The 56,899-nt window shown below is 70.6% G+C and carries 49 protein-coding genes (1 of these 49 cut by a window edge); 18 read left to right on the top strand and 31 right to left on the bottom strand.

The genetic code is table 11. The features are described 5' to 3' along the window. Positions 1–295 precede the first annotated feature (295 nt). The 5 genes from RUR49_RS15065 to RUR49_RS15085 all read right to left on the bottom strand — a co-directional run bounded on the left by RUR49_RS15065 (position 296) and on the right by RUR49_RS15085 (position 5,384). Positions 296–898 carry a flavin reductase family protein gene (locus RUR49_RS15065; RefSeq protein ID WP_409147208.1) on the bottom strand — a complete coding sequence of 201 codons (603 nt, stop codon included), beginning with the start codon at positions 896–898 and terminating at the stop codon, positions 296–298. A 1-nt stretch (position 899) separates the two neighbouring features. Further along, complete coding sequence (locus RUR49_RS15070; protein WP_409147209.1) at positions 900–2,237, bottom strand: LLM class flavin-dependent oxidoreductase; 1,338 nt, start codon at positions 2,235–2,237, stop codon at positions 900–902. 51 nt (positions 2,238–2,288) lie between these two features. After that, a complete protein-coding gene (locus RUR49_RS15075) occupies positions 2,289–3,371 on the bottom strand; it encodes an LLM class flavin-dependent oxidoreductase (protein ID WP_409147210.1) in 1,083 nt (360 codons plus the stop codon). Positions 3,372–3,471: 100 nt separating this feature from the next. Then, on the bottom strand, positions 3,472–3,777 hold the full coding sequence (locus RUR49_RS15080) for a hypothetical protein (protein WP_409147211.1): 306 nt from the start codon (positions 3,775–3,777) through the stop codon (positions 3,472–3,474). Positions 3,778–3,899: 122 nt separating this feature from the next. Further along, the gene (locus tag RUR49_RS15085) at positions 3,900–5,384 is read right to left on the bottom strand and encodes a sodium:solute symporter family transporter (RefSeq protein ID WP_409147212.1); all 1,485 of its coding nucleotides are present in this window, start codon (positions 5,382–5,384) and stop codon (positions 3,900–3,902) included. 453 nt (positions 5,385–5,837) lie between these two features. On the opposite strand from RUR49_RS15085, the gene RUR49_RS15090 reads away from it, so the two are divergent. The 3 genes from RUR49_RS15090 to RUR49_RS15100 all read left to right on the top strand — a co-directional run bounded on the left by RUR49_RS15090 (position 5,838) and on the right by RUR49_RS15100 (position 11,263). After that, the gene (locus RUR49_RS15090; protein WP_409147213.1) at positions 5,838–6,788 is read left to right on the top strand and encodes a LysR family transcriptional regulator; all 951 of its coding nucleotides are present in this window, start codon (positions 5,838–5,840) and stop codon (positions 6,786–6,788) included. 175 nt (positions 6,789–6,963) lie between these two features. After that, a complete protein-coding gene (locus RUR49_RS15095; protein ID WP_409147214.1) occupies positions 6,964–8,958 on the top strand; it encodes a M23 family metallopeptidase in 1,995 nt (664 codons plus the stop codon). Positions 8,959–9,304: 346 nt separating this feature from the next. Further along, entirely contained in the window at positions 9,305–11,263 is a 1,959-nt protein-coding gene (locus RUR49_RS15100) for an NAD(P)-binding protein (RefSeq protein WP_409147215.1), read from the top strand. 22 nt (positions 11,264–11,285) lie between these two features. On the opposite strand, the gene RUR49_RS15105 is transcribed toward RUR49_RS15100, so the two are convergent. The 10 genes from RUR49_RS15105 to fabA all read right to left on the bottom strand — a co-directional run bounded on the left by RUR49_RS15105 (position 11,286) and on the right by fabA (position 20,664). Then, positions 11,286–12,605, bottom strand: coding sequence for a bifunctional folylpolyglutamate synthase/dihydrofolate synthase (locus RUR49_RS15105; protein WP_409147216.1), 1,320 nt, complete (start codon positions 12,603–12,605; stop codon positions 11,286–11,288). A gap of 38 nt (positions 12,606–12,643) precedes the next feature. Next, on the bottom strand, positions 12,644–13,567 hold the full coding sequence (accD, locus tag RUR49_RS15110; RefSeq protein ID WP_409147217.1) for an acetyl-CoA carboxylase, carboxyltransferase subunit beta: 924 nt from the start codon (positions 13,565–13,567) through the stop codon (positions 12,644–12,646). A gap of 58 nt (positions 13,568–13,625) precedes the next feature. Continuing rightward, complete coding sequence (trpA, locus tag RUR49_RS15115; protein ID WP_409147218.1) at positions 13,626–14,459, bottom strand: tryptophan synthase subunit alpha; 834 nt, start codon at positions 14,457–14,459, stop codon at positions 13,626–13,628. Continuing rightward, positions 14,456–14,659: a tautomerase family protein gene (locus RUR49_RS15120; RefSeq protein ID WP_409147219.1), complete on the bottom strand. Its 204-nt coding sequence runs from the start codon at positions 14,657–14,659 to the stop codon at positions 14,456–14,458. Before RUR49_RS15120 ends, trpA begins: the two co-directional genes overlap by 4 nt. Before the next feature lie 38 nt (positions 14,660–14,697). Next, a complete protein-coding gene (gene trpB / locus RUR49_RS15125; protein WP_409147220.1) occupies positions 14,698–15,930 on the bottom strand; it encodes a tryptophan synthase subunit beta in 1,233 nt (410 codons plus the stop codon). Next, positions 15,927–16,601, bottom strand: coding sequence for a phosphoribosylanthranilate isomerase (locus RUR49_RS15130; RefSeq protein ID WP_409147221.1), 675 nt, complete (start codon positions 16,599–16,601; stop codon positions 15,927–15,929). The genes trpB and RUR49_RS15130 overlap by 4 nt, the downstream gene beginning before the upstream one ends. An 83-nt stretch (positions 16,602–16,684) precedes the next feature. After that, positions 16,685–17,842, bottom strand: a complete 1,158-nt coding sequence (locus tag RUR49_RS15135) for a hypothetical protein (RefSeq protein WP_409147222.1) — start codon at positions 17,840–17,842, stop codon at positions 16,685–16,687. A 72-nt stretch (positions 17,843–17,914) separates the two neighbouring features. Next, positions 17,915–18,781, bottom strand: coding sequence for an enoyl-ACP reductase FabI (gene fabI / locus RUR49_RS15140; protein WP_409147223.1), 867 nt, complete (start codon positions 18,779–18,781; stop codon positions 17,915–17,917). Between the two features lie 79 nt (positions 18,782–18,860). After that, the gene (fabB, locus tag RUR49_RS15145; protein ID WP_409147224.1) at positions 18,861–20,081 is read right to left on the bottom strand and encodes a beta-ketoacyl-ACP synthase I; all 1,221 of its coding nucleotides are present in this window, start codon (positions 20,079–20,081) and stop codon (positions 18,861–18,863) included. Between the two features lie 43 nt (positions 20,082–20,124). Further along, positions 20,125–20,664 (bottom strand): 3-hydroxyacyl-[acyl-carrier-protein] dehydratase FabA, encoded by a 540-nt coding sequence (gene fabA / locus RUR49_RS15150; RefSeq protein ID WP_409147225.1) that lies wholly within the window; start codon positions 20,662–20,664, stop codon positions 20,125–20,127. Positions 20,665–21,209: 545 nt separating this feature from the next. On the opposite strand from fabA, the gene irrA reads away from it, so the two are divergent. Beyond that, a complete protein-coding gene (gene irrA, locus RUR49_RS15155; RefSeq protein WP_409147675.1) occupies positions 21,210–21,641 on the top strand; it encodes an iron response transcriptional regulator IrrA in 432 nt (143 codons plus the stop codon). 205 nt (positions 21,642–21,846) lie between these two features. Here irrA and RUR49_RS15160 read toward each other — a convergent pair whose 3' ends face one another. Next, positions 21,847–22,386: an SH3 domain-containing protein gene (locus RUR49_RS15160; RefSeq protein ID WP_409147226.1), complete on the bottom strand. Its 540-nt coding sequence runs from the start codon at positions 22,384–22,386 to the stop codon at positions 21,847–21,849. Positions 22,387–22,555: 169 nt separating this feature from the next. Here RUR49_RS15160 and RUR49_RS15165 point away from each other — a divergent pair, with 169 nt between their 5' ends. Then, positions 22,556–23,551, top strand: coding sequence for a 2-hydroxyacid dehydrogenase (locus RUR49_RS15165; RefSeq protein WP_409147227.1), 996 nt, complete (start codon positions 22,556–22,558; stop codon positions 23,549–23,551). Between the two features lie 501 nt (positions 23,552–24,052). Then, a complete protein-coding gene (locus RUR49_RS15170; protein WP_409147228.1) occupies positions 24,053–24,505 on the top strand; it encodes a hypothetical protein in 453 nt (150 codons plus the stop codon). Between the two features lie 41 nt (positions 24,506–24,546). Here RUR49_RS15170 and RUR49_RS15175 read toward each other — a convergent pair whose 3' ends face one another. After that, positions 24,547–25,290, bottom strand: coding sequence for a molybdopterin-synthase adenylyltransferase MoeB (locus RUR49_RS15175; protein WP_409147229.1), 744 nt, complete (start codon positions 25,288–25,290; stop codon positions 24,547–24,549). Between the two features lie 218 nt (positions 25,291–25,508). Here RUR49_RS15175 and RUR49_RS15180 point away from each other — a divergent pair, with 218 nt between their 5' ends. Next, positions 25,509–27,365, top strand: coding sequence for an HD domain-containing phosphohydrolase (locus RUR49_RS15180; RefSeq protein WP_409147230.1), 1,857 nt, complete (start codon positions 25,509–25,511; stop codon positions 27,363–27,365). A 42-nt stretch (positions 27,366–27,407) separates the two neighbouring features. Here RUR49_RS15180 and cysK read toward each other — a convergent pair whose 3' ends face one another. The 4 genes from cysK to rsmI all read right to left on the bottom strand — a co-directional run bounded on the left by cysK (position 27,408) and on the right by rsmI (position 31,212). Beyond that, on the bottom strand, positions 27,408–28,415 hold the full coding sequence (gene cysK / locus RUR49_RS15185) for a cysteine synthase A (protein ID WP_409147231.1): 1,008 nt from the start codon (positions 28,413–28,415) through the stop codon (positions 27,408–27,410). A gap of 423 nt (positions 28,416–28,838) precedes the next feature. Then, entirely contained in the window at positions 28,839–29,816 is a 978-nt protein-coding gene (gene gshB, locus RUR49_RS15190) for a glutathione synthase (RefSeq protein ID WP_409147232.1), read from the bottom strand. 75 nt (positions 29,817–29,891) lie between these two features. Next, on the bottom strand, positions 29,892–30,284 hold the full coding sequence (locus tag RUR49_RS15195) for a YraN family protein (protein ID WP_409147233.1): 393 nt from the start codon (positions 30,282–30,284) through the stop codon (positions 29,892–29,894). Then, positions 30,268–31,212 (bottom strand): 16S rRNA (cytidine(1402)-2'-O)-methyltransferase, encoded by a 945-nt coding sequence (gene rsmI / locus RUR49_RS15200; RefSeq protein WP_409147234.1) that lies wholly within the window; start codon positions 31,210–31,212, stop codon positions 30,268–30,270. Before rsmI ends, RUR49_RS15195 begins: the two co-directional genes overlap by 17 nt. Before the next feature lie 238 nt (positions 31,213–31,450). Here rsmI and RUR49_RS15205 point away from each other — a divergent pair, with 238 nt between their 5' ends. The 4 genes from RUR49_RS15205 to RUR49_RS15220 are packed head-to-tail and all read left to right on the top strand — an operon-like array spanning position 31,451 to position 35,102. Further along, the gene (locus RUR49_RS15205) at positions 31,451–32,659 is read left to right on the top strand and encodes a penicillin-binding protein activator (RefSeq protein WP_409147235.1); all 1,209 of its coding nucleotides are present in this window, start codon (positions 31,451–31,453) and stop codon (positions 32,657–32,659) included. 43 nt (positions 32,660–32,702) lie between these two features. Further along, positions 32,703–34,019: a bifunctional phosphopantothenoylcysteine decarboxylase/phosphopantothenate--cysteine ligase CoaBC gene (coaBC, locus tag RUR49_RS15210; protein ID WP_409147236.1), complete on the top strand. Its 1,317-nt coding sequence runs from the start codon at positions 32,703–32,705 to the stop codon at positions 34,017–34,019. Continuing rightward, positions 34,019–34,474, top strand: a complete 456-nt coding sequence (gene dut / locus RUR49_RS15215; protein WP_409147676.1) for a dUTP diphosphatase — start codon at positions 34,019–34,021, stop codon at positions 34,472–34,474. The genes coaBC and dut overlap by 1 nt, the downstream gene beginning before the upstream one ends. Positions 34,475–34,481: 7 nt before the next feature. Beyond that, complete coding sequence (locus RUR49_RS15220) at positions 34,482–35,102, top strand: glutathione S-transferase family protein (protein ID WP_409147237.1); 621 nt, start codon at positions 34,482–34,484, stop codon at positions 35,100–35,102. A 226-nt stretch (positions 35,103–35,328) separates the two neighbouring features. Here RUR49_RS15220 and polA read toward each other — a convergent pair whose 3' ends face one another. Next, positions 35,329–38,343: a DNA polymerase I gene (polA, locus tag RUR49_RS15225; RefSeq protein WP_409147238.1), complete on the bottom strand. Its 3,015-nt coding sequence runs from the start codon at positions 38,341–38,343 to the stop codon at positions 35,329–35,331. 100 nt (positions 38,344–38,443) lie between these two features. Further along, positions 38,444–39,652, bottom strand: coding sequence for a DUF3095 domain-containing protein (locus RUR49_RS15230; protein ID WP_409147239.1), 1,209 nt, complete (start codon positions 39,650–39,652; stop codon positions 38,444–38,446). A gap of 188 nt (positions 39,653–39,840) precedes the next feature. Between RUR49_RS15230 and RUR49_RS15235 the strand changes: the two genes are divergently transcribed. Then, positions 39,841–42,069, top strand: coding sequence for a transglycosylase domain-containing protein (locus RUR49_RS15235; RefSeq protein WP_409147240.1), 2,229 nt, complete (start codon positions 39,841–39,843; stop codon positions 42,067–42,069). A 207-nt stretch (positions 42,070–42,276) separates the two neighbouring features. Here the strand turns inward: RUR49_RS15235 and RUR49_RS15240 are convergent, their stop codons facing one another. Continuing rightward, positions 42,277–42,414, bottom strand: a complete 138-nt coding sequence (locus RUR49_RS15240; protein ID WP_409147241.1) for an EncA/B family entericidin — start codon at positions 42,412–42,414, stop codon at positions 42,277–42,279. A 207-nt stretch (positions 42,415–42,621) separates the two neighbouring features. Here RUR49_RS15240 and RUR49_RS15245 point away from each other — a divergent pair, with 207 nt between their 5' ends. Beyond that, positions 42,622–44,052: a homospermidine synthase gene (locus RUR49_RS15245; RefSeq protein WP_409147242.1), complete on the top strand. Its 1,431-nt coding sequence runs from the start codon at positions 42,622–42,624 to the stop codon at positions 44,050–44,052. Between the two features lie 96 nt (positions 44,053–44,148). Here the strand turns inward: RUR49_RS15245 and RUR49_RS15250 are convergent, their stop codons facing one another. The 7 genes from RUR49_RS15250 to RUR49_RS15280 all read right to left on the bottom strand — a co-directional run bounded on the left by RUR49_RS15250 (position 44,149) and on the right by RUR49_RS15280 (position 50,151). Next, positions 44,149–44,595, bottom strand: coding sequence for a DoxX family protein (locus tag RUR49_RS15250; protein WP_409147243.1), 447 nt, complete (start codon positions 44,593–44,595; stop codon positions 44,149–44,151). Positions 44,596–44,774: 179 nt separating this feature from the next. Next, the gene (locus tag RUR49_RS15255) at positions 44,775–45,071 is read right to left on the bottom strand and encodes a hypothetical protein (protein WP_409147244.1); all 297 of its coding nucleotides are present in this window, start codon (positions 45,069–45,071) and stop codon (positions 44,775–44,777) included. A gap of 136 nt (positions 45,072–45,207) precedes the next feature. Beyond that, positions 45,208–45,777, bottom strand: coding sequence for a hypothetical protein (locus RUR49_RS15260; RefSeq protein WP_409147245.1), 570 nt, complete (start codon positions 45,775–45,777; stop codon positions 45,208–45,210). A gap of 209 nt (positions 45,778–45,986) precedes the next feature. Next, entirely contained in the window at positions 45,987–46,832 is an 846-nt protein-coding gene (locus RUR49_RS15265; protein WP_409147246.1) for an N-acetylmuramoyl-L-alanine amidase, read from the bottom strand. Positions 46,833–47,104: 272 nt separating this feature from the next. Further along, positions 47,105–47,473 (bottom strand): BA14K family protein, encoded by a 369-nt coding sequence (locus tag RUR49_RS15270; RefSeq protein ID WP_409147247.1) that lies wholly within the window; start codon positions 47,471–47,473, stop codon positions 47,105–47,107. A gap of 574 nt (positions 47,474–48,047) precedes the next feature. Beyond that, positions 48,048–48,398: a BA14K family protein gene (locus RUR49_RS15275; RefSeq protein WP_409147248.1), complete on the bottom strand. Its 351-nt coding sequence runs from the start codon at positions 48,396–48,398 to the stop codon at positions 48,048–48,050. Positions 48,399–48,567: 169 nt separating this feature from the next. Beyond that, the gene (locus RUR49_RS15280; protein WP_409147249.1) at positions 48,568–50,151 is read right to left on the bottom strand and encodes a 2-isopropylmalate synthase; all 1,584 of its coding nucleotides are present in this window, start codon (positions 50,149–50,151) and stop codon (positions 48,568–48,570) included. Between the two features lie 549 nt (positions 50,152–50,700). Between RUR49_RS15280 and RUR49_RS15285 the strand changes: the two genes are divergently transcribed. The 5 genes from RUR49_RS15285 to RUR49_RS15305 form a co-directional block, all read left to right on the top strand. Beyond that, positions 50,701–51,954 (top strand): MFS transporter, encoded by a 1,254-nt coding sequence (locus RUR49_RS15285; protein WP_409147250.1) that lies wholly within the window; start codon positions 50,701–50,703, stop codon positions 51,952–51,954. A gap of 75 nt (positions 51,955–52,029) precedes the next feature. Further along, a complete protein-coding gene (locus RUR49_RS15290; RefSeq protein ID WP_409147251.1) occupies positions 52,030–52,887 on the top strand; it encodes a helix-turn-helix domain-containing protein in 858 nt (285 codons plus the stop codon). A gap of 159 nt (positions 52,888–53,046) precedes the next feature. After that, the gene (locus RUR49_RS15295; RefSeq protein WP_409147252.1) at positions 53,047–53,460 is read left to right on the top strand and encodes a VOC family protein; all 414 of its coding nucleotides are present in this window, start codon (positions 53,047–53,049) and stop codon (positions 53,458–53,460) included. A 76-nt stretch (positions 53,461–53,536) separates the two neighbouring features. Beyond that, positions 53,537–55,402, top strand: coding sequence for a KUP/HAK/KT family potassium transporter (locus RUR49_RS15300; protein WP_409147253.1), 1,866 nt, complete (start codon positions 53,537–53,539; stop codon positions 55,400–55,402). Between the two features lie 245 nt (positions 55,403–55,647). Then, positions 55,648–56,899, top strand: partial view of a diguanylate cyclase gene (locus RUR49_RS15305; RefSeq protein WP_409147254.1) — the 5' portion only. The gene runs 950 nt beyond the window's last position; the window shows 1,252 of its 2,202 coding nt (coding positions 1–1,252); it begins with the start codon at positions 55,648–55,650; the stop codon falls past the right edge of the window.

The raw sequence follows: 56,899 nt of genomic DNA on the forward strand, positions 1-56,899 counted from the left end.
TCCGTGTCAACAGCGACTTCGAGAAATTTTCAAACGCCAGCTTTCTTCCGCAGAAACCCTGGAGTTTTGCGCCCGCAAGCGCCTGAACTCTCCGTCACTCGACCGTCATGTTAGACCAAAGTCGCATGGAGGGCGAGTCCTGAGAGACCGACCGGCTAGTCTCCCGGGAGACTCCGGCCGGACGCCTGAAGGCGCGGCTCCCGCCGGGCAGCGCAGGACGCGCGGCGGGTGCGAAGAGCAGCGCATCACGCAGCACGACCGGCCGTTTCAGGCCGCGAGCACCCCTGGTCTGCCCTCAGCGCCGCATCAGCGCCGGCTCGCGGCGCTCCACCGAGACGTCCGGTTTGGCGACCGTCGCCTCGGCCGCTGCCGGCAGCGGCGCCAGCGCATGATAGGCGCGGGAGAAGTGCAGCAGCGGCGGCGCCTCCTCGGCCAGCATCGCCGCCTCGAGATCGCAGACGACGATCGAGTGGTCGCCCGCCGGCACCAGTTCGGCGACGCGCGCCGAGAGATGCGCAAGCGCCCCCGGCAGCAGCAGCACGCCGCCCGGACCTTCCACCGTCTCGACATCGTCATAGCCCTGCGGCCCCGCCTTGCCGGCGAACCGGTCTGAGAGCGGCCGCTGGGTAGCCGACAGCAGGGAGATGCCGATCGGCGTCCCTACCGTCAGGTGCGGGTGGCTGTCGTTGCCGGTGCCGACGCAGAACAGCGCTTTCGGCGGTGCCATCGACACGGAGGTAACCGACGTGGCGGTGAAGCCGTGCGGCCGGCCGTGCCGGCGGAACATCACCACGCAGACGCCGGACGCCAGCCGCCGGAACGCCGCCTTGAACGGCTCCGGGTTCGCCGCGCCGCCCTGTTGCACCGCGCCCTCCGGCGCACCCGTTGCCGTCGCCATCTCAGTCGGCCGCCAGGTTGGCGCGCAGGGTATTGCCGGGATAGGCGGTGCGGTAGCGGCCGCGGCGCTGCAGCTCCGGCACGACGAGATCGACGAACTCCTCGTAGCAGCCCGGCGTGTAGGTCGCCGCGAGCATGAAGCCGTCGGCGCCGCCGTCGTCCATGTAGCTCTCGATCTGGTCGGCGACGTCCTTCGCCGTCCCCACCGCCACCGGCATGCCCATCCCTTGCGCGTAGATCAGCGCCGCCTCCTTCACCGTCACCGGCACGAGGCCCTTCGGGTCCTTGGCGTAGATGATCGACTCGAACAGCCCCTGGATGCCCGGCACCTCGAGGTTCTTGACGTTCTCGTCGAGATCCATCTTCGAGAAGTCGAGGCCGAAGTGGCCGGAGATCCAGGCGAGCGCGCCTTCCAGCGGAATGCAGGCCTTGATGCGCTCGTACTTGTCCTCGGCTTCCGAGCGCGTCTCGGCCACCACCGTCTGCAGGCCGTAGATCAGCTTCACGCTGCCGGCCGGCCGGTTGAAGGTCGTCTCCAGGCGTTCATTGAGGTCGTCGGCATACTGGCGCATGCGCTCGACGCCGGGATGGACGGCGAAGATCGCCTCGGCGTGCTTGGCCGCGAAGTCGCGGCCGCGGCCGGAGGAGCCCGCCTGCCAGATCACCGGGCGTCCCTGCGGCGACGGCGCGCAGAAGTGCCGGCCCTTGCACTTGAAGTATTTGCCTTCGTGATCGACCACCTTCACCTTCGCCGGGTCGGCGTAGATGCCGCTCTCCTTGTCGGCGATGATGGCGTCCGGCTCCCAGCTGTCCCAGAGCTGGTAGCAGACCTCCATGTACTCCTCCATCTTGTCGTAGCGTTCCGAGCGCGGCGTCATGTCGACGTGGCCATAGGCCTCCCACTCGCTCTTCGAATAGGAGCTGACGACGTTCCAGGCGACGCGCCCGTTCGACAGATGATCGAGGCTCGAGAGCAGCCGGCACATCGCATAGGGGTGGACGAACATCGTCGACAGCGTCACGCCGACGCCGAGATGCTCGGTCGCCGCGGTGATGATCGGCACGATCGTCGAGGGCTCGTGGGTCGGGCACTGCACCGCCCACTTCACCGTCGCGTCGGAGGAGTTGTCGTGCGTCGAATAGGGGGCGAGCTCGTCGGCGATGAACATGGCGTCGAACAGGCCGCGCTCCATCGTCCGGGCCATGTGCTGCCAGTATTGCGGGCGCGAGAAGTGCCAGCCGATCTTGTCCTTGGTGTTGCGCCACATGCCGGTCGCGTGGCTGTTGACGCCGTGCTGGATGAAGCCGAGCAGGTGCGCCTTCTTGGGCTCTTTTCTCATCGGGGACTCCTGGTCTGACACGGGGCTCGGTCTGTCTCGGTGATCTGGAACTCAGGCGCGCACGCCGGCCTTCGCCTCGCGGTGCGGGCGGATGACGCGCTTCATGAAGGGGCCGGCGTCGCGCATCGGGTCGTCGAACTGGCAGACGAGCTTGTCGACGCCGAGGGTGGCGAGTTCCGCCACGCGCTCGCGCACCTCCTCGAAGCTGCCGATCAGGCCCGCTTCCAGGCCGGCGTTGGAATCGACCATCTGCTCGTCGTCGAGGGCCGCCCAGGCGCTGGCGCCGGACTCCTCCATGACCGAGCGGAAGAAGGCGATCGTCTCGGGATTGCGGCGCGACAGCACGGTCCGCCGGCGCTGCTCGGCCTGGCCCGCCGTCTCGGTGACGATGACGTAGGCGTTCAGCGCCACCTTGAGCGTGCGGCCGAAGCGGTTCGCCTGCTGGCGGGCGGCCGCGATGTGGGCGGCCAGCGTGGCGTCGTCCATGCCGTTGAGGAACAGGCAGTCGCCCCATTCGGCCGCCATCAGCGTGGCGCGCTCCGAGTGGCCCGAAATCCAGATCTCCGGCAGCGCCGCCGCGTCGAGACCATAGCTCGGCACCGCCGCCTCGCCGCCGGGCAGGCGCGGGAACGGCGCGTAGCCGCCCTCGTCCGCCCCCTCGGTGAACAGGGTGCCGAGCGGCGGCTGGAACAGGCTGTGGAAGTCGCGCAGGAAGGCGGCGGCGCGGTCATAGCGGCCGGCGTGGTCGAGATAGTCGACGCCGGAGAGCTCGAACTCCTCCTTCCACCAGCCGCAGACGATGTTCACGCCGAGCCGGCGCTCGGCGATGCGCGTCAAGGTGTCGATCATCCGCGCCACCAGGAAGGGCGAGCGGAAGCCCGGCTTCACCGCCCCCGACAGCCCGACCTTGGTTGTCTTGGCGGCAATCGCCCCGAGCAGGCTCCAGGCGTCGGCGACACCCTCCGCCGGCCCGTGGATGCAGTTGAGCAGGTTCTCCGACGCATAGAGAAAGTCGAAGCCGAGCGCCTCGGCCTGCTGTGCGATGGCCAGGCAGGCGGCGACGTCGGGGCCGGACGGCTGGTCGAGCGTCCTCAGCCAGCCGCCATAGACGGGAAGCCAGATACCGAACTCCATCACGCACGGCCTCGCATCGGGGTGTCTCCTCGCCGGCTGCTTCTTGCTGTGAGGCGCATTGGGGCGGACGGCCCGCGACGAGTGCCGCGGGCCATGCAGGTCAGCCGCGCGGCGGCTTGTCGACGAAGAAGGCGAGGCCGTTCATCGCCGCGGTGCCGATGACGAGCAGCGGGCCGAGGTAGATGAAGGCGGGGTTCACGCCGGCGAGGCCGATCGTCACCGCGGCGGCGATCACGGCGAGGGCGATCTGCCACCAGAAGGCGTTGACGTCGCCGCTGTCGTCGACCTCGAGCTCGGGGTCGGCGTGGGTGGCGATGGCCTCGCGCACGCCGCGCACGTAGCCGGCGACGAACAGGATCGTGGCGGCGGCGCCGAGCACGAGGAAGACGGTCATCAGGATGCTCATGGAGACCTCCTTTTCGAAAATCGGGTGAGCGACAGGCCTTGGGGAAAGAGGCCGCGGCGACGGGGGAGTGGACGCCGCGGCCGGCGGGCATCGCGGCGGTCGCCGCGACGCCCGGGACCGGCTCAGCTCTCGAGCTTCACCGCCTGCTTGACGCTGAGCTCGCGCATGTCGAAGGCGCGGCCGCCGAGGAGGCCGGCGCCGAGCACGACGACGGCGCTGATGCCGAGGATCGAGAAGGTGCCGATCAGTTCGCCGTAGAACTCGCGCAGCGGCATGCCGATCAGGATCGACAGCACGACGCCGCCGACGAAGCCGATCGTGTTGGTCTTCGGCCAGACGATGGCGAGCACCAGCGGGATCAGGATCGACGTCTTCAGCGCGTAGGTGGTCAGCACCAGCGAGGTGAAGTCGGCCCCCGACAACACCACGATCGCGGCGATGATGCCGCCGATCAGCATCGACAGTTTGGTGATGTAGAAGAGCCGCGATTCCGTCGTCGCCGGCGCGTAGCGCTTCACGAGGTCGACGGCGACGATCGACGACAGCGCCGAGGACGCTCCGTCGATGGTCGAGTAGCAGGCGGCGAGGATCACCAGCACGTAGGCGATGATCAGCACCATCGGCAGGCCGATGTGGGAGACGATGTAGGGGCCGACCGCGACGATGTCGCCGCCGACGTCCGCCGCCGTCAGTTCGTAGCCGATGCCGACGAGGCCGAGCATGCCGAGGCAGATCGGGATCGGGTAGAACAGCGCGCCCGCCCACAGGAAGGTGCGGCCCACCTGGTTCGGCCGGATCGCCCACACCTTCTGCCAGAAGGTCTGGTCGGCGACGGTGGCGGCGAGCAGGCCGAAGGCGAGCGTGATGCCGAAGCCGGCCGCCGCGTCCGCCTCGAAGATCGACAGGTTGGTCGCGTCCGACGTCTTCACCGCGTTGAACACGGTGGTGGCGCCGCCGTCGATCATGCCGAACACCGCAACGACGACGATCGCCGCCGGCACCGTGATCATCCAGGTGTTGATCGTGCCGGTCATCACGCTCGTCCACAGCCCGCCGAAGTAGGAGTAGGCGAGCACGACGACGACGGTGAGCAGGGTGGCGACCTGCCAGTTGATCGGGAACACCGTCGACATCACGACGGACGTTCCCTTCAGGTTGATCAGGATCTCGAGCAGGATGCCGAAGATCATCGTCACCGTGACGACGCCGGAGGCGACCTTCGACTGGTTGAAGCGGTTGTAGGCGAACTGGCTGATCGTGTAGCCGGCCGGCATGCGGCGGCGCAGGATCTTGGCGAGCGGCACCATCGCCATGATGGCGAAGCCGTTCGGCACGACGAACCAGAACAGGCCGGAGAGGCCGAACTGGAAGGTCATCGCGGTGCTCATCATCACCGCCATCGCCCACGTCCACACGGAGATGACGGAGCCGACGCCGAAGCCGAGGCCGACGCGGCGGTTGGAGATGATGAAGTCGTGGGTGTTGCGCACCAGCTTCGACTTGATCAGCCAGGCGAGTGCGAGAAAGACCAGTCCGGTCCCGATCATCAGGGCGAGGCCCAGCCCCTGGGTCAGCCCCGGAGAAAGCGTCAGATCCGCTGCGTTCATGACGAGCTCCTGGAGAAGGCATCCGAGAAGCGTCCGCCGGGGGAGGAGGGCCGGCCGGGACGCGTACGGGCCCCCTCAGCGCAAGCCGTGGGCCAGTCCGGGGCCGTGACGGATTTTCGTGCAGTTTCCGGGACTTTGGCGCCGCCGTGGGCGATCCGGGGACGCCACGGCGGCAATCGCGGCGGCCCACATCAATCAAACTCATCCGCCATTTGCGGGATTGGGGGCAGCGGCCGCGCCTGCCCCGGTACGGCCGGGGCGCATGAGCGGCGTTTAGGGCGCGCGGCCGCGGTGCACAAAAACACTCCACGGTCCCGCCAGCGGACGCATCCTTGGGGCGGCGGCCGCCGTCGGCGCCCCCGGTGACGGCCGGGCACGAATCTTGCGGTGGGCTTAGATCGCGCGACCGCGCCGGACGGCAGGCTCCACCGCAGCCGAGGTTGGCAGACACCGATGACGTTCGAGCAGATGAAGATCTTCGTCGAGGCCGCCCGCTACGGCAGCTTCACCCACGCCGCCGAGAAGCTCGGCCTGACGCAGTCGGCGGTGTCGATCTCCATCAAGAAGCTCGAGGACCGCCACAACGTCCGCCTGTTCGACCGCTCCGGCCGCCGCCTGATGGTGACGGAGGCCGGCCAGGTGCTCCTCAACGAGGCCGAGCGCATCCTGCGCGACGTCGAGCTGACGGTGCGCCGCGTCGAGAGCATGGGCGAGCGCGACGGCCGCCGGCCGATCCTCGCCTGCACCCGCAACGCCTACGACCACTGGATGCCGGGCCTCCTCGCCCGCTTCGGCGGCCAGAAGGAACTCCCCGATGTCGAGCTCATCGCCGGCAGCGCCGACGACGTCACCGCCTGGGTGATGCGCGGCACCGCCGACGTCGGCATCAGCGAGACCGCCCCCGGCCACGCGCAGTTCCGCTATCTCGGCGTCTTCCGCGACCAGCTGGTGCTCGTCGCCACGCCGGCCCGCGCCCGCGCCCTGCCGCCGCGCCCGTCCTGGTCCGACCTGCCGGACTGCGCCCCGGTGATCTGGGAGAAGGGCGACATCGCCGCCGTCGTCGCCGAGGCGCTCGCCGCCCACGGCATCGACCCGCGCCGCATCGCCCATCCGCGCCTCAGGCTCGAATCGACGGCCGCCGTCCTGTCCCTGATCGGCAGCGGCCGCTTCCCCGGCTTCGTCACGCTCGGCGCGGCGCGCACCGCCCTGGCCGCCGGCGACCTCGTCCGCGTCGGCACGCTCGAGGCGCCGATCCGCTACTGGATGTTCGCGCCGCGCGAGCGCGAGATCGAGCCGCTCGCCGCCCTCGTCGCCACCGCCGCCACCGACCAGCAGGCCGAGCAGACCGGCACCGCCGGCGCCGCTGCGGCCGCGTCCGTCCGCCGCGCCGCCTTCGTCGGCTGATTCCCTCGGAGTCCGGGGGCCCTTCCGGCCGGCAATGCTTTCGCCGCCCCCTCGCCGCATTGTCGTCACGCTCGCGGGCGAAGCACCGCCCCGAAGCGGTTGACTTCACAGCGCTCGCCGGTCACCGTCCGCGGCACGAAACGCCCGGACCCCTCCGAGAGGACGACACCCCCGCATGAAGGTCGGTGGCTACGCTTATGGACGCGGTCGGGTGGCGCTCGGCGACGAGCCGCCGCTGCTCATCGACGGCGCCAAGCCGAGGCCCGACCGTCGTGCCGTCTCCGTCCGCTGGCTGATGGGAACTGTGCTCACCGGCGTCACCTCGGTTGTGCTGATGGGCGGCGCCCTCATCGTCGCCCTCGAGGACCACATCTCCATCGCCGCCCCGGCCCGCCAGCTCGGCGCCGAGCTCCGCCCGCTCCTCGACGAGGACGCCGGCCCGGCCCGAAAGTCCGACAAGGTGCAGCCGGTCGTCGAGGCGGTGACCAACCGCCAGGTCATCCAGGTCTCCACCGTCACCCGCCAGGGCGACCGCGACCTCATCCGCGTGCGCCCCTTCGTCAAGGTCACCGCGACGCTCGCCACCCGCGTCGGCGACCAGGTCGCCAACATCCCGCCCTTCAATCCGCTGGCGATCTTCTCCGACAGCGAGATCTTCCCCGACCGCAGCCCGACGGACTCCGTCTATGGCGCGCAGGTCGAGGGCGAGGTCACCGTCGCCACCCGCGACTTCCCCCTCGGCAGCCCCCTCGTCGACCCCGACCTGACGCTGTCGACCGAAGAGGTCGAGGCGGTGGTGCGCGAGGACAGCCGCTTCAACGCCACCGAACCGGTGGAGTTCGTCAACGCCCCGCCGATCGACCCCGCCCGCTTCAACTTCGCCCTCGCCAATCCGCTCGAGATCACCGACCTGATGGTCCGCATCGTGCCGGAGAACCTCTCGGAGGTGGCGAAGTCCGACGACCCGACCGCCACCGAGGGCGAGGCCGCCGTCGAGGACGTCGAGGACGCCGAGGTGATGGTCGCGGTGGAGAAGGGCGACACGCTGGCGAAGATCCTCGTCGGCCACTCGATCGACGAGGCGACCGCCGACGAGGTCGCCAAGGTGTTCGCCAGCGCCTTCGACCTCGAAAAGCTCTCCGTCGGCGACCGCATCCGCCTCGCCTTCGGCCCCGCCGCCGACGGCGGCGACGGCGCCGAGGTGCTGCGCGTCAGCGTCTACGGACCGGAGGCCCACAAGGCCACCGTCGCCCGCTCCGACACGGGTCCCTTCGTCGCCGCCGAGGAGCCGGACGCCTCGATGCCGGTGGTCGCCGAGGCCGACATCGCGGAAGAGGAATCCGTCGCGCGCGGTGGCGGCGGCTCGATGTCGCTCTACCAGAGCTTCTACCAGACGGCGCTCGAGCAGGACCTGCCGGAGCAGGTCATCAAGGAGATGGTGCGCATCTACTCCTTCGACGTCGACTTCAACGCGCCGGTCCGGCCGGGCGACGCCTTCGAGACCTTCTATGCGCTCGACGAGGACGGCCAGCCGCTGGCCTCGCCGGAAGTGCTCTACGCGGCGCTGACCGTCGGTGGCACGACGCGCAAGTTCTACCGCTTCCGCGCCCCCGACGACGGCTCGATGGATTTCTACGACGAGACCGGCAAGAGCGCGCAGAAGTTCCTGATGCGCAAGCCGATGGCGAAGGGCACCTTCCGCTCCGGCTTCGGCATGCGCCGCCATCCGATCCTGCGCTGGGTGAAGGCCCACACCGGCGTCGACTGGGCCGCCCCCACCGGCACGCCGATCGTCGCCTCCGGCAACGGCGTCGTCGAGCAGGCGGAATGGCGCTCCGGCTACGGCCGCTGGGTCAAGCTGCGCCACACCAACGGCTACGAGACCGGCTACGCTCACATGTCGGGCATCGCCAAGGGCATCACGCCAGGCGTCCGCGTTCGCCAGGGCCAGGTCATCGGCTATGTCGGCTCGACCGGCCTCTCCACCGGCCCGCATCTGCACTACGAAGTGCACATCAACGGCCGCCCGGTCGACCCCTTGCGCATCCGCCTGCCGCGCGGCCGCGAGCTCGGCGGCACGGTGCTGACCTCGTTCGGCGCCGAGCGCGACCGCATCGACGCCCTGATGGGCAAGCCCCAGCCCTCCACCAAGGTCGCCCAAGGCAGCTGAGGCGGGGCGGCGGACGGGGCAAGCCGTTCGGCGGGGTCGTCGGCCATCGGGGCCGTGCTTCAGCACAGCGCCTTTGCAAGTCTGGCTTGCTCTCCCTTTTCCGTAGTCATTCCCGGCCGTGTGCCGGGAACCCATGCGAGGCTGCGGCGAGGGGCGCGCCAGCGTCAGCCACGGCGCCAGAAGCGAGGGATGGGTTCCCGGCACAAGCCCGGGAATGACTGCGGAGGGGGATTGACGGGCGAGGTCGTCCCTGTCCGTACCCCGACCTCCCCGCTCCCATCATTGCGAATTTCCCCCCGCCCCCCGACCCGCTACCATCCCCGGAACACAACACGGGGGAAACACCATGTCCTGGTCCGACGACGACCGCCGCCTCGGCATGGACCGGGCGATCTCGCGCCGTGATTTCCTCAACGGCGCCGCCATTCTCGGCGCCGCAGCAGCCCTGCCGCTGACCGGCCGGCCGGTGTTCGCGCAAGGCGCCCCCTATCCGCCGGCGCTGACCGGCCTGCGCGGCCAGACCGACGCCGACTTCGCCGTCATGCACGCGATCCGCGACGGCACGTTCTGGGACGCCGCCGGCGCGCCCACCGCCACCGGCGAGCACTATGACCTCATCGTCGTCGGCGCCGGCCTCTCGGGCCTCACCGCTGCCCACCTCTACCGCCGCCAGAAGCCCGGCGCCCGCGTCCTCGTCCTCGACAACACCGACGATTTCGGTGGCCACGCCGTGCGCAACGAGTTCACGGCATCGAACGGCCGCCTCGTCATCGGCTACGGCGGTTCGGAATCCCTGCAGACGCCGAGCTTCTTCACCCCCGCCGTCAACCAGGTGCTCGCGGACATCGGCGTCGACGTCGAGGCGCTCGGCAATTGCTACGACCAGGCGTGGGCGGAGGATCGCGGCCTCGGCGAGGGCGTGTTCACCACCCGCGAGGCCTTCGGCGCCGATGCGCTGGCCGTCTACGACGATGACGATGCGGCGTGGATCGCCAAGACATCGCTGTCCGACAAGGCGAAGGCCGATCTCCTCGCCCTCTACGAGACGCCGACCGACCCCTTCGACGGCAAGACGCGCGCGGAGAAGCTCGCGGCGCTCGCCGACCTCACCTATGCGGCCTTCCTCACCGACATCCTCGGCTTCGACCCGCAGCTCGTCGAGTTCTTCGACAACTGGACGAAGCCCTATTTCGGCGCCGGCGTGCGGGCCGTCTCCTGCCTCGATGCCCGCGTCGTCGAGTGCCCGGGCTTCGACGCGATGGACCTCGGCGACGACGTCTGGCCGACGATGAGCCCGAGCGGCCGGCTCGTGGCGAAGGGGCCGGACCCCTACATCTTCCACTTCCCCGACGGCAACGCCTCGGTCGCCCGCGCCCTCGTCCGCTCGCTGATCCCGGCGGCGGTCGCAGGCACGACGATGGAGGAGCTCATTCTCGCCCGCACCGACTACGGCGCCCTCGACCGGCCGGAGAACGAGGTGCGCATCCGCCTGCAGTCGCCGTGCGTGAAGATCCGCAACACCGACGACGGCGTCGAGGCGACCTATGCCCGGATGGCGGACGGCGCCGCGCCGACGCTGTCCACCGTCACCGCCGACCACGCCGTGCTCGCCTGCTGGCACCGCGTCATCCCGCTGATCTGCGAGGAGGCGCCGCCCGCCCAGCAGGAGGCGCTGACCGACCAGCAGAAGATCCCCTTCCTCTATGCCAACGTGCTGATCCGCTCGTGGGAGGCGCTGTCGGCGCTCGGCGTCGCCGAGTTCGAGACGCCCGGCCACTTCTGGGAACACTGCAAGATCGACTATCCGGTCTCGATCGGCACCTACCGCTTCGCCGACGTGCCGTCGGACCCGGTGGTGCTGCACCTGACGAAGACGGTACTCGGCGACCCGACGCTGCCGACCCGCGAGCAGGCGCAGACCGGGCGCTATCTCCTCACCGAGATCACCTTCGAGGAGATGGAGCGGCAGATCCGCGACCTGCTCGGCCGCGCGCTCGGCCCCGGCGGCTTCGACCCGGCGCGCGACATCGAGGCGATCACGGTGAACCGCTGGTCGCACGGCTACGCCTACGAGTACATGCGCCCGTGGGACGGTTACTGGCCGGCCGGGCCGCTGCCGATCGAGATCTCGCGCCGGCCGATCGGCCGCATCGCCATCGCCAATTCCGACGCCGGTGCCTACGCCTACGCGAACTCGGCGATCGACCAGGCGACGCGGGCGGTGCGCGAACTCCTCGGCACGCCCGCCAACGCCCCCGCCTTCGCCACCTTTCCCGGCCCGCCGCTCGAGGACATCGGCCTCTGACCGCGGGGGCTCAGACGGCAAGTCAGACCGGGGGCGTGCCGTTCTGGGAGAGCACGTCGCCGGCGAGATAGAGCGAGCCGCAGATCAGGATGCGCGGCGGCGGCTCGAAGCGCCAGCCTTCCGACAACAGCCGGAGCGCCGTGCGCACGCCCGAGGTCGGCTCCGCCGACAGGCCGGCGGCGCGCGCCGCCTGGGCGAGCTCGATCGGATCGCGGCTCGAATCGGTGCCGAACACCGGCACCGTGAAGACGTGGCGGGCGAGGCCGGCGAACGGCCTGAAGAAGCCGACCGGGTCCTTGGTAGACAGCATGCCGGCGATCAGGAACAGGGCCCGCGGCACCCGCTCCTCGAGGTCGGCCATGACGTTCGCCACCGCCTCGCCGGCGCCGGGATTGTGGCCGCCGTCGAGCCAGATCTCCGCGCCCTTGAGCGCGACGTCGACGAGGCGACCCTGGGTGAGGCGCTGCATCCGCGCCGGCCACTCGACCTGGGCGAACCCCGTCTCGGCCGCCGCGGCACCCGGAAAGAGGCCGGCGGCGCGCAGCGAGGCGACGGCGGTCGCGGCGTTGACGTACTGGTGGCGCCCGATCAGCTTCGGCGGCGGCAGGTCGATCAGCTCGTCCTCGTCCTGATAGACGAGCCGGCCGCGCTCCTCGGCGAAGCTCCAGTCCTCGCCCCCCTGCTTCAGCGGCGCACCGAGCCGGGCAGCGCGGCGGCGGATCACCTCCGCGACCACCGGCAGCTGCGGCGAGGCGACCACCGGCACGCCGCGCTTGATGATGCCGGCCTTCTCGCGAGCGATCTCGGCGAGCGTCGAGCCGAGGAACTTCTCGTGGTCCATCGAGATCGTCGTGATGACGCTGGCGCGCGGATTGTCGACGACGTTGGTGGCGTCGAGCCGCCCGCCGAGCCCGACCTCGAGCAGCAGCGCGTCGGCCGGGGACTCGGCGAACAGCAGCATCGCCGCCGCGGTAGTGATCTCGAACAGCGTGATCGGCGCGCCGTCGTTCGCCGTCTCGGCGCGGTTCAGCGCCTCGACCAGCACGGCGTCGTCGACGTAGCGGCCGCCGCCGGGAGCGGCGAGGCGGACACGCTCGTGGAAGCGGACGAGATGCGGCGAGGTGTAGACGTGGACGCCCTTGCCCCCCGCCTCGAGGATCGCCCGCATCGTCGCGGTGGTCGAGCCCTTGCCGTTGGTGCCGGCGACGTGAATGACCGGCGGCAGACGCCGCTCGGGATGGTCGAGGGCGGCGAGCAGCCGCTCGACGCGGCCGAGCGACAGGTCGATCTCCTTCGGGTGAAGGGCGATCAGCCGCTGCAGGATGGCGCTCGCGTGGTCCATGGCAGGGGTTCGTCCTACCGGCACCGGGGCCGCGGGCGTCACTCCGCCGCCCGGCGCTCGTCCGCCACCGGCGCCGGCGCGGCCACCGGCTCGGGCGTCGATGCGACGGCGGCATCCCGTCCGGTCAGGATGTGCAGGAGGCGCGACAGCGTCGGGCGCAGCTCCTGGCGCGGCACGATCATGTCGACCATGCCGTGTGCGAGCAGGTACTCGGCGCGCTGGAAGCCGTCCGGCAGCTTCTCGCGGATCGTCTGCTCGATGACGCGCGGGCCGGCGAAGCCGACGAGGGCGCCGGGCTCGACGATGTGGATGTCGCCCAGCATCGCGTAGGAGGCGGTGACGCCGCCGGTGGTCGGGTTGGTCAGCACGACGATGTAGGGAAGCCCCGCCTCCTTCAGCGCCGACACCGCGACCGTCGTGCGCGGCATCTGCATCAGCGAGAGGATCCCCTCCTGCATGCGCGCGCCGCCGGAGGCGGCGAACAGCACGAACGGCGTGCCGTCGGTGCGTGCGGTGTCGAGGCCGGTGACGATCGCCTCGCCGGCCGCCATGCCGAGCGAGCCGCCCATGAACTCGAAATCCTGCACGGCGGCCGTCAGCGGCAGCCCGTCGAGGGTGCCGCGTCCCACGAGGATCGCGTCCTCGTGGCCGGTCTTGGTGCGGGCGTCCTTCAGGCGGTCGGTGTAGCGCTTCTCGTCGCGGAACTTCAGCGGGTCGACCGCCACCTGCGGCAGCGGCAGCGCCTCGTAGCGGCCGCCGTCGAACAGGGTCTCCAGCCGCTTCTTCGCCGGCATGCGCATGTGGTAGCCGGAGCGCGGCACCACCCAGCCGTTCGCCTCGAGATCGCGGTGGAACACCATCTCGCCGGACTCGGGACACTTGATCCAGAGGTTGTCCGGCGTCTCGCGCTTGGTCAGCAGCGAGCGGATCTTCGGGCGGACGACGGTGTTGATCCAGTTCATCGCGGTCTTTCGGTCTCCGCGGCGCGAGCGGGACGGGACGATCGGTCGAAAGGCGGCCTCAGGCAGCGTGGGCGCGCCGGACGCCCGAGGCGAGGCTCGCCACCAACGCGGAAACGGCGCCGACGGTCGCCTCGGTCGCCCGTCCATCGCTGTCGAGCGAGCGCTCGACCGCCTGCACGAGCGCCGAGCCGACGACGACGGCGTCCGCTTCGGCACCGATCGCCGCGGCCTGCTCCGGAGTGCGCACCCCGAAGCCGACGGCGACCGGCAGAGGCGTATGCGCCTTGATTCGGGCAACCGCGCGGCCGACCTTGGTGGCGTCCGGCGCCGCCGTTCCCGTGATCCCGGCGATCGAGACGTAGTAGACGAAGCCCGCCGTGTTGGCGAGAACGGCCGGTAGCCGCTTGTCGTCGGTGGTCGGCGTCGCCAGCCGGATGAAGGCGAGGCCCGCATCCCGCGCCGGCAGGCACAGCTCGTCGTCCGCCTCGGGCGGCAGGTCGACGACGATCAGCCCGTCCACCCCGGCCGCCTTGGCGTCGGCGAGGAAGCGCGCGTTGCCGTAGGAATAGATCGGGTTGTAGTAGCCCATCAGCACGATCGGCGTGGTGTCGTCGCCGCGGCGGAAGTCGCGCACCATGGCGAGCGTCTTCACCATCGTCTGGCCGGCGTGCAGGGCGCGCAGCGACGCCGCCTGGATCGCCGGGCCGTCGGCCATCGGGTCGGTGAACGGCATGCCGAGCTCGATGACGTCGGCGCCCGCCCCCGGCAGCGCCGCGAGGATCTTGCCCGACGTCTCGGTATCGGGATCACCCGCCGTGATGAAGGTCACGAGGCCGGGCCGGCCCTCCGCGGCGAGCGCCGCGAAGCGGGTATCGAGGCGGGTCTGGCTCACGCTCCGGCGCCCGGCTTCGGGTCGGAGGCCATCACGCCGGCGTGCGCCCAGTCGTGCTTCTCGACGTCCTGGATGATCACCTGCACCGCCGCGATCGGACAGCCGAGGCTCTCGACCATCGCGTTGGTCAGCGCCACGGCGAGCGCCTTCTTCTTCGCGGGGTCACGGCCCTTGTACATCTGCACGGTGATATTCGGCATCGTCTCGCCTCCCCAGCCCAGTCCCGGTTCGCCAGCCCTCAGAGCCCGAAGCCCAGCATGTTGCCGACGGTGAACACGTCCTTGTCGCCGCGGCCGCAGAGGTTCATCAGGATGATCTCGTCCTTGCCCATCTGCGGCGCCCGCTTCACCACCTCGGCCAGCGCATGCGCCGGCTCGAGCGCCGGCAGGATGCCCTCGAGCCGCGCCAGAAGCTGGAACGCCGCCAGCGCCTCGTCGTCGGTGATCGCCACATACTCGACCCGGCCGCTCTCCTTCAGGAAGGAGTGCTCCGGCCCGATGCCGGGATAGTCGAGGCCCGCCGAGATCGAGTGGCCCTCGAGGATCTGGCCGTCGCCGTCCTGCAGAAGATAGGTGCGGTTGCCGTGCAGCACGCCCGGCCGGCCGCGCGTCAGCGAGGCGCAGTGCTCGTCCGCCTCGAGCCCGCGACCGCCCGCCTCGACGCCGATGATCTTCACGTCGGGATCGTCGAGGAAGGGGTGGAACAGCCCGATGGCGTTGGAGCCGCCGCCGACGCAGGCGACCAGCGCGTCCGGCAGCCGACCCTCGGCCTCCAGCATCTGCGCCTTCGCCTCGGTGCCGATGACGGACTGGAAGTCGCGCACCATCGCCGGATAGGGATGGGGACCGGCGGCCGTGCCGATCAGGTAGTAGGTGTCCTCGACGTTGGCGACCCAGTCGCGCAGCGCCTCGTTCATGGCGTCCTTGAGGGTGCCGGCGCCGGAGGTCACCGGCCGCACCTCGGCGCCCAGAAGCTTCATGCGGAAGACGTTCGGCTTCTGCCGCTCGATGTCGAGCGCGCCCATGTAGACGACGCAGGGCAGGCCGAACCGCGCGCAGACGGTCGCGGTCGCCACGCCGTGCTGGCCGGCGCCGGTCTCCGCGATGATGCGCGTCTTGCCCATCCGCATGGCGAGCAGGATCTGCCCGACGGTGTTGTTGATCTTGTGCGAGCCGGTGTGGTTGAGCTCGTCGCGCTTGAAATAGACCTTGGCGCCGCCGCAGTGCTCGGTGAGGCGCGGGGCGAACGTCAGCGGGCTCGGACGGCCGATATAGGTCCGCTTCAGCTCCGAGAACTCGGCCTCGAAGGCGGGGTCGGCCTTCGCCGCCTCCCACGCCGCCTCGAGCTCGAGGATCAGCGGCATCAGCGTCTCGGCGACGAAGCGGCCGCCGAACAGGCCGAAGAAGCCCCGCTCGTCGGGTCCGAGCCGGAGGGAATTGGCACGCACGGTCGGCGGCACGGCGGTGTTCAAGCGAGTGCTCCCAGGGTCTGCGCCGCCCGGGCGGCGCGAACGAAGGCGGCGATCAGGGCCGGGTCCTTGTCGCCCGGGGCGCGCTCCACGCCGCTCGACACGTCGACGCCGAGCGGGCGGGCGATCCGCACCGCCTCTGCGACGGTGTCGGGGTCGAGCCCCCCGGAAAGCATGAACCTGAGGCGGGGGTCAAGTTTGGCAAGGAGGCGCCAGTCGAAAGCGAGCCCGTTGCCGCCCGGCCGCGTCGCATCCTTCGGCGGCTTCGCATCGAACAGCAGCCGGTCGGCGACGGCATAATCGGCGGCGGCGGCGAGGTCGGCCGCGTCGCGGATGCCGAGCGCCTTCATCACCGGGCGGCCGAAACGGCGCCGCACCTCGGTGACGCGCGCCGGCGTCTCGCGGCCGTGCAGCTGCAGCCAGTCGGGCCGGATCGCCTCGACGACAGCTGCCAGCGTCTGATCGTCGGCATCGACGGTGAGGAGCACGATCTCCGCCCGCCCGCGCGCCTGGTCGGCCAGCACGGCCGCCGCCGCGGCGTCGACGTGCCGCGGGCTCGGGGCAAAGCTGACGAGGCCGATCATGTCGGCGCCGGCCGCGAGCGCAGCCTCCATCGTCTCGGCAGTGCGAAGGCCGCAGATCTTGACGATGAGGGAGGGTTCGGCGGCGGTCATGGCGGCAAACGTCTTTGCGGCGGTTCGGATGGCGTCGGGCCCCGCGGCGGGCGCGGCGCCGCGCGTTGTATCATTGTCGCGGCTCAGAGCCTATCGCGCCAATAAGCCGCCGCCTCCTCCAGCACCGGGAAGACGCGCGGAATCTCGGCGTCCGGCGTCAGCCCCTCGGCGAGCGCCGTCATCCCGGCCGCCAGCGCCACCTGCACCGCCGGATCGCGGACCGCCTCGCAGCAACCTTCGAGATCGGAGAGGTCGGCGGCGACGAACAGAAGCGTCTCGGCGTCCACCAGCCGGTCATAGTACCACTGCGCCGCCCCGTCGCGGGACGCCACCTTCAGCAGCGGCCCGCCGAGCAGCACCTTCGAGAACAGCCCGGGCCAGGAGTTGGAATTGCCGTCGACGTCGACGTGCACACGCTTCTCGGCGAAGCTCTCGATCGGCACGAAGTCGGCCGTCAGCCCGCGCGCCACGAGTTCGGCCCACGGCGCCTTGCCGGAGCCCTCGTCGGTCGTCACCAGCCCGACGTCGATGTTCAGATCCGGCCGCGCCGCCGCGATCCGCCGCGCCTCGGCGACGAAGGCGACCCGCGGCAGCGCCGTCCACGTCTCGCCCCGCGCCAGCGTGCCAGTCGAGCGGCCGCGCCAGAAGATCGTGTCCTCCCGTGCCGCCAGCGGCCGCCCCCTTGCGGCGTATGCCTTGCGCAGGTCGGCATAGCCGTCGGTGGCGAGGAAGATCTGGTCGGGCACCAAGAAGGTGCGGTCCGGCGGCCCGGAGAAACCGACCACCCGCTCGCCCGGATCGGCGCAATCGTCGACGTCGAGGACGAAGTGGCCGCGGCCACCGCCCTCGCGACCGAACGCCTCGAACAGCCGGTGGGCGTGGACGATGCGATAGACGAGGCGCACCGCGCTGACGGCCCGCGCCGCCTCCGGCAGGCCCGCCGACAACAGCAGCCGGTAGCGGGCACCGAACGGCCCGACATCCACCCTCGCCGCCTTGGCACCGAAGCCGGAACCGCGCACGATCTCGATGCCGGTGATCACCGGCAGCGCGCGGATGTGGGAAAACGGCTCGAAGCGGCAGCCGAAGCGGGTCGGTCGGAACAGGCTCTTGTCGCGGGCGATGAAGCGCGTCACCCCGGCGGCGTCACCGTCCAGCGCCAGCCGCGCCAGCCGGTCGCGCCGCGCCTTGGTGCCGCCGATCGGCAGGCCGAGCCGCGAGGCGAGTGCGCCGAAGTCCATCAGGCCGCCGTCCCGGAAAAATGCCCCCGCCCCCCCGCGCCGGGCGATGCCCGCCGTCAGACCGGTGACCGCTCAGGCGGTGGCGACCGTCGGCAGCGGCCGCGGCTGCGCGACGCCCGCATCGTCCTCCTGCTCGCGCCGCTCCTCGTCCTGGAGGGCGTCGAGGCGCGGCATCGAGATGATGTTGTAGCCGCAGTCGACGAAGTGGATCTCGCCGGTCACGCCGCCCGAAAGGTCGGACAGCAGATAGAGCGAGGTACCGCCGATCTCCTCGATCGTCACGGTGCGGCGCAGCGGCGAGTGGCGGCGCTGGTAGTTGAACATCAGCCGCGCATCCGACACGCCGGAACCGGCGAGCGTGCGCACCGGCCCGGCCGAGATCGCGTTGACCCGGATATTGCGGCCGCCATAGTCGGCGGCGAGGTAGCGCACCGAGGATTCCAGCGCCGCCTTGGCGACGCCCATGACGTTGTAGTTCGGCATCACCCGCGTCGAGCCGCCATAGGTGAGCGTCAGCAGCGAGCCGCCGTTGGGCATCATCGCCGCCGCCCGCTTCGCCACTTCCGTGAACGAGAAGCAGGAGATCACCATCGTCCGCACGAAGTTCTCGCGCGTCGTATCGGCGTAGCGGCCACGCAGCTCGTTCTTGTCGGAGAAGGCGACGGCGTGGACGACGAAGTCGATCGAGCCCCAGCTCTCGCGCAGCCGATCGAAGGCCGCGTCGACGGTAGAGACGTCCTCGACGTCGCACGGCAGCAGGATTTCCGCCCCGACCGAGGCGGCGAGCGGCTTGACGCGCCGGCCGAAGGCCTCGCCCTGGTAGGTGAAGGCGAGCTCGGCACCCTGCTCCGACAGACGCTTGGCGATGCCCCAGGCGATCGAGTGGTCGTTGGCGACGCCCATGATCAGCCCGCGCTTGCCCGCCATCAGATCCGTCATGTCGGTCCTCGGTGTCGGCCGCGGCCGGTGCCGCGGCGAGGCATTTCTCGTCCGGGGTGGTCAGCGGCGCCGGTGCGAATCAGGCGGCATCCGGATGCTGCAGCACCAGTGTCGCATTCGTCCCGCCGAATCCGAATCCGTTCGAGAGGACACGGGCGAGGGTGACGTTGTCGTGACGCTCCCGCACGATCGGCATGTCGGCGAAAGCCGGGTCGATCGTGTCGATATGGGCGCTCTCGGCGATGAAGCCGTTCTGCATCATCAGGATCGAATAGATCGCCTCCTGCACGCCGGCCGCACCGAGCGAATGGCCCGTCAGTGACTTGGTGGCGGAGATCGGCGGGCACTTGTCGCCGAACACCACACGCATCGCCTCGATCTCCTTGAGATCGCCGATCGGCGTCGAGGTGGCGTGCGGATTGATGTAGTCGATCGGGCCCTTGACGCCCTGCATGGCGAGCTGCATCGCCCGCACCGCGCCCTCGCCGGAGGGCTGCACCATGTCGTGGCCGTCGGAGGTGGCGCCGTAGCCGACCACCTCGGCATAGATGCGGGCGCCGCGGGCCTTCGCCCGCTCCCACTCCTCGAGCACCAGCACGCCGGCACCGCCGGCGATGACGAAGCCGTCGCGGTCCTTGTCATAGGCGCGGGAGGCGACCGCCGGGCGGTCGTTGTAGCCGGCCGACATCGCCCCCATGGCGTCGAACAGCACCGACAGCGTCCAGTCGAGGTCCTCGCAGCCGCCGGCGAAGACGACGTCCTGCTTGCCCCACTGGATGAGCTCGGCGCCGTGGCCGATGCAGATGTTGGTGGTCGCGCAGGCCGCCGACATCGAATAGTTGACGCCCTTCACCTTGAACCAAGTGGCGAGCGTCGCTGACGCCGTCGACGACATCGCCTTCGGCACAGCGAACGGGCCGACGCGCTTCGGCCCCTTCTCGCGGGCGATGTCGGCGGATTCGACGATGGTGCGGGTCGACGGGCCGCCCGAGCCCATGACGAGGCCGGTGCGCTCGTGGCTGACCTCGCCCGGCTCCAGGCCGGAATCGCGGATCGCCTGGTCCATGGCGACGTGGTTCCACGCCGTGCCGCCGCCGTGGAAGCGCATGGCGCGGCGGTCGACCACCTCGGCGGGGTCGAGCTGCGGCGCGCCGTGCACCTGGCAGCGGAAGCCGAGGCGGGCATATTCGTCCGCCCGCACGATGCCCGACTTCGCCTCGCGCAACGACGCCAGCACCTCCTGGGTGCCGGTGCCGATCGACGAAACGATCCCCATGCCGGTGACGGCCACGCGTCTCATGTCGTCCTCCGTCCTCGCTCGCTCGAAAGGCGGCCGTGGCGTCTCAGGCCGCGGCGGCCGGTTCGGTCTGGAACAGGCCGACCTTGAGATCGCTCGCCTTGTAGATGGTCTCGCCGTCGGCCTTCAGCCAGCCATCGGCGACGCCGAGCACGAGCTTCGAGCGCATCACGCGCTTCAGGTCGACGCCGTACTCGACCCGCTTCACGCTCGGCACCACCATGCCGGAGAACTTCACCTCGCCGACCGACAGCGCCCGCCCCCGACCGGGGGAGCCGAGCCAGCCGAGGAAGAAGCCGAGCATCTGCCACAGCGCGTCGAGCCCGAGGCAGCCCGGCATCACCGGGTCGCCCTTGAAATGGCACGGGAAGAACCAGAGGTCCGGCCGGATCGCGAGCTCGGCCCGGACCATGCCCTTGCCGTGCGCCCCGCCGTCCTCGGAGATTTCGCCGATGCGGTCGAACATCAGCATCGGCGGCAGCGGAAGCTGGGCGTTGCCCATGCCGAACAGCTCACCGCGCGCACACGCGATCAGATCCTCGTACTCGAAGCTCGACCGACGCTCGCGCATACCGTTCTCGTGCATTCTTGTTCCGCGTCCCCGCCCTGCGGAGCGTCCCGGAGGGGGCGCCCGCCATTCATCGTTTCGAACCGCCCCGCCACCCTCGGTGTGAGCGAACGCCGCCGCGATCCGGACGAGGGAGAACACGCACCGTCTCGACGGTCGGGCCATCGGGGCGAAACCGACGCACGTCGATGTGCCGCGCGAGCGGCGCGGGTCGATGCGCGGAACCTCCCTACCATAGGCCTTCGCCGTCCGAAAGGGCACCGGTCGGCCCCGATCGGAGCCCGCGGCCACCGCCGCCGGACGCGCCCGCCGCGACACGGCCGCCACTGTCGCATGAAGATAGTAATGACTTGCAATCGCCGATCATCGCGGCTAGGGTCGTCTCGAAAGCCGGGACAGGCGTGTCCGGCGGGCCGCCACGGCCCGGCCGCAATCCCCGTCCACGGCGTGTGGAGTTTTCGAGAGCCGCGACGGCACGGCCGCGGGTTCGACGGGGATGAATGACCATGGCGGACGGCATGATGACGTCGCGGAGCACGACGATGGTGGTGGAAGCGGGCTCGATGATGGGCCAGTTGACGCGCCGCCCGGCCAACGTTCGCGGCATGCTGCGTGAGTCCGGCCTCCGCCCGACGCGCCAGCGCATCGCGCTCGCCGACATTCTGTTCGCCGACGGCAACCGCCACGTCTCGGCCGAGCAGCTGCACGAGGAGGCGCTCCGGGCCCGCGTGCCGGTGTCGCTCGCCACCGTCTACAACACGCTGCACCAGTTCACGGAAGCCGGCCTGCTGCGCGAGGTCGCGGTCGACGGGTCGAAGACCTACTTCGACACCAACACCTCCGACCACCACCACTTCTTCCTCGAGGACGAGAACCGCGTCGTCGACATCCCCGGCGAGGGCCTGTCGATCGACAACCTCCCCGAGGCGCCCGAGGGCATGGAAATCGTCCGCGTCGACGTCGTCGTCCGCATCCGCCCGATCCGCGCCGCCTGATCAACACGTCAGGCCGCCTCTGCGGCTCTTCCTTCTCCCGCTCGCGGGAGAAGGTGGCGCGAAGCGCCGGATGAGGGCGGCGCACGAAGTGCGCCGAATGTCGCGGATTTGCAGGGCGCCCGCGCGGCTCACGCCGCGCGCCCTCATCCGCCCTTCGGGCACCTTCTCCCCTTCTTCGGCCGGGCGAAGGAAAAACTCTCCCCCCTCAGTGCACCGTCTCGTCCGGGTAGACGCCCCACAGCATCGCCTGCTCGACGAAGCCGGCGAAGCTCGGCCCCTCCACTTCACACCACTGGCCGTCGCACTCGCGCACCTGCACGACGACGTTCGGCGCAAGCGTCGCCCTGACGGTGCTTGTCGCGTCGCCGCGCACATAGAGCGCCGTCGGCTCGGCGTTCTGCCACGGCGCCACCAGCGCGGTGCGGCGCCCCGACAGCAGCCCGTGGTAGACCCAGCCCTCCGCCCCGGACGAATCGCGGATGCGGCGCCAGTTCTCGAACTCCTGCACGATCTCCACCGGCAGCCCGGCGCGCACGAAGATCCACTTCACCGCGTGCTCGTTGCTCGGTCCGATGCGCACGTTGACGCGGCTCGCCTTCAGGCTGACGAAGCGCGGCAGCGGCAGGCCGGTGTTCTGCTGGGCCTCGGCCGGCGGCGCCGCCGGCGGCATCGCCACGAGCATGGCGGCCCCCAGTCCGACGGCCATCCACCTGAGCCCCGCGACCATCCCGGAAAGCACGTTCATCCCGAACACCCTCATCGCCCGCCGACCGTCCGCCCGCCCCGGCCGTTGTGTTTCCGCATCGCTCTGATACAGAAGGCCGAAGCGCACGGGGGACGCCGCCGAGCATGCAGCCTCAGGGTTAACCGGCGCTGAACCCGGCATCCGTCCAGAGCCCCGAGGCACGCGCAGCATGGCCAGGAAAAAGCCGCACGTGATGGTGACCCGGAAGCTTCCGGACGTCGTCGAGACCCGCATGCGCGAGCTCTTCGAGGCGAAGCTCAACGAGACCGACCGGCCCCTCAGCCAGGCCGAGCTCGTCGAGGCCGTCCGCCACGCGGACGTGCTGGTGCCCACCATCACCGACCGCATCGATACCGCCGTGCTCTCCCAGGCCGGTCCGAACCTCCGCCTCATCGCCAACTTCGGCAACGGCGTCGACAACATCGACGTCGAGACGGCGGTCGCCCGCGGCATCACCGTGACCAACACCCCCGGCGTCCTCACCGAGGACACCGCCGACATGACGATGGCGCTGATGCTGGCGGTGCCGCGCCGCCTCGCCGACGGCATTCGCGCCGTCCACGACAACGCCTGGGGCGGCTGGTATCCGACCTGGATGCTCGGCCGCCGCATCTCCGGCAAACGCCTCGGCATCGTCGGCATGGGCCGCATCGGCCAGGCCGTCGCCCGCCGCGCCCGAGCCTTCGGCATGTCGATCCACTATCACAACCGCCGCCGTCTCGGCGCGGGGATCGAGGACAGCCTCGAGGCGACGTGGTGGGAGAGCCTCGACCAGATGCTCGCCCGCATGGACGTGGTCTCGATCCACACGCCCCACACGCCGGCGACCTTCCATCTGCTGTCGGCGCGGCGGCTGAAGCTGATGCGGCCGGAGGCCTACATCGTCAACACCGCCCGCGGCGAGCTCATCGACGAGGCGGCGCTGATCCGTCAGCTCGAGACCGGCGCGCTCGCCGGTGCCGGCCTCGACGTCTTCGAGCACGAGCCGGCGATCAACCCGAAGCTGATGAAGCTCGCCGAGGCCGGCCGCGTCGTCCTCCTCCCCCACCTCGGCTCGGCCACCATCGAGGGCCGCATCGACATGGGCGAGAAGGTGATCATCAACATCCGCACCTTCATGGACGGCCACCGCCCGCCGGACCGCGTGCTGCCCTCGATGCTGTGAGGCGGGCGGGGAGGCCGTGTCCTCCCTGCCGCCCGCGCCTCCGCTAGAAGTACGTCCCCGAGACAACTTCCGCCGAGATTCTGACGCGCGTCCCTCCGAGGCACGTCCCTCCGATTTCCATCCCCCACCGTAGTCATTCCCGGGCTTGTCCCGGGAACCCATTCGCTGCCGCGCACGCGGCGCCTCCGCACCCGCCCCCTCGCTGGAACGTTGCATGGGTTCCCGGCACAAGGCCGGGAATGACCTCCGAGGGATGAGCCGCGCAAGGAGCCTAGAGCACCGCGCGCCACCATCGTCGCTCGCGTACGACCCGCAATCCCGGTGCAAGGCCGGGAATATGCCAGTCGGGTCGACCGTCTGCCTGTCCCCCGCCTTTGGCTCGCCGAGATTCTGGTGACGGATTTGCCCGCACTGCGGTCCTGCGGGAGACACGACTCGCAGCGATCGCGTCGGTGAGCATCTTCACCGACTAGGGCGCGGCACAGGGGAATCATTGCCAGCGTGGTCGGGTCCGTCGTCAAATTCTTGCTGATCTGCGGGGCGGTGGCCGCGTCCGCCTACGCCTTGTCCTGGATCGGCTTCATCTTGATGGTTATGATCATTTTTGATGGGCACGCCGGCTACCAAAAACTGCAGACCATAAAAGACGAGAAGACCGGCCTCTTCGTCGAGCTGGGTCGCGTGGACACCATGCTCGATGTCGACATCTTTCTGCTCGTCTTCGAAGATGATGCCGTCCGCACTCAAATCTCCTCGTCAGGATCGACGGCCATCGCGGAGATCGCAAAGGTCGGGTCGGACACCGATGTCCTGTCCTACGAGGACGACTGCTACGTCGTGAGGACGCGAGGGGGAGACCTCGAAAAACCGATCTGGCGCGACCCACACACCGGCGAGGTGCTCTGCTTCCGGCTGGCGCCTCGTCCGGGACCTCGAGGCGGCCAGAAGCCCTAGATCCTTACCGCGCCGCCACCCGAAGCAGGCACGCTACCCCCTCACCCCCGCCCGTACCCGATCGTCTCGAACCGCATGCCGAGGATGTCGACCAGCAACAGCCGGCCGATCAGCGGTTCGCCGGCACCGGTGACGAGCTTCACCACCTCGCAGGCCTCGAGCGTGCCGAGCACGCCGACCACCGCGCCGAGGATGCCGGCCTCCGCGCAGCTCGGCACGGTGCCGGCGGGCGGCGCCTCGGGGAAGAGGTCGCGCCAGCGCGGGTTCGGCCGCCCGTCCGGGCCGCTCTCGTAGGGCACCAGCGTCGTCAGCGAGCCGTCGAAGCGGCCGACCGCCGCCGTCACCAGCGGCCGTCTGGCCGCCTCGCAGGCGTCCGCCAGCGCGTAGCGGGTGGCGAAGTTGTCGGAGCCGTCGACGACCACGTCATAGGCCGCCACCAGCGCCGGCGCGCTTTCCGCCGTCAGCCGCTCCCGGTGCGTCTCCACGACAACGTGTGGGTTGAGCCGCGCCACCGTCGCTGCCGCGCTGTCGACCTTCGCCGAGCCCACCGAGCCCGTGTCGTGCACCACCTGCCGCTGCAGGTTCGACAGCTCCACGACGTCGTCGTCGACGATGCCGAGCGTGCCGACGCCGGCTGCCGCGAGATAGAGCAGCACCGGCGCGCCGAGCCCGCCGGCGCCGACCACCAGCACCCGGGCGCGCTTCAGCTTCTGCTGCCCCGGTCCGCCGATCTCCGGCAGCACCAGATGGCGGGCATAGCGGGCGATCTCGTCCGTCGTCAGCATTCCGTCGGGCCTCCCGGGCCCATTCTCACGAACCGGGCGCGAATCCGTGATCTCGATTATCCTTGAGCCCGGGTGCTTCCGGCCTCATGCTAACAAGGGCACGGCACGAAGTCCGGCCGATGCTGGTGTTCAGCTTGGCGTTGTCGCGCGTCGTGCTGAAAAGTACGAGCAAAATCTGTCTCTGGTGGCGGCCGCGCGGTGGCCGCGGAGTGCGTGGATTGACGGCCGAAACGGCCAAGGGCGAGACATCGCGAGAGGTACCCGTGCGCGACGGCGTGCAGCCGGCGAAGGCCGCCGCCCGCATCGCACTGGTCTACACCCTCCTCGGCGCGATCTGGATCGTTGGCGGTGACTATGTCTTCGCCAACGTGAACCACGACTGGCACACCTGGATCGAGATCTCGAAGGGCCTCCTCTACGTCACGCTGACGGCGACCGCGCTGTACTTCGCCGTGCGGGCCGCCCTTCATCGGGAACGCAGGCTCACGGATCGCATCTTCGAGGTGGCCGCGGCCACCCGGCTCGCCCGTATCGACGCGGAGGAACGCCAGGCCTTCTCCGCAGCGGTGCTCGACAGCATCCAGGACCGCATCTGGGTCTTCACTGCCGACTGCCGGATCCGCCGCGCGAATGCCGCTGGATGGCGGATGCTCGGTCGGTCGACGCCGCCGGAAGAGGAGCTCGACCTCGAGGAGGCCGGCTGGCCGGAAGACAACCGCGCCATGGTGCGCGCCCACGTGGCGCAGGTCGTGGAGACCGGCGAACCGTTCTATGGCCGCATCAAGCTTCGCTACGGCACCGACGATCACGTCGTCGACTATGCCAACCGCCCGCTGAGAGATCCGGCGACCGGGCAGCTCGACGTCCTCAGCATCGCCTGGGACGTGACCGAACAGGTGGTGGCGGAGGCGGCGCTTGCCCGCAAGAACCGCATCCTCACTGCCGTCGTCAACGGCATGCTGGCGATCTCGGGGCATCAGGACCGCGCATCGATCGCGCGGGCCGTGACGTGCGCGCTGGTGCAGGAGGCCGGCTTCGCGCTCGCCTGGATCGGCGAGCTGGACGACGGCAACGTCCACACGCTGCGCCTGCTCGCCGCCTGCGGAACGCTCACCGACCAGCTTCCACCGATCGTCGAATCGATCCGCACGCGCGACGACATCGCCAGCCCGACGCAGATCGCGATCCGCACCGGCGAGCCGTGCGTGTGGAATGACCTCCACACCCGCCCGGACCTCGCCTGGGCGAAGGGCATGTTCGGCCACGACCGCGAGGTCCGTTCCGCCATCGTCGTGCCGATGCGCTTTTCCGGCCGGGTCTTCGCGACGCTGTCGCTCTATGGCCACGACGCCGCATTCGATCTGGACGAGCTCCGCCCCATCGAGGCGTTCTGCGGTCAGCTCGGCCTGGCCCTCGCCACCATCGACAGCCTCGTGCGCTACGAGGAAAGCGAAACCGGCCGCCTCGCCGCCGTCTCGCGCGTCAAGGCGGCGCTGATCGAGACGGTTGGCGCCCTCGCCGCCGTCGTCGAGGTCCGCGACCCCTACACGGCCGGCCACCAGCAGCGGGTCGCAGCCTTCGCCGAGGCCATCGCCCGCGAGAAGGGGTGGTCTGAGGATCACATCGAAGGTGTCCGCGTCGGTGCGCTGCTCCACGACATCGGCAAGATCGCCGTTCCGGCCGAGGTGCTGAACAAGATCAGCAAGCTCAGCCGGGAAGAGTTCGCTCTCATCAAGACGCACACGACGCGCGGCGGCGAGCTCCTCAGCGCCATCCGCTTCGAATGGCCGATCCTGCCGATGGTGACGCAGCACCATGAGCGCCTCGACGGGTCCGGCTATCCGGCCGGCCTTCGCGGGAACGAGATTTCCCCGGAGGCGAAGCTGCTCGCCGTCGCCGACGTCGCCGAGGCGATGCTGTCGAACCGCCCCTACCGGCGCTCGGTCGGCATGGAGGCCGTGATCGCGGAATTGACGGAGGGCCGGGGACGCCTCTACGAGGCCGAATCCGTCGATATCGCCCTGCGCCTTCTGCGCGAGCACGGCGCCGCGGTGTTCGGGTCCGAGGTGCCCTGACACGCGAGACGGCAGGTCCGGCCCCAGCGGTTCCGGTCCCGCCTACTCCATCCCCTCGAACAGCATCGTCGACAGATAGCGCTCGGCGAACGACGGGATGATCAGCACGATGTTCTTGCCCGCGAACTCCGGCCGCCGGCCGAGCGCCGCCGCCGCCGTCACCGCCGCGCCCGACGAGATGCCGCCGGGGATGCCCTCGAGGCGGGCGAGCAGCCGGGCGTTCTGGAAGGCCTCGTCGTTCGAGACCTTGATCACCTCGTCAAAAGCGTGGGTGTCGAGCACCTCCGGCACGAAGCCGGCACCGATGCCCTGGATCTTGTGCGGCCCGGGCGTGCCGCCCGACAGCACCGGGCTGTCCACCGGCTCCACCGCCACCACGTGCAGCGACGGCTTGCGCGGCTTCAGCACCTGCGCCACGCCAGTAATGGTGCCGCCGGTGCCGATGCCCGCCACGAAGGCGTCGATGTCGCCGCCGGTGTCGGTCCAGATCTCCTCCGCCGTGGTGGCGCGGTGGATCGCCGGGTTGGCCGGATTGCGGAACTGCTGCGGCATCACCGCCCCGGGGATCTCGGCGAGGAGCTCCTCGGCCTTGGCGATCGCGCCCTTCATGCCCTTCGCCGCCTCGGTCAGCACCAGCTCGGCGCCGAGCAGCTTCAGCATCTTGCGGCGCTCGACCGACATCGATTCCGGCATCACCAGGATCAGCCGGTAGCCGCGCGCCGCCGCCACGAAGGCGAGGGCGATGCCGGTGTTGCCCGACGTCGGCTCGACCATCGTGCCGCCCGGCTTCAGCGTGCCGGAGGCTTCCAGCGCGTCGATCATGGCGACGCCGATGCGGTCCTTCACGCTCGCGATCGGGTTGAAGAACTCGAGCTTGCCGAGCAGCGTCGCCCCGACGCCCAGCGCCTTCGCCAGCCGGTCCATGCGCACGAGCGGCGTGTCGCCGATCGTCTCGGTGATCGACCCGTAGATGCGGCCACGACCGGGCCGACGGCCTTTGGCGCCAGCGGTCTCGGCGTGGGTGCTCTCGGCGCGGGCTGCTTCGGCCATTTCTCGTCTCCCTGTTATTCCAGTCAGCGGAGGCAAGCCTCGCGACCGTTCGGTTGGTTCAACACCCTCCCCTCGAGGGGGAGGGTCGGCGACCGCAGGTCGCCGGGGTGGGGTGGCGCCGCCGGGAGGCGGCGGGAAAAAGCTGCAACGCTTGCAGCGGTGCAGTTTGCGTGCGGGCTCCCGCCCACCCATCCCGCACCTCACCCACCGTAGTCATTCCCGGGCTTGTCCCGGGAACCCATCCCTCTCGGCAAGCGACGCGCCCGATCGCAATCTCCAATCCGCGGCGCCGTTGTATGGGTTCCCGGCACAAGGCCGGGAATGACTACGGAGAGGAGGGCGAGGCGGAGAGGAGGGCACCCTTCTGCGCACTGCCCATTGCCTACTCCCTAATGCCGACTGCCCACTGCCGACTGCCGTCCCCTACCCCCGCGCCGCCACCTTTGCCTCGATCGTGTCCCACACCATCGCCGCGATGTCCGGGCCGCCGAGGCGGCGGATGGCGCGAATGCCGGTCGGCGCCGTCACGTTGATCTCCGTCAGCCGGCCGTCGATGACGTCGATGCCGACGAGCAGGAGCCCGCGCCGCGCCAGCTCCGGGCCGATGGTGGCGCAGATCTCGCGCTCGCGGTCGGTGAGGTCGGTCTCCTTCGCCGCACCGCCGCGCACCATGTTGGAGCGCAGGTCGTCCGGTGCCGGCACGCGGTTCACCGCGCCGGCGAACTTGCCGTCGACGAGGATGATGCGCTTGTCGCCATGCTTCACGTTCGGCAGGAACTGCTGCACCACCCACTGTTCGCGGAAGGTGTTGGCGAACAGGTCGTAGAGCGAGCCGTAGTTCAGGTCCTCGGCGGTGAGGCGGAACACCGAGGCGCCGCCGTGGCCGTAGAGCGGCTTCATGACGATGTCGCCGAACTCCTTGCGGAAGGCGTCGATCTCGGCGCGATCGCGGGTGATCACCGTCGGCGGCATCAGCTCTGGGAACAGCGTGACGAAGATCTTCTCCGGCGCGTTGCGCACCTCGGCCGGGTCGTTCACCACCAGCGTCTTCGGCTGGATGCGCTCCAGCATGTGTGTCGCCGTCACATAGGCGAGGTCGAAGGGCGGGTCCTGGCGCATCAGCACGACGTCGAGGGCGTCGAGGCGCTGGCGCTCCGGCGCCCCCAGCGTGAAGTGGTCGCCGGCGGTGTCGCGCACGGTGATCGGCTCGAGAGCCGCGATGACGACGCCGTCGCGCATCGCGAGGCGGTCCGGCGTGTAGTGGAAGAGCTCGTGGCCGCGGGCCTGCGCCTCGAGCAGGAGCGCGAAGCCCGAATCGCCGGCGATCTTCACGGTCGAGACGTGGTCCATCTGGATGGCGACGCGCAGCCGCTTCTCAGGCTTCCGGGCGGCTTCGGTCATCGGCGTCTCTCCGTGGCGGCGTCGGGATGATGTGGGACGCGCGCGACAGGGTTTCCACCCGGCCGTGCCCCTCCGTCAATCCGTCGCCGCAAAGGCGTTGGCGAGGTGGCTCGGCCAGCGCCGCGGCACCACCATGACGATATCGAAGCGGATCGTGTGGCCGACATAGGCCGGATGGCGGGCGAGCCAGACGCGCGCCGCCGCCGACAGCCGTCTTTGCGTGCCCGACCCGACAGCGGACAAGGCCGTGTCCGCGTCAGCCCGAGCCTTCACCTCGACGATCGCCACGGTGTCGCGTCTCACGGCCACGAGGTCGATCTCGCCGTGCGGCGTCTTCACCCGCCGGCCGAGGATGCGGTAGCCCTTCAGGCGCAGGGCCCAGGCGGCGAGCGTCTCGGCGCCGTGGCCGCGGCGCTCGGCGGCGCGGCGGCGCGGATCGGCGGGCGAAGGCTCAGGCGCCTTCGCCATCGTCGCGGCCGTCCGCGTCGGGATCGTCGTCGTCGGCCTGCAGCGCCCCCTTCAGCTCCAGCGCCCGGCGATAGAGCTCGCGGCGGTCGAGTCCGGTGGCGCGGGCCACGTCGCCAGCGGCCGCGCTCGCCGGCATCGTCGCGAGTGCCGCGACCAGCAGCTGGTCGGCGTCGGCCTCGGACGTCTCGCGCTCCGGCGGCGGGCCGATGACCAGCACGATCTCGCCCTTCGGTGGCGCCCCGGCGAAGCGTTCGGCGAGTTCGCCGAGCGGTGCGCGCACCACCGTCTCGTAGAGCTTGGTCAGTTCGCGCGCGACCACCGCCGGCCGGTCGGCGCCGAGGATGGCGGCGAGGTCGGCGAGCGTCTCGGCGACCCGGTGCGGCGATTCGTAGAGAACCAGCGTCGCCGGCACGATCGCGAGGGTCTCGATGCGCCGCCGCCGCGGCCCGCCCTTCTGGGGCAGGAAGCCGGAAAACAGCACCGTGTCGGTCGGCAGACCGGCGACGACCAGAGCCGCGAGCAGCGCGGAGGGACCGGGAATCGGGATCACCGGCAGGCCGAGCGCGGTCACTTCGGCGACGAGGCGATAGCCGGGGTCGGAGATCAGCGGCGTGCCGGCATCGGAGACGAGCGCCACCGAGCGGCCGGCGACGAGCTCGGCCATCAGCTTCGGCAGCTGGCGGCCGGAATTGTGCTCGTGATAGGCGATCGTCGGCGTGCGGATGCCGTAGCGCTCGGTGAGCACGCGGGTGACGCGGGTGTCCTCGCAGGCGATGAGGTCGGCGGCCGCGAGCGTCGACAGCGCCCGCAGCGTCATGTCGCCGAGATGGCCGATCGGGGTCGCGACGATGTAGAGGCCGGGCGCCAGCGCCGGGGCGGTGAAGCTCCGGGCGTCGACGGCGAAGGAGCGGACGGGAGCATCGGGCACGGCCGCGGCCTCGCCGGGGCGCCGGCGGCCGTCTTTCGCGCGCGCCTCTGGAGCATTCTTTGACAGGGCGGGCCCGACCTTCCACACTCGCGGGGCGTTGCGCCGTGGTCACACGCCGTCCGCGGAGAGCCCGCCGGCCTTGCGAAGAGGACGACGGGCGACGCGCGACGTTTCGTTCCGCCGCCCCGAGTGGTAAGGGTCGCGGAGGCTCGAATTGATCTAGCAGGGAGTGCGCTTGGTGTCGCGCGTCTTGAAAGCCGCCGCGTCACGGGCGGCCGATCTTCTTCCGCGTCGTCGCGTCCTTGCGGCGGCCGTCGCCCTGTTGGCGCTCGGCGCCTGCTCGCGTGGCGACGTCACGGGTCCCGTCGTCGCCACGCCGGACGTGCCGGCGCAGCCGCGCGGCGAGGTACTCGGCAACGGCCCGGTGACCGTTGCGCTGCTCCTGCCGCTGTCCGCCGGCGGCGAGGGCGCCGGGGTCGCGCAGTCCTTCAAGAATGCCGCGGCGCTGGCGATCTCCGAGAACCCGAGCGTCGTGCGCGTCCTCGTCAAGGACGATGGCGGCTCGGAAGCCGGCGGCCGCGCCGCGGCGCAGGCGGCGATCGCCGAGGGGGCGCAGCTCATCCTCGGGCCGGTGTTCGCCCCCGCCGTCGCCGGCGCCGCCTCGGTGACGCGGCAGGCCGGCGTGCCGGTGATCGCGTTTTCGACCCGCGCCAACCTCGCGAGCCGCAACGTCTACCTGTTGAGCTTCCTGCCGCAGGGCGACATCGACCGCGTCGTCTCCTATGCCGCGAGCGTCGGCAAGCGCAACTTCGCGGCGATCGTGCCGGCCAACGACTATGGCGGCGTGGCGATCGAGGCGCTCAGCAACGCCGCCGCGCGCGCCGGCGGCCGGGTCGTCGGCTTCGCCCAGTACAACCCGAACCGTTCCGACCTCGCCGCCGCCGCCCAGACGATCGCCGGCTATGGCAGCCAGGTCGACGCCGTGCTGGTGCCGGAAGGCGGTTCCGGCGCCGGCGCGGTGGCGGCCGCCCTGCGTGGTGCCGGCATCGCGACCGGTCAGGTGCAGCTCCTCGGCACGGGCCAGTGGGACGACCCGGCGATCGCCGGCGACCCCAACCTCTCCGGCGCCCTCTATCCGGCTCCCGAGCGCGGCGCCTACGAGGCCTATCTCGGCAAGTACCAGGCGCGCTTCGGCTCGATCCCGCCGCGCACCGCCTCGCTCGCCTATGACGGCGCGACGCTGGCCGTCGGCCTCGTCAAGGCGCGCGGCAGCGGCGCCTTCAGCGAGACGGTGATCGCCAACCCGAGCGGCTTCATCGGCGTCAACGGCCTGTTCCGCTTCGATCCGAACGGCCTGTCGCAGCGCGGCCTCGCCGTCTACCAGGTGACGGGCGGTGCCGTGCGCATCATCAGCCCGGCGCCGCGGTCGTTCGGCGCGGGGTCCTGAGGCCTCAGGCCCGAGGGATGCGCGCGATGCCGCGTGGCAGGCGATGCTGACCGGAAAGCGCATCCTCCTCGTCGTCGGCGGCGGCATCGCCGCCTACAAGGCGCTCGAACTCGTCCGCCGCCTGCGCGAGCGCGGCGCGTCCGTCCGGGCGGTGATGACACCCGCGGCGAAGGAATTCGTCACGCCGCTGTCGCTCGCCGCCCTCACCGAGGACAAGGTCTACGGCGAGCTGTTCGACCTCACCTCGGAAGCCGAGATGGGGCACATCGTGCTGTCGCGCTCAGCCGACCTCGTCGTCGTCGCGCCGGCGACTGCCAACCTGCTGGCCCGCATGGCCGCCGGGATGGCGGACGACCTCGCCACCACCCTGCTGCTCGCGACCGACAAGCCGGTGCTCGTCGCCCCGGCGATGAACGTCCGCATGTGGCTGCACCCCGCCACCCAGCGCTCCGTCGCGACGCTCACCGCCGACGGCGTCACCTTCGTCGGGCCGAACGACGGGGTGATGGCCTGCAACGAGTTCGGACCCGGCCGGCTGGCCGAGCCGGACGAGATCGTTTCCGCCGTCGAGCGCCATTTCGGTCGCACTGACAGTGGTCTGCAGGGCGGACCACTCGCCGGCCGGCGCGTCGTCGTCACCTCCGGGCCGACGCACGAGCCGATCGATCCGGTGCGCTACATCGCCAACCGCTCCTCCGGCCAGCAGGGCCACGCCATCGCCGCCGCCGCTGCCAAGGCCGGAGCGGAGGTGGTGCTCGTCTCCGGTCCGGTCGCCTTACCGGATCCGCCGGGGGTCACCGTCGTGAAGGTCGAGACGGCCCGCGAGATGCTCGCGGCCGTCGAGGCGGCGCTGCCGGCCGACGTCGCGGTGATGACGGCCGCCGTCGCCGACTGGCGCGTCGACCATGATCAGAGATCAAAGATCAAGAAGGACGCCACCGGCCGCCCGCCGGCGCTGACACTGGTGGAGAACCCCGACATCCTCGCCACCGTCGCCGCGCTCGGTCCCGGCGCACGGCCGCGCGTCGTTGTCGGCTTCGCCGCCGAGACCGACGACGTCGTCGCCAACGCGCGGAAAAAGCTCGCGAAAAAGCGCTGCGACCTGATCGTCGCCAACGACGTCCGCCCCGAGACCGGCATCATGGGCGGCGGCGACAACACCGTCACCGTCGTCTCCGCCGACGGAGCGGACGCGTGGCCGTCGATGACGAAGGCGGATGTCGCCGTCAAACTGGTGCAGCGGATTGCCGCCTTGCTCGCGGACCAACCCGTTGAAACAGTTGCGGAAAAGTCTCAGCGACCGGCGCCGGTCGACGGTGCCCGCAAACGCCCGTCGAAACCGCCCCCCCGAAAGGCCTGATCTCGTTGATTTCCCTGAAACTTCTCCGCCTGCCCCACAGCGCCGGCCTGCCGCTGCCGACGGCTGCCACCGGCGCCGCCGCCGGTATCGACCTGATGGCCGCGGTCGCCGACGGTGTACCGACGGTGCTGCCGCCGGGCGGTCGCGCGCGGGTGCCGACGGGATTTTCGATCGCGATTCCAACGGGCCACGAGGGCCAGGTGCGGCCGCGCTCCGGCCTCGCCGACAAGCACGGGGTGACGGTGCTGAATGCGCCCGGCACCATCGACGCCGACTATCGCGGCGAGGTGCAGGTGATCCTGATCAACCACGGCGCCGAGCCGTTCACGGTCTCCCGCGGCCTGCGCATCGCGCAGCTCGTGGTGGCGCCCGTGACGGCGGTGGCCATCGAAGAAACCACGGAGCTCGACGACACGGCGCGCGGCGCCGGCGGGTTCGGCTCGACGGGACGGTGAGGAAACGATGCTGAAGATCTGGGGACGGGTGAATTCCACCAACGTCAAGAAGGTGACGTGGCTTGTCGGCGAACTGGGGATCGCCCACGAGCGCATCGACGCCGGCGGCCAATTCGGCGTCGTCGGCGAGCCGACCTACCGGGCGATGAACCCGAACGGCAAGGTGCCGACCATCGACGACGACGGCTTCGTGCTGTGGGAATCGAACACGATCGTCCGCTACCTCGCGGCGAAGCACGACACCGGCGGCCTCTATCCGGCGGACCTCAGGGCCCGCGCCGACGCCGAGCGCTGGATGGACTGGACGACGGCGAGTTTCGCCCCGCCGTTCACCAACGTCTTCCTGCCGCTCGTGCGCTTTCCGCCGGAGAAGCGCGACCCCGCCGCCATCGCCGCCGCCGCGGCGGACTGCGGCAAGCTGCTCGCCATCGTCGACGAGGCCCTCGCCGGCCGGCCCTTCCTCGGCGGCGACCGGCTGACGGTTGGCGACATCCCCCTCGGCTGCGCGGCCTACGGCTACTTCAACCTGCCGATCGAGCGCCCGTCGCTGCCGAACGTCGAGGCCTGGTACCAGCGCCTCACCGAGCGGAAGGCCTACCAGGACGCGGTGATGATCCCGCTGACGTGAGGGGGGTGAGGGAGGGCGTTGGAGGGAAAGGCTGCGAGCGAGCCTCGAACCGAGGACGTTCGCTCGTTCCTCAACCCCTCGATCCGTCATCACCCGGCTTGACCGGGTGATCCATCACACAACGGGCGCTTGCAGTCCGGATGGATCGCCCGGTCAAGCCGGGCGATGACGGAGAGGGAAGCGAAGGCAGAGGAAACACGCGGGCGGAGGCGGCCTTGCCGCCCCCTCAGTGCGCCTCGTCCCAATTGCCCGCCGCCCTCGCGTCGACCTTCAAGGGCACGCGCATCTGCACCGCCGGCTCGGCCGCCTCCTCCATCACCGCCGTCACGACCGGGATCGTTGCGGCGACCTCGTCCTCCGGGAGCTCGAAGACGAGTTCGTCGTGGACCTGCAGCAGCATCAGGGCCGAGAGGCCGGCCTTTTCCAGCGCGCCGTCCATGCGGACCATGGCGCGGCGGATGATGTCGGCGGCGGAGCCCTGGATCGGGGCGTTGATGGCGGCGCGCTCGAGGAAGGCGCGCATCGACGGGTTCGGGCTGTCGATCTCCGGATAGTGCGCCTTGCGGCCGAACAGCGTCGTCACGAAGCCGTTCGCCCGCACGAAGGCCCGCGTCGAATCCATGTAGTCGCGGATGCCGGGGAAGCGCTCGAAGTACTTGCGGATGTAGGCGCCCGCCTCCTCGCGGCCGATGCCGAGCTGGTTCGCCAGACCGAAGGCCGAGATGCCGTAGATGATGCCGAAATTGATCGCCTTGGCGCGGCGGCGGACCATCGGGTCCATGCCCTCGACGGGAACGCCGAACATTTCCGACGCCGTCATCGCGTGGATGTCCTGCCCGTCGGCGAAGGCCTGGCGGAGCTGCGGGATGTCGGCGATGTGGGCGAGCACGCGCAGCTCGATCTGGCTGTAGTCGGCCGAGAGCAGCTTGCGGCCGGGCGGCGCCACGAAGGCGGTGCGGATCTTGCGCCCCTCCTCGGTGCGGACCGGGATGTTCTGCAGGTTCGGCTCCGAGGAGGAGAGCCGGCCGGTGGTCGTCGCCGCCATGGCGAAGCAGGTGTGGACGCGGCCGGTCTCCGGGTTGACGTAGGTCGGCAGCGCGTCGGTGTAGGTCGACTTGAGTTTCGCCAGCTGGCGCCACTCGAGGATCTTCTTCGGCAGCGGGTGGCCCTGGTCGGCGAGCTCCTCGAGCACGTCGGCGCCGGTTCCCCAGGCGCCGGTCTTGGTCTTGCGGCCGCCCGGCAGCCCCATCTTGCCGAACAGGATGTCGCCGAGCTGCTTCGGCGAGCCGACGTTGAAGGGCTCGCCGGCGATCTCGGCGATCTCGGACTCGACCCGCGCCATCACCTGGGCAAACTCGCCGGAGAGCCGTGACAGGATCTGCCGGTCGATCGAGATGCCGCGGCGCTCCATCCGGCCGAGCACGCCTGACAGCGGCCGCTCCAGCGTCTCGTAGACGGTGGTCATGCCGTCGGCCGGCAGCCGCGCCTTGAAGATCAGCCAGAGGCGCAGCGTCACGTCGGCGTCTTCGGCCGCATAGGCGGTGGCGCGGTCGATCGGCACGGCGTCGAAGGTGACCGCCGCCTTGCCGGAACCGGTGACCTCCTTGAAGGCGATCGGCTTGTGGCCGAGGTGGCGCTCGGAGAGCTCGTCCATGCCGTGATTGCCGCGCCCGGCATCGAGGGCATAGGACATCAGCATGGTGTCGTCGGCGGGGCCCGTCTCGATGCCGTGGCGGGCGAGCATGAGGGCGTCGAACTTCAGGTTCTGCGCCACCTTGAGGACGGTGGCGTCCTCCATCAGCGGCTTCAGGCGGGCGAGCACGTCGGCGATCGGCAGCTGGCCGGGATGCAGCCCGCCGCCCTCGAAGAGGTCGGTCGCCGCGCGGTGGCCGATCGGAATGTAGCAGGCCCGGCCCGGCTCCAGCGCCAGCGACACGCCGACGAGATCGGCCTGCATCGGATCGAGCGAGGTCGTCTCGGTGTCGAAGGCGACGACGCCGCGCTGGCGAGCTTCCGTGATCCACGCGTCGAGCTGCTCGAGGGTGCCGACGGTCTCGTAGTTCGAGGTGTCGACGGCAACCGCCATGGCGCTGCCGCGCCGGCTCGCGACGAGGTCGGCCGGGGTGGCGCCGTCGGCCGGAGCGGAGGCCGACGTCTCGGGCGTGCCGCCGGCGAAGGGCGCCGCGGTGGCCGGATCGGGCTCGGGAGGGAAGCCCGGCACCATGACGATCGCCGGCTCGATGGCGCCGGCATCGACCTCGTAGAGCTCGCCGACGCGGCGCGTGATGGTGGTGAACTCGAGGCCCTTCAGGAAGGCGACGAGGTGCTTTGCATCGAGCGGCACCACCGCCAGGTCGGCGGCGGGAACGGGGAGCGGCGCGTTGTCGTCGAGCTGCACGAGCTGGCGCGACAGCCGCGCCTTGTCGGCGTTGGCGATCAGCGCCTCGCGCCGCTTCGGCTGCTTGATCTCGCCGGCGCGGGCGAGCAGCGTGTCGAGGTCGCCGTACTCGTTGATCAGTGTCGCTGCCGTCTTGATGCCGATGCCGGGCACGCCGGGGACGTTGTCGGTGGCGTCGCCGGCGAGCGACTGCACGTCGACGACCTTCTCCGGCGGCACGCCGAAATATTCCAGCACCTCCGGCACGCCGATGAAGCGCTCGGCGCGGAAGGAACCCTTCTTCGAATCGCCCGACGCCGGGTCGTACATCGACACGCCCGGGCCGATCAGCTGCATCAGGTCCTTGTCGGCGGAGACGATCAGCGTCTCGGCGCCGGCGGCGCGGGCCACCTTCGCATAGGTGGCGATGAGGTCGTCGGCCTCGTAGCCGCCCATCTCGATCGGCGAGAGGCCGAACGCCTCGACGGCGGCGCGCATCAGCGGAAACTGCGGCACGAGGTCGGCCGGCGGCTCCGGCCGGTGCGCCTTGTAGCCGTCGTAGATGTCGTTGCGGAACGTCTTCTCGGACTTGTCGAAGATGATGGCGAGGTGGGTCGGCGTGACCCCGGCCGCGCCCTCGCGCAGGAACTGCAGCAGCTTGGTGCAGAACAGGCGCACCGCCCCGGTCGGCAGGCCGTCGGAGCGGTAGTTGTACTTCCGGTCCTGGTTCATCGACTGGAAGTAGGCGCGGAAGACGAAGGAGGAGCCATCGACCAGGAACAGCCGGTCGCCGGGTCCGAGGGGCTTCGGTCCGGTATGAACGGGGGCCGGCTCGGGGCTGGCTTGGGGGGGTGCGTCCGACATGGGCGGGACCATGCCACCGCCGCGGCGGCGAGGAAAGCCGGGAGGCGGCGCCGTCCCCGCTCCGCCGCGCGTTATCCCGGGCGGACGGTCTGCGCCGGCGTCAGGAGGCGGCGGTAGCCGGCCGGATGGGCAGCGCCTTCAGCTGCTGCGCCGCGGCCGCGTAGCCGCCGCCGGCGCCGTCGACGAAATGGACGTGGTCGGGGCGCAGCGGCGACGGCACGAAGCAGGTCATCAGCGCCGAGCCCTGACGATGCGCGCCGGCACGGGCGACGCCCTCAGTGACGGCACGGTCGAGACGGGCGACGATGCGGTCGGCGACCGCCGGCGTGCAGTCGATCGTCATCATCAGCCCGTCCTCGTACTTCCGGAAGTCGGTGTTCTCGACCATCGAGCGGCGGTAGGCGTTCGGGTCGAAGGGGCCGATGCGGATGCCGAAGCGGAACAGCACGTAGGCGAACAGCGTCGCGGCGCCGAGCTTGAGGCGGTGCAGCGGCAGCGAGGCGCCGGGCGGGCGGGAGGCGCGCACCTCGAGCTCGAAGCCCGGCGGCGGCCAGCCGATGCCCGGCCCGTTCTCCGGCAGCGGCCGCCCGGCGGCGGGCTGCGTGTCGGCGAGCGCCAGGACGTCGGCGACGAGGCGGCGGAACGCACCGGTATCGGCCGCTGCATCCCCGCTCGTCACGGGCGTGGCGATCAGGGACAGCACGACGCCGTGCTGGGCGGGGATCTCGTTCCAGCGGCATGTGAGGCCCTCGAGGTTCGGGCGCGTGCCCGGGGCGGCCTCCGGCAAGGCGAGCGTGCCGTCCTTCAGCCGCCGCTCCGCCCAGGCGATGCCGCCGCCGTCGAACATGGCGTAGTCGATGTCGGGCGAGGGGGCGAAGCGGGCGACGCGGACGTCGCGGCCGCTCTCGCGGAGCTCGGCGACGGAAACGGTGGCGACGCGCAGGCCGAGCTCGAGCTCCTCGCGGCACCAGACCGCGGTGGCGGCGAGCGCCTCGGCGACGGCCGCCGCATCGTCCGGCCCGACGGCGAGCGCCGCCCCGTCACCGGCGAAGACGAAGGGGAAGGCGCGGCCGGAAAGCGCGTTGGAGACGGCGGCGATGGCGGCGGCGCCGGCGGTGTTGACCGCCTTGGCGCCCCCGGCGGCGGCGACGCCGGTGGAGTTGACGACGTCGGTGACGGCGACCGTCCAGTCGTCCGGCAAGGGCTGGTAGCGGGCGGGATCGGCGAGGTCGGCGAACCCGGAAACGACCGGGACGCCGTCATAGAAGCCGGCCGTCGCCGCGCGTTCGGGAGCCCCCGTCACCTGCATTCCCTCCCGATTTTCGGTCGCCGCAGCGTCGGCTGCAATTCCGGCGGCAGCGAGGTTCGCCGCCGGCCGGCGCCGGTTCATAGGATATACCTGCAATTGTCGGCATCGGTTTCATCGATCGTTAAATCGCCACATCGACAGTGGACTCCCCGTCCTCCCTGGAAACGGGCGAGAGGATTTGGCGGCGGATGGCGCGATCTGAAGGCGGCGGCGAGCGCCGCGAGCCGAGCTTCGGCAACGCGGGCAAGACGCGCGACGGGCTGAGCCTCGACCGGCGCGACCGCATCGGCGCGTTCGCCGAGGACGATGGCTTCGAGGAGGATGAGCCGCTGGCCCGAGCCCCCGTGAAGCGCACCGCCACGCGCGCAGCCTCGGCGAAGAAGCCGGCGCCGAAGCCGGCGGCCAGGACATCTTCCAAGACCAGCACGGCCTCGCCGCGCCGGCGGGCGCCGAAGCGCAGCCTCCTCGGCCGGCTGGTGAAGGGCGGCGTCTACTGGGGCCTGATCCTCGCGGTCTGGGGCGTCGTCGCCTTCGTCGGTCTGCTCGGCTACTACGCCGCGACGCTGCCGCCGACCTCGGAGTGGGCGGTGCCGGCCCGGCCGCCGAACGTCCGCATCGTCTCGGAGACCGGCGAGACGATCGCCAACCGCGGCGACACCGGCGGCGAATCGCTGACGCTCGCCGAGATGCCGAAGGCGCTGCCGCAGGCGGTGATGGCGATCGAGGACCGGCGCTTCTACAGCCACTTCGGCATCGACCCGATCGGGCTCGCCCGCGCGATGGTGGTGAACTTCCAGAGCGGCGCCGCCACACAGGGCGGCTCGACGCTGACGCAGCAGCTCGCCAAGAACCTCTTCCTCGAGCCGGCGCGCACCATCGAGCGCAAGATGCAGGAGGTGGTGCTGTCGCTCTGGCTTGAGGCGGAGCACTCGAAGGACGACATCCTCGAGATGTACATGAACCGCGTCTATCTCGGCGCCGGCGCCTATGGCGTCGACGCGGCGGCGCGGCGCTACTTCGCCAAGTCGGCCCGGGAGGTGACGATCGCGGAAGCCGCGATGGTCGCCGGCCTGCTGAAGGCGCCGTCGCGCTACGCGCCGACGAACGACCTGCAGGCGGCCCGCGACCGCGCGGCCCTCGTCCTCGGCGCCATGCGCGAGGAGGGCTACATCACCGACGCGCAGCTGAAGCAGGCGCTGGCCGAGCCCGCCCGCATCGTCAACCGCCAGACTGCCGCCAGCGCCGGCTATGTCGCCGACTGGGTGATGGACCTCGTGCCGGGCTTCGTCGGCCAGGTGTCCGAGGACATCGTGGTGGAGACCACCATCGACACCTCGATCCAGCGCGCCGCCGAGGACGTGCTGCAAAACGGTCTGGCGGCGGAGGGCGAGAAGCTGCGTGTCAGCCAGGGCGCCGTCGTCGTCATGGACGGCGCGGGCGCGGTGAAGGGCCTCGTCGGCGGGCGCGACTACCAGGCGAGCCAGTTCAACCGTGCCGTCACCGCGCGCCGGCAGCCGGGCTCGGCGTTCAAGCCGTTCGTCTACCTCGCGGCGCTCGAGCACGGGATGACGCCGCAGACGGTGCGCGTCGACCGGCCGGTCGCCTTCGGCAAGTGGCGGCCGGAGAACTACACGCGCAAGAACTATGGCGAGGTGACGCTGAAGCGGGCCTTGGCGAACTCGCTGAACACCGTGGCGGTGCAGCTCGGCAGCGAGGTGGGGGCGATCTCGGTGGTCGACACCGCCCACCGGCTCGGCATCACCTCGGCGCTCAACCCGAACCTGTCGATCGCGCTCGGCACCTCGGAGGTGACGCTGCTCGAGCTCACCGCCGCCTACACGCCGTTCGCCAACGGCGGCTACGGGGTGGTGCCGCACGTCATCCGCCGCATCAAGACGGAGGACGGCACGCTCCTCTACGAGAAGCGCGGCTCGGGGCCGGGGCAGGTGGTCAACCTCGCCCAGATCGGCCAGATGAACGAGATGCTGTCGGAGGCGCTGATCTCCGGAACGGCGCAGCGGGCGCGCATCCCCGGCTGGCCGGCGGGCGGCAAGACCGGCACCAGCCAGGACCTGCGCGACGCCTGGTTCGTCGGCTACACCGGCTACTTCACGGCGGGCATCTGGCTCGGCAACGACGACGGCAAGCCGACCAAGGCGACCGGCGGCGTGCTGCCGGCGGCGCTATGGGGCCAGCTGATGGCGCGCATCCACGACGGCATGCAGGTGGCCGAGCTGCCGGGCGCCCAGGCGGCGCGCGAGGCGGCGGTGGCGGCGGCGCAGATCCCGGTCGACGGCCCGTCGCCGGTGATGCCGCAGCTGCCGGCCGGCACCGCGAACGGCGAGGCGCGCGCCGGTAGCCGCGTCATTCCGCCGGCGGGTGGGGGGGACTTTCTGAAGAGCCTGTTCGGGGGGTAGGCGGTGTTCACCCTCCCCTCGTGGGAGGGTCGGACCGCGTGAGCGGTCCGGGGAGGGCCGCCGGCGGCGTCAGCCGACGGCGGTGCAACGGTTCGGCGGTCTCTGACGCCGTACCGCCGCGCCAGCGCGCGGCGGCCCCCTCCGGCCGGCTTCGCCGGCCACCTCCCCCACGAGGGGGGAGGGGGAAGATCCTCGGTTCGAGGATCCTCAGTTCACGCTGTCGCCGACGGCGTCGGCGGTCTGATTGATGTCCTTGCCGGCCCCGCGGACGGTGTTGTCGCAGGCGGCGACGCCGAAGGCGAGAAGGCATGCGGCAGCGATCGCCGCGAACGGGCGCAAGCTCATGGATGATCTCCGAAAATTGGCGAACCGGCGGGATCGCCGGTCGTGCACTGCAAACGCCGCCCGAGCCACGTAGGTTCCGCCGGGCTCGTGCAGACGGCGACACGGGCCGCCACAGTGCTGCGTCATTGACCCGTCATGGAACACGCTTCAGAAACGGCCGTCGCCGCCGCGAGGCGGCTCGGAGACTGCCAGAACAGGGGGCTCGCCATGAGCACAGACACCATCCACGGCCGCATCGACGGCCCGATCGTGATGATCGGCTTCGGCTCGATCGGCCGCGGCACGCTGCCCCTGATCGAACGGCACTTCGAATACGACCGCGGCCGCATGGTGGTGATCGACCCCGACGCCAGCCACAAGACCTTGCTCGACCGCCACGGCGTGCGCTTCGTCCAGGCCGAGGTGACGAAGGACAACTACCGCGCCTTGCTCGCACCGCTGCTGACCTCCGGCGGCGGCCGCGGCTTCTGCGTCAACCTCTCGGTCGACGTCTCGTCGGTAGCGATCCTGGAGCTCTGCCGCGAGCTCGGCGCGCTCTACATCGACACCGTCGCCGAGCCGTGGAAGGGCTTCTACTTCGACAAGTCGATGGGACCCGGCGAGCGCTCCAACTATGCGCTGCGCCAGCGCGTCCTCGACGCCCGCACGCGCTCCCCCGGCGGACCGACGGCGGTGTCGTGCTGCGGCGCCAACCCCGGCATGGTGTCGTGGTTCGTCAAGCAGGCGCTGGTGAACCTCTCCGCCGACCTCGGCCGCGACGACCCGACGCCGACCGACAAGGACGGCTGGGCCCGGCTCGCCCGCGACCTCGGGGTGAAGGGCGTCCACGTCGCCGAGCGCGACACCCAGCGGGCGCGCAATCCGAAGCCGCTCGACAAGTTCATCAACACCTGGTCGGTCGAGGGCTTCGTCTCGGAAGGCCTGCAGCCGGCCGAGCTCGGCTGGGGCACCCACGAGCGCTGGATGCCGGAGACCGGCCGCACCCACGAGACCGGCTGCGGCGCGGCGATCTACCTGATGCAGCCCGGCGCCGACACGCGCGTGCGCACCTGGTGCCCGACGCCCGGCCCGCAGTTCGGCTTCCTCGTCACCCACAACGAGGCGATCTCGATCGCCGACTACTTCACGCTGCGCGAGGGCGACGAGGTCGTCTACCGGCCGACCTGCCACTACGCCTACCACCCCTCGAACGATGCCGTGCTGTCGCTGCACGAGATGTTCGGCTCGGGCGGCAAGATGCAGTCGTCCTGGCACATCCTGACCGAGGACGAGATCGTCGACGGCCGCGACGAGCTCGGCGTGCTGCTCTACGGCCACGCCCGGAACGCCTACTGGTACGGCTCGCAGCTCACCATCGAGGAGGCGCGCGAGCTCGCCCCCTACCAGAACGCCACCGGCATGCAGGTCACGTCCGCCGTGCTCGCCGGCATGGTGTGGGCGCTCGAAAACCCCGAGGCCGGCATCGTCGAGGCCGACGAGATGGACTTCGCGCGCTGCCTCGACGTGCAGCGGCCCTATCTCGGGCCCGTCGTCGGCATCTACACCGACTGGACGCCGCTCGAGGGCCGCGGCGGCCTGTTCCCGGAAGACCTCGACCACGAGGACCCCTGGCAGTTCCGCAACATTCTGGTGCGGTGAGGCGCGACTTGGTGCGTTGAGGCGCCGTCTGTGCGCTGACACGCGGACCGCGCGGGGCTGTCGTCCCGCGCGGTCGTCTTCAGGCGTCCAGGCTGCTCAGAACTGCCGGCCGACGATGCGGTCGACCGAGAACGTGCGGGCACCGTTGACGGCGAAGAAGATCGTCACCGCCGCCCACAGGATCGACTTCTCCGATCCGGCCCAGCCCTGGTCGAGCTGGATCCAGTGGTAGTAGACGGTGACGAGCAGGATGATCGTGGCGACCACCGCGGCCGGCCGCGTCAGGAAGCCGATGATCAGGAGTACGCCGCTGCCGAGCTCGCCGACGGCGAGCAGCACCGACCACAGCCATCCCGGCCAGAAGCCGATGCTCTCGACCATGCCGGCGGCGCCGAACGGATCGAGGATCTTCGGCAATCCGTGCACCACCAGCGCGACGCCGCAGACGACGCGCAGCAGCGTCTCGGCTGGGCCCGACAGCAGCCGGTAGATCGGCCCGAGGAACGGCAGCACGAGCGTGCCGCGGGTGTTGGCGTCCTGCATTCAGGCAATCCTTCTCAAACTCGCACACGCGAACCGATCGCGCAGCCCTAGACGGCGCCGGCAGCGCCTGCAAGCTCTCCTATCGTCTCCGCAACAGGCCACAGGGCCAGGCGGCGGCGCAGGATTCTCGCGGATCGGTGCCGGGTGCGGAGTTCCGAGGCCTCTGCTTCGCATTCGCGTCAGAGGAGGCGATGCCAGAACTTCCCTTCGTCAAACAACCAATCGTATTTCTTGATACCTTCGAGTTCTCTCAGGGCTTGCAAGCCGAAGCCATACCGCGCCGCCATCGCGACTAACTCTCGGAGGTGCGTCTTGCGCAAATGCGCTCTTGGAATGCAAATCCATATTTCATCGTGGACACAATCGATGTTTATGGCGTCGCTGACTCTCCCGATCCAGGAGAAGAAGAATTCTTCGTCGATCTGAGAATAGAACTTCTGCCGCTTGACGCAGATTTCGATCAATCGCTTGGACATGGAGCGCCCCTCGTGGGGCCACCCATACTTCGTATCGACGCAACAGGGCAACAACGCCGCGCACTTGACCGCTGGCGCTGACAAATCCAAGAAGGCGAAGCCGCCCGTTCGGCTTCGCCTTCCCTTCCCCCCACCCTCACTGGATGGCGGCGAGCGCGTAGGGGCACTCCCAGGTGCTCGCGTCCGGACCGGCCCGGAAGCACAGCTCGCGGTTGGTGATGTCGACGGCGAGTTCGGTCGGGTCGGTTGTCTGGCCGCTGCCGTTCGGGGCGCGGGCGAACAGGATCCGGTCCGGCTCGACAGCCTTGATGACGTGTCGGAACTCGGCGTTGCCGTCGGGCCGCTGCTGGAACTCCCGCCACACGGTCGCGTCGATGCGGGTGATGGTGGCGTTGAGCAGACGGTAGCGGCTGGTCGCGGTGTCGAAATAGGGCGTCTTGAAGGTGATGACGCGGGCGTCGGCGAGGTCGAGGGCACGGCCCGCGCCGACATAGAGCGACACCACCGACAGCCCGAGCGTGCCGAACATCAGCAGCGCCAGCGCCGCGAGGCCGAGCCAGGGCGAGGTCTTCGGGGTCACGGCGAGATAGACGACGGTCGCGACCGCGATGACCAGGCAGACGAGGGCGACGATGCCGAACCGCGACTGGCTCGCCGCACCGATGATCGCCGGAGCATTCTCGACGATCGCTTTCAGAGCATCCATGACGGTTTCCTCCCCCAGGGCGAGGCGAGCCTCGTCCACCGCCCGACGGAGACCCCCGGCGGGGATCCAAGGCCGCAGGCGGCTGGTGGCGGGACGGGCGTCGCCGAGGTGGCGACCGGCACATCCCGCCGAACGCACGCACGTGAGCAAACGCGATAATCGAGCCCGCGGAGACCGGCGTCGACCAGCCGCCGCGGCGGCGGCCGGCCTCAGTCGAGGTCGAGATAGGTGCCGTGCACCCAGCCCTCGTTGTCGCCGGTGGCGACGAGGTACCAGCGCGCCGTCTCCTCGCCGTTGGTGAAGACGCCGGAGCGCAGCACCCTGACCCGTGTGCCCTTCGCCAGCACCTGGATGACATTGTCACCGAGGCTCGGCCAGCGGCGCAAGTTGACGCCGACGGTGGTGACGGCGTCGGTGTCGTCGCCGTGCGCCGGGACGTCCTGCCGACCCATGACGCGGGCACGGACGGCCTCGAGCGGGAACAGCGGGTTGGTGTCGACCTTGCGGCCCGGCGAGATCGCCCAGTGGGTGGTGAGCGCCGCGATCGACGGATAGGCCTCGCGGAGGGCGAGGCAGAGCGCGGCGACCGTCTCGATCTGGGCTTCCGTGTAGGGCATCCACAGGCCGGCGCCGTGCTGCGGCGTGGCGCGATGCTCGATGCCGTGCTCGCCGATCGGGAACACCTGGCCGAACCAGGCGCGGGCACCGTTGCCGACGGCGGGTTGCATGATGCCCGGATTGACGATCTCGATGCCGATCGAGAAGCCGTTGACGTTGGAGCGGCCGTTGAAGCTCGAGGCGCCGGCGTGCCAGGTCGAGATGTTGGTCGGCGCGAGCTGCACGACCTCGCCGGCACGGCCGACGACGAAATGGGCGCTGGCGCGGGCGTCCGGGTTGCACAGCCAGCCCACCGACGAGCGGTGGTCGAGGCGGCCGGCGGTGTCGTGCAGGACGATCGCCTCCGGCGTGATGGTGCCGCCCTTGTTGGGCGTGGCGGTGTAGTCGACGGCACTCGTGCCGCGCTTCACCCGATGATCCTTGACTGCGTAGTGCATGCGAGCCTCCCCGAGGAAATCGAGTGGCGCGCGGAGCCTGCGATCACGGATGTCGGCGGTCGGCCTGCCGGCCTCCCCGCCTCCGGCCTGTGCGGAGCCTCTGGCCCGATGAAGTCATCCGGCCGGCGCACGGCACCTGGCCCGTGTCGTCCCGCGCCACTGTGGGCGCTGGCGATCGGGTGCCGTCTCGCGGCGGAGCCGGGGCCGTCTGGCGTCGCGCCCGCATCGGGCGGTCAGCCGGGCCGAAGGCTCGCCGCGAGACCGCGACCGCGTCAGCGGCAGAAATGACGGCGACCGTCATAGCCGACGAAGGTGCCGGTGCGGGCGTCGAAGGAGCGGTAGCGGTTGGCGCAGTACTCGTACCAGCTGCGCGACCACGGGCGCAGGCCGGCCCGCACCGGACGGGGCGCCGGGGCGTAGTAGTAGCGCGGCTGGGCGAGGGCGCCGCCGACGATGGCACCGGCGGCGAAGCCGAAGGCGCCGGCCGCGGCGGCGTTGCCGCCCCAGTAGTGGTGGTGGCGGTGGCCGGCCTCGGCCTCGCTGGTCGAGGCGGCGATGCCGCCGACGGCGACGGTCGCGCACAGGGCGATCGCGGCGGCGGTCTTCGTGACGAACGTCACATCGATCTTCTTCGTGAACATCTTCGTCGTCCTCTGCTGGAATTCATCTTTACTGAGGAGAGGTCCGTTCGACCCCGTTTCCTCATGTCCAGACGATGCCAGCGGGCGACGTTCCGCGGCGTGACGACGGTCACGTTTGTTCGGTTTGAAGGTTTAGAGGGGAGATAGTCTTCGGCAGGGGGGATTTGTGATGAAGATCACTTTGTGGCGCCCCACCCTCCCCTGGAGGGAGAGGGTCGGCGACCGAAGGTCGCCGGGGTGGGGTGGCGCCGCCGGGAGGCGGCGGAAAGACCTGCAGCCGTGGCTGAGAGCGAAGTCGTAGGCGGGCTCCCGCCCGCGGTCACCCCACCCCGCCGCGCTGCGCGCGTCGACCCTCCCCCTCAAGGGGAGGGTGGCTTCGTCGCGCGGTCTGGGGGCGCCGGTAGTGCCGCCACGCCCGGCTTTGCCGGGCGCCCTCACCCGCCCTTCGGGCACCCTATCCCCGCCTTCGGCCGGGAGAGGGGGAAGACGCGTCCGGCGCCGCGCCGAGCCACCCCCTCCCCACGGCCTATTGCCTACTGCCTGCTCCCCACTGCCGACTGCCGAGAATGCCCCCTCACCGGCAGCGGTAGCGCTTGCCGTCGAAGCCGAGATAGGTGCCGGAGGCGGGGTCGAAGCTGTGGTAGCGGGCGGCGCAGGCCTCGTTCCAGGCGGCGGTGCCGGGCCGCGCCATGATCACCTGCGTCGGCTGCGCCGGCGGGCGCTCGGGCGCCGGCCGCTCCTGCTGGAAGCCGAGGCCGAAGGCGGCGTTGAGCTGGGCGGAGCGCTTCTGGCCACCGCCCTCGGCAAGCGCCGACGTGGCGGCGAGCGGAGCGAGAAGCAGGACGGCGGCGAGGGCCGCGGCGGCCTGGCGGAGGGCGAGGCCAGCGGCGCGGCGAGCGGGGGGACGGCGACGCAAGACGGTCATGCGGACTACTCCCGGAAACGCAAGGGTCCCCCACCATAGGAAAACGCCACCGGAACGCGAAGCTCCGATGGCGGGAGAGTTGTGTTCCGTGCGGGCGAAACAGCCGAGCCGTGCAGCGCGAGGGCGCTTGATGCCCCCGCGGTCTGCGGCGGCTGCCGCGTGCCGGCCCTCAGGAGGCCTTCATCACCTCGGCCGGACGGCCCTTCTGGCGGCGCACCGACAGCTTGTTGAGGGCCGAGACGTAGGCCTTGGCGGAGGCGACCAGCGTGTCGACGTCGGCGCCGCGGCCGTTGACGATCTTGCCGTCCTCCTCGAGGCGGACGGAGACCTCGGCCTGCGCATCGGTGCCCTCGGTGACGGCGTGCACCTGGTAGAGCGACAGCCGCGCCGTGTGCGGGATGATCTCGCGGATGGCGTTGAAGGTGGCGTCGACCGGGCCGGAGCCCGAGGCCTCCTTCGTCACGTGGACGCCCTCGACGTCCATCGTGATGATCGCCTTCTGCGGGCCGCCGGTGCCGGCGATGACGGTGAGCGCGATGACGCGGGCGGTCTCGCTCTGCATCGAGATCTCGTCGTCGACCAGCGCCTCGATGTCCTCGTCGTAGACGAGCTTCTTGCGGTCGGCCAGGTCCTTGAAGCGGCGGAAGACGTCGGAGAAGGCGTTCTCACCCAGCTCGTAGCCGAGCTCCTTCAGCTTCTCGCGCAAGGCGTGGCGGCCGGAGTGCTTGCCCATGACGAGCGAGGTCTGCTTCACGCCGACGTGCTCGGGCCGCATGATCTCGTAGGTCTCGGCGTTCTTCAGGATGCCGTCCTGGTGGATGCCGGACTCGTGGGCGAAGGCGTTCTTGCCGACGATCGCCTTGTTGTGCTGGACGGCGAAGCTCGACACCGCCGAGACGAGCTTGGAGGCCTGCAGCAGCATCGGCGTGACGATGCCGGTCTCGTAGGGCAGCACGTCGGCGCGGGTGCGGATGGCCATCACGACCTCCTCCAGCGCGGCGTTGCCGGCGCGCTCGCCGAGGCCGTTGATGGTGCACTCGATCTGGCGGGCGCCGGCGCGCACGCCGGCGAGCGAGTTCGCCACCGCCAGCCCCAGGTCATCGTGGCAGTGGGTGGAGAACACCGCCTTGTCGGCGTTCGGCACCGTCTCGATCAGCATGCGGATGAGCGCGAAATACTCCTCCGGCGTGGCGTAGCCGACGGTGTCGGGGATGTTGATGGTGGTGGCGCCGGCCTTGATCGCCGCCTCGACGCAGCGGCACAGGAAGTCGTGCTCGGTGCGGGTGGCGTCCATCGCCGACCACTCGACGTCCTCGACGTGGTTGCGGGCGCGGGTGACGGAGGCGACGACGCGCTCGTAGACCTGCTCCTTGTCCAGCTGCAGCTGGAACTCGCGGTGCAGCGGCGAGGTGCCGATGAAGGTGTGGATGCGGCCGCGCTGGGCCGGCTTGATCGCCTCGGCGGCGCGGTCGATGTCGCCGAAGGCGGCGCGGGCGAGGCCGCAGACGACGGCCCGCTCGATGCGCTTGGCGATCTCCTGGACGGCCTCGAAGTCGCCGATCGAGGCGATCGGGAAGCCGGCCTCGATGACGTCGACGCCCATCGCGTCGAGGAGCTCGGCGACCTGGATCTTCTCTTCCAGCGTCATCGAGGCGCCCGGCGACTGCTCGCCGTCGCGCAAGGTGGTGTCGAAGATGACGACGCGGTCGCGGGTGCCGGATACGGGCGTGGAGGCTGCGGAGGGGGCGTTCATCGGGTGTCTCGTCTGCTGGTCGGTCGCGGCCGCGGCTCATGCGCGGCGGACCTCTGGTCTCTGTCGTCCTGTGGCGGTCTTCGACCCCTGAGTGCCTGCCCGTATGCGGGCCAGCCGGCTCTCAGGGGCGGCTAAGGAGGAGCGGAAGGGCGAGCAGACGCGCACGCGCGCCGAGGCGGCCACCCGGAAGGGCGGCGTTCGGCAGCAGCAGAAGGCGGGTCGTGCGCTCGGACACGGTTCCAGATCTCTGATGGGGCGACGGCAGCATCGGCGCCCACGACGACGGCAGCGAAGAAACGACAACTCGGAAGCGCCCGCAAGCCGCCACGGACGCAACCGGCGGCCGCGCGGGCGAAATGCCGCACGGCCTCCCGGAGCCATAGCCGATCGCGGTCGATCCGGCAACCGGCGCGCGCCGTAAGATTGCCGACACGGCGACGCTCAAGTATACACGCCCTTCGGGCGCCGCTCCCGCCGCCCTCAGCCGACGGTCCCGCGCGCCACCTCCGCGCCGACTGCCCCGCTGCGTCGTCCAGGAAAGTCGCCGTCGTGAGCGTCAACGCCGAAGACCCGAACGCCCCCGTGCTGCCGTCGCTGACCGCCGCCGCCCCCGCCGCCGCGGCCGAGCGGACCGCCGTCGGCGTGCTTCTGGCGATCAGCGCCGCGCATCTGCTCAACGACGCGGTGCAGTCGCTGATCCCGGCGATCTATCCGATCCTGAAGGACAACTATCAGCTCGACTTCTTCCAGATCGGCCTGATCTCGCTCGCCTTCCAGCTGACGGCGTCGCTGCTGCAGCCCTTCGTCGGCATGTTCACCGACAAGTATCCGCAGCCCTATTCGACCGCCGTCGGCATGGCCTTCACGCTGACCGGCCTCGTCTGGCTCGCCTTCGCGCACTCCTACCTGGCGCTGATCGCGGCGGTGGCGGTGATCGGCATCGGTTCGTCCGTGTTCCACCCCGATTCCGCCCGCATGGCGCGCACCGCCGGCGCCGGGCGGCACGGGCTGGCGCAGTCGGTGTTCCAGGTCGGCGGCAATGTCGGCCAGGCGCTCGGGCCGCTGCTCGCCGCCTTCATCGTTCTGCCGCTCGGCCAGGACTCGATCGCCTGGATGGCGCTGCTGCCGCTCGCCGCCATGGTGATCCTCGCCCGCATCGGCGCCTGGTATGCCGCCAAGCGCCGCGCGCTCGCCGCCCGCGGCGGCGGCAAGGCGGTGGCGAAGATGCTCTACTCATCCACCAAGGTGCGGTGGATCATCTTCGTGCTGGCGCTGCTGGTGTTCTCGAAGTTCGTCTACTCGGTGAGCCTCGGCAACTACCTGACGTTCTACCTGATGGACAAGTTCGCGCTTCCCGTGCAGGACGCGCAGCTCTACCTGTTCCTCTTCCTCGGGGCGAACGCCGCCGGCGGCCTGCTCGGCGGCCCGGCCGGCGACCGCTTCGGCCGGCGCGTGGTGATCTGGTTCTCGGTGCTCGGCGCCATCCCGTTCGCGCTGCTGCTCCCCTATGCGGACCTGTTCTGGACGGCGACCTTGATGGTGATCATCGCGCTGATCATCTCGTCCTCGTTCACCTCGATCGTCGTCTATGCCCAGGAGCTCGTGCCCGGCCGGGTCGGCGCGATCAACGGGCTGTTCTTCGGGCTGTCGTTCGGCCTGTCGGGCATCGGCGCCGCGGCGCTCGGCTGGCTCGCCGACGAGACCTCGATCCGCTTCGTCTACCAGGCCGTCGCCTTCCTGCCGCTGCTCGGCCTCGTCTGCGTGCTGCTGCCGAACATCGAGCGCGGCTACCCGGTGCGGTAGCAAGCGGCCGCGTGACGGCGGCGGCCGGGCGGCGTAGGCTTGGCCTCCACGCCACCGACGCTGAGGAGGCGCGCGATGTCCGGCGGACCGCCGATCGCGCTCAGGCGCCACGACGGGCCGGAGCACCGCTTCGAGATCGCCACGCGCGCCCCGGCCGCGGCGCTCGCCGGCCTCGTGCGCGGCTATGTCGGCTACACCGAGCACGCCGCCCACGCGGTGCGGCGCCTGCAGGTGCCGTTCACCGGGCTGCCGCTGATCATCTCCTTCGGACCCGTGATCGACGTCGCCCCCACGGGTGCGCCGGAGCGCGGGCGACGGGTGACGAGCTTCCTCGCCGGGCTGCACGACCACGCCGTCGTCACCGCCTACGCCGGCCCGCAGGCGGGCGTGCAGGCGGACCTGACGCCGCTCGGCGCCGCCGTGCTGTTCTCCGGGCAGGCAGCGGAAGCGGCCAACCACGTCGTCGATCTCGCCGACCTCCTCGGGGCCGAGGCGGGGCGGCTCGAAGAGCGGCTGGCGCTGTCGCCGGACTGGGCGGCGCGCTTCGACCTCCTCGATGGCGTGCTGACGGCGCGGCTTGCCGCCACGCGGCGGCCGGCCCCGGCGGTGAGGCACGCCCTCGCCCGCATCCTTTCGAGCCATGGCGCCGTGCCGATCGCCCGTTTGGCGGACGAGGCCGGCTGGAGCCGCAAGCATCTCGCTTCCCGCGTCCGCGCCGAGCTCGGCCTCGCCCCGAAGACGCTCGCCCGCATCGCCCGCTTCGAGCGCGCGGTCGGCCTCATCGGCGCCGCGACGTCGCTCGCCGACCTTGCGGCGGCCTGCGGCTATGCCGACCAGGCCCACCTCGGCCACGAGTTCCGGGCCCTCGCCGGAACGACCCCCGGCGCCTATGCGGCAGCACTCGGCACGGGCGGCCTCGGCGTCGCCGCCTGAAGCCCCCGGCTGATCGCGTCGCGCACTGAGGTTCCATTCCGACAAGACGGCACCGCGGGAACCGGCGACCGTCCACGCCGTTGCCCGCGCGGGCGGGCAGTCCGCCCCAGGGACGGGACCCTGCGCGGCCGAAACGGCCGCACGCAAAGGAGCCAGCCGATGACCTCCGATTCCGACCGACCGACCCCGACGATCTTTCCGGCGATGAAGTTCCGCGACGGCCACGCCGCCATCGACTGGCTGGAAACGGCCTTCGGCTTCCGACGCCACGCCGTTCACGCCGCGCCGGACGGCACCGTCGCCCATGCCGAGCTCACCCTCGGCGACGACGGCATGATCATGCTCGGCGGCGAGCCGCGCACGCCGGACCCGGACAATCCCTGGGCGAGCGCCAAACTCGGCCTCTATGTGCACGTCGACGACATCGATGCCCACTACGAGCGGGCCAAGGCGGCCGGTGCCGTCATCGTGCGCGAGCTCGCCGACACGCCCTACGGCTCGCGCGAATATTCCTGCCGGGATCCCGACGGCCACCTGTGGAGCTTCGGCACCTACCACCCGAAGCGCGCCTGACATCCCGCCAAGCGGTTGTGCGGGCGAGCGAACCGGCTAATCTCGCCGCGGTGCAGCACGGGCGGCGGGGAACGGCATGCAGACGTCGAAGACACGGCTGCCGCTGACCGTGGCGGCTCTCGGCATCGTCTTCGGCGATATCGGCACCAGTCCGCTCTACGCCTTCCGCGAGGCGGCCACGGCGGCGCCCGACCTCGCCATCGCCTCCATCCTCGGCGTGCTGTCGCTCGTCGTCTGGGCGATCGTGCTGTCGGTCGGCGTGAAATATGTCGGGCTGGTGCTGCGGCTCGACAACGACGGCGAGGGCGGCGTCCTCGCCCTCGCCAACCTGCTGAAACTCAACCGGCGCGAGGACAATCCCTCGCGCTGGCTGGTGATCGTGGCGCTGGTCGGCGCCGCCATGCTGTTCGGCGACGGCGTCATCACCCCGGCGATCTCGGTCCTGTCGGCGATCGAGGGACTGGAGTTCGCGGCACCGAGCCTGACGCCCTATGTGGTGCCGCTGACGGTGGCGGTGCTCGCCGGCTTCTTCCTGTCGCAACGCGCCGGAACGCACCGCATCGGCGCCCTGTTCGGGCCGGTGATGCTGGTGTGGTTCGCGGTTCTGGCGGTGCTCGGCCTCGTCGCCATCGCCGGCAATCCGCACGTGCTCGTGGCGCTCGACCCGCGCCACGGGCTCGCGCTGCTGTCGAGCGACCCTGCCCGGGCCGGTATCATCCTGGCCGCCGTGTTCCTCGCCATCACCGGCGGCGAGGCGCTCTATGCCGACCTCGGCCAGTTCGGCCGGCCGGTGATCGCACGCGCCTGGTTCTTCGTGGCGATGCCGGCGCTGGTGCTGAACTATTTCGGCCAGGGCGCGCTGGTGCTCGCCGACCATGACGCCCTGCGCAACCCGTTCTACCTGCTGGCGCCCGGGTGGATGCAGCTGCCGCTGCTGCTGCTCGCCACCCTCGCCACCGTGATCGCCTCGCAGGCGGTCGTGACCGGTGTCTTCAGCCTCGCCAAGCAGGCGATGGAGACGGGCTTCCTGATGCCGGTCTCCATCACCCACACCACCGACCAGAACGAGAGCCACGTCTACATCGGCAGCCTCAACGTGCTGCTCGCGGTGCTGTCGATCGCCACCGTCATCGGCTTCCGCTCCTCCGATGCGCTGGCCGATGCCTACGGGCTGGCGGTGGCGACCGCGATGATCACCACGACGATCCTGTTCGTCGCCGCCCAGATCATGCTGCGGCGGTGGTCGCGCTCTGCCGCGATCGCAGTCGGGGTGGCGCTGCTCGCTCTCGACCTCGCTTTCTTCCTGCCCAACACCAGCAAGTTCGAGACCGGCGGCTGGCTGCCCGTCTCGCTCGCCGCGGTGGTGCTTCTGGTGATGTCGGCGTGGCGCTTCGGCACCGGCCGCACGATCACGGCACTCGACGAGCGGGCCCGCGACCTCGCCGACGAGGCGGCGCTGTTCGACGCGGCCACGCCGACATTGGAGCGGCCGGTGGCGTTCCTGTCGCGCTCCGGCACGGCCGTGCCCGTCGCGCTCGCCCGCCTCAACGAGCAGATCGGTGCCGTCTTCGCGCGCGCCGTCGTCGTCTCGGTGCGGGTCATGGGCCGGCCGCGCATCCCGGCGGTCGAGCAGATCACGGTGGAGCGGCTCGGCGCCCGGGTCGCCCGCATCGAGCTCAGGTTCGGCTACATGCAGATCGTCGACCTGCCGGCGACCATCGCGCCGGCTCTTCACGATCTCGGCATCGACCCGGCGGCGGTGGTCTATGTCACCGGCACCGAGCGGCCGCTGATGCCCGTGCGCATCCGCTCGCCCGACGACGTTCTATGGGCGATCTTCGTGGTTCTGCAGCGCAACGGCGCCCGCCCCGCCGACCGCTTCGCCCTGCCGCCGGAACGCACCCTGGAGGTGGGATACCGGATCGCCCCCGGCGGGGGCTGATGCCTCCGGCAAGCAACCGATCTGTGAATCGGCCCGGCAATTGTCCTATTGTCTTCCGATAAGACGGGGCGACCGTCGACGCGTGGGCGGGGGCCCGCGTCGGCGCCTATCGGCGACCGCCTCGCGCAAGCCAGCGCGGGCAGACGGAAACAGGACGCCGGAAGGGACCAAGGGGCGGGATGGGCGTGGGGGGCGTAGGCAGGCTGAAGCATTTTCTCGGCAGCATCCATGGGCGGATGCTGTCGATGGGCGTCGTCATCATGGTGCCGTGCGCCGTGCTGATCGGCCTGATGATCGTCGACACCAACAATTCCCGTCACATGATCCGCAACGAGAACCTGAAGGCCGAGGCCCAGGTGATCGCAGTGGACCTGCAGCGCACCATCGGCTCGGTCGAGGACATGCTCTTCACCGTGGTGGCGAGCAACCAGCTGCAGGGAACCCGCCTCGGCTCCTGCCCGGAGCTGCTCTCCGTCATCGCCGGCAAGTACGACCTGTTCAGCAGCCTCTCGGTGCTGACGACGGGCGGCGATCCCATCTGCTCGATCGGCGGCAGCCAGTCCGCCAACCTCGCCGACCGCGCCTATTTCCGGGACGCCCTGCAGTCGCGCAACGTCCAGGTCGGGACCGCGGTGATCGGGCGGCTCTCCGGCAAGCCGGTCGTGCCGGTGGCGATCCAGTTCGAGGGCCCCGCCGGAGGGATCGAGGGCGTCCTGGTCGCCGGCGTCGACCTGCAGCGCTTCCTCGACACGACGACGCTGCAGGCGACCATCTCCGCCCACGACGTGACCCTGTGGGCGAGCGACGGCATGGTGCTGGCGCGGTCGCCGGTCGCCGGGGATCTCGTCGGCAAGCCGCTGCCAGACCGTGAGCGCGTGGTGTTTCTGGACGGGCTGCGCGATCCCGCAGCGATCGGCGCCGGCCAGCTGTCGAGCGACGCAGAGGTCTATGCCACGGCGTCCGTGGACGCGTTCGGCCAGACCCTGTTCGTCACCGTCGGCGACGACGCCCGGGTCCTCTATGCGGAAGCGCGGTCGATGGCGGTGCGGTCGGGCATCGGCGTCACCATCCTGCTCGCGGTGGTGCTGGCGCTGAGCTTCACGCTCGCGAGCTGGTCGGTGCGCCAGCCCGTCGGCCGCCTGGTGCGGGCGGCCGAGCGGCTGACGCGGGGCGAGACGGGCGTGCGGGTCGGCGAGGTCGGCGGCGCCGACGAACTGCGCCGCCTCGGCGAGGCCTTCGACGAGATGGCGGCGACGCTGGAGGAGCGGCAACAGGCCTCGGAGAGGGCCGAGGGTGAGCTGCGGCGTGTGCTGGATGATCTCGAGCACCGGGTCGAGGAGCGGACGCGCGAGCTCTCGGCGGTCTCGGCCGAAGCAACCGGTCGCGCCCAGGCCCTGGAGGCGCGCAAATATTTCGATGAGACGCTCGCCCGCGTCACCGAGCTCATCCAGGCCTGCCAGACGATGGACGAGGCCATGCACGTCCTCGAGACGACGA

Origin of the sequence: Pseudoxanthobacter sp. M-2, assembly GCF_046156265.1 — a bacterium.
Lineage (GTDB): Bacteria > Pseudomonadota > Alphaproteobacteria > Rhizobiales > Segnochrobactraceae > CAMDHY01.

Bases quoted from the DNA above. Each gene is read 5' to 3' on its own strand.
- RUR49_RS15245 (WP_409147242.1), top strand. From the start codon at position 42,622: ATGAGCACAGACACCATCCACGGCCGCATCGACGGCCCGATCGTGATG.
- RUR49_RS15065 (WP_409147208.1), bottom strand. From the start codon at position 898: ATGGCGACGGCAACGGGTGCGCCGGAGGGCGCGGTGCAACAGGGCGGC.
- RUR49_RS15280 (WP_409147249.1), bottom strand. From the start codon at position 50,151: ATGAACGCCCCCTCCGCAGCCTCCACGCCCGTATCCGGCACCCGCGAC.
- RUR49_RS15260 (WP_409147245.1), bottom strand. From the start codon at position 45,777: ATGGATGCTCTGAAAGCGATCGTCGAGAATGCTCCGGCGATCATCGGT.
- RUR49_RS15090 (WP_409147213.1), top strand. From the start codon at position 5,838: ATGACGTTCGAGCAGATGAAGATCTTCGTCGAGGCCGCCCGCTACGGC.
- RUR49_RS15120 (WP_409147219.1), bottom strand. From the start codon at position 14,659: ATGCCGAATATCACCGTGCAGATGTACAAGGGCCGTGACCCCGCGAAG.
- RUR49_RS15100 (WP_409147215.1), top strand. From the start codon at position 9,305: ATGTCCTGGTCCGACGACGACCGCCGCCTCGGCATGGACCGGGCGATC.
- RUR49_RS15270 (WP_409147247.1), bottom strand. From the start codon at position 47,473: ATGTTCACGAAGAAGATCGATGTGACGTTCGTCACGAAGACCGCCGCC.
- RUR49_RS15080 (WP_409147211.1), bottom strand. From the start codon at position 3,777: ATGAGCATCCTGATGACCGTCTTCCTCGTGCTCGGCGCCGCCGCCACG.
- RUR49_RS15130 (WP_409147221.1), bottom strand. From the start codon at position 16,601: ATGACCGCCGCCGAACCCTCCCTCATCGTCAAGATCTGCGGCCTTCGC.
- fabI (WP_409147223.1), bottom strand. From the start codon at position 18,781: ATGACGGATCTGATGGCGGGCAAGCGCGGGCTGATCATGGGCGTCGCC.
- RUR49_RS15135 (WP_409147222.1), bottom strand. From the start codon at position 17,842: ATGGACTTCGGCGCACTCGCCTCGCGGCTCGGCCTGCCGATCGGCGGC.
- fabB (WP_409147224.1), bottom strand. From the start codon at position 20,081: ATGAGACGCGTGGCCGTCACCGGCATGGGGATCGTTTCGTCGATCGGC.
- RUR49_RS15220 (WP_409147237.1), top strand. From the start codon at position 34,482: ATGCTGAAGATCTGGGGACGGGTGAATTCCACCAACGTCAAGAAGGTG.
- RUR49_RS15095 (WP_409147214.1), top strand. From the start codon at position 6,964: ATGAAGGTCGGTGGCTACGCTTATGGACGCGGTCGGGTGGCGCTCGGC.
- RUR49_RS15295 (WP_409147252.1), top strand. From the start codon at position 53,047: ATGACCTCCGATTCCGACCGACCGACCCCGACGATCTTTCCGGCGATG.
- RUR49_RS15240 (WP_409147241.1), bottom strand. From the start codon at position 42,414: ATGAGCTTGCGCCCGTTCGCGGCGATCGCTGCCGCATGCCTTCTCGCC.
- irrA (WP_409147675.1), top strand. From the start codon at position 21,210: ATGATGGGCCAGTTGACGCGCCGCCCGGCCAACGTTCGCGGCATGCTG.
- fabA (WP_409147225.1), bottom strand. From the start codon at position 20,664: ATGCACGAGAACGGTATGCGCGAGCGTCGGTCGAGCTTCGAGTACGAG.
- coaBC (WP_409147236.1), top strand. From the start codon at position 32,703: ATGCTGACCGGAAAGCGCATCCTCCTCGTCGTCGGCGGCGGCATCGCC.
- RUR49_RS15175 (WP_409147229.1), bottom strand. From the start codon at position 25,290: ATGCTGACGACGGACGAGATCGCCCGCTATGCCCGCCATCTGGTGCTG.
- RUR49_RS15250 (WP_409147243.1), bottom strand. From the start codon at position 44,595: ATGCAGGACGCCAACACCCGCGGCACGCTCGTGCTGCCGTTCCTCGGG.
- RUR49_RS15275 (WP_409147248.1), bottom strand. From the start codon at position 48,398: ATGACCGTCTTGCGTCGCCGTCCCCCCGCTCGCCGCGCCGCTGGCCTC.
- RUR49_RS15165 (WP_409147227.1), top strand. From the start codon at position 22,556: ATGGCCAGGAAAAAGCCGCACGTGATGGTGACCCGGAAGCTTCCGGAC.
- RUR49_RS15300 (WP_409147253.1), top strand. From the start codon at position 53,537: ATGCAGACGTCGAAGACACGGCTGCCGCTGACCGTGGCGGCTCTCGGC.
- accD (WP_409147217.1), bottom strand. From the start codon at position 13,567: ATGAACTGGATCAACACCGTCGTCCGCCCGAAGATCCGCTCGCTGCTG.
- RUR49_RS15070 (WP_409147209.1), bottom strand. From the start codon at position 2,237: ATGAGAAAAGAGCCCAAGAAGGCGCACCTGCTCGGCTTCATCCAGCAC.
- RUR49_RS15230 (WP_409147239.1), bottom strand. From the start codon at position 39,652: ATGCAGGTGACGGGGGCTCCCGAACGCGCGGCGACGGCCGGCTTCTAT.
- RUR49_RS15290 (WP_409147251.1), top strand. From the start codon at position 52,030: ATGTCCGGCGGACCGCCGATCGCGCTCAGGCGCCACGACGGGCCGGAG.
- RUR49_RS15075 (WP_409147210.1), bottom strand. From the start codon at position 3,371: ATGGAGTTCGGTATCTGGCTTCCCGTCTATGGCGGCTGGCTGAGGACG.
- RUR49_RS15160 (WP_409147226.1), bottom strand. From the start codon at position 22,386: ATGAACGTGCTTTCCGGGATGGTCGCGGGGCTCAGGTGGATGGCCGTC.
- cysK (WP_409147231.1), bottom strand. From the start codon at position 28,415: ATGGCCGAAGCAGCCCGCGCCGAGAGCACCCACGCCGAGACCGCTGGC.
- RUR49_RS15195 (WP_409147233.1), bottom strand. From the start codon at position 30,284: ATGGCGAAGGCGCCTGAGCCTTCGCCCGCCGATCCGCGCCGCCGCGCC.
- RUR49_RS15265 (WP_409147246.1), bottom strand. From the start codon at position 46,832: ATGCACTACGCAGTCAAGGATCATCGGGTGAAGCGCGGCACGAGTGCC.
- RUR49_RS15085 (WP_409147212.1), bottom strand. From the start codon at position 5,384: ATGAACGCAGCGGATCTGACGCTTTCTCCGGGGCTGACCCAGGGGCTG.
- RUR49_RS15105 (WP_409147216.1), bottom strand. From the start codon at position 12,605: ATGGACCACGCGAGCGCCATCCTGCAGCGGCTGATCGCCCTTCACCCG.
- RUR49_RS15235 (WP_409147240.1), top strand. From the start codon at position 39,841: ATGGCGCGATCTGAAGGCGGCGGCGAGCGCCGCGAGCCGAGCTTCGGC.
- RUR49_RS15255 (WP_409147244.1), bottom strand. From the start codon at position 45,071: ATGTCCAAGCGATTGATCGAAATCTGCGTCAAGCGGCAGAAGTTCTAT.
- gshB (WP_409147232.1), bottom strand. From the start codon at position 29,816: ATGACCGAAGCCGCCCGGAAGCCTGAGAAGCGGCTGCGCGTCGCCATC.
- polA (WP_409147238.1), bottom strand. From the start codon at position 38,343: ATGTCGGACGCACCCCCCCAAGCCAGCCCCGAGCCGGCCCCCGTTCAT.